Origin of the sequence: Halomonas sp. McH1-25 (genome assembly GCF_022348165.1) — a bacterium.
GTDB lineage: Bacteria > Pseudomonadota > Gammaproteobacteria > Pseudomonadales > Halomonadaceae > Modicisalibacter.
On sequence record NZ_JAKRFI010000003.1, the window covers coordinates 228,242 to 284,525 of the forward strand.

57 protein-coding genes (2 of these 57 cut by a window edge) are annotated in these 56,284 nt (G+C 60.3%); 23 read left to right on the plus strand and 34 right to left on the minus strand.

Annotated features, from left to right (window positions below):
- On the plus strand, positions 1-157 hold the 3' end of the coding sequence (locus MHM84_RS10535; RefSeq protein WP_239265801.1) for a LysE family translocator. The gene continues 479 nt to the left of window position 1, outside the view; only the last 157 of its 636 coding nucleotides appear in the window; the start codon falls outside the window, past its left edge; its stop codon occupies positions 155-157.
- Between the two features lie 241 nt (positions 158-398).
- Here MHM84_RS10535 and MHM84_RS10540 read toward each other — a convergent pair whose 3' ends face one another.
- Both MHM84_RS10540 and MHM84_RS10545 read right to left on the minus strand, forming a co-directional pair.
- Complete coding sequence (locus tag MHM84_RS10540; RefSeq protein WP_239265803.1) at positions 399-956, minus strand: nucleotidyltransferase family protein; 558 nt, start codon at positions 954-956, stop codon at positions 399-401.
- A gap of 156 nt (positions 957-1,112) precedes the next feature.
- Positions 1,113-2,051 (minus strand): LysR family transcriptional regulator, encoded by a 939-nt coding sequence (locus tag MHM84_RS10545; protein ID WP_239265805.1) that lies wholly within the window; start codon positions 2,049-2,051, stop codon positions 1,113-1,115.
- Between the two features lie 56 nt (positions 2,052-2,107).
- On the opposite strand from MHM84_RS10545, the gene MHM84_RS10550 reads away from it, so the two are divergent.
- From MHM84_RS10550 to MHM84_RS10560, 3 genes are all read left to right on the plus strand, one after another.
- Entirely contained in the window at positions 2,108-3,091 is a 984-nt protein-coding gene (locus MHM84_RS10550) for an aldo/keto reductase (RefSeq protein ID WP_239265808.1), read from the plus strand.
- Positions 3,088-3,465, plus strand: a complete 378-nt coding sequence (locus tag MHM84_RS10555; RefSeq protein ID WP_239265811.1) for a carboxymuconolactone decarboxylase family protein — start codon at positions 3,088-3,090, stop codon at positions 3,463-3,465. Before MHM84_RS10550 ends, MHM84_RS10555 begins: the two co-directional genes overlap by 4 nt.
- Positions 3,466-3,665: 200 nt before the next feature.
- Positions 3,666-4,259: a LysE family translocator gene (locus MHM84_RS10560; protein WP_239265814.1), complete on the plus strand. Its 594-nt coding sequence runs from the start codon at positions 3,666-3,668 to the stop codon at positions 4,257-4,259.
- Here MHM84_RS10560 and MHM84_RS10565 read toward each other — a convergent pair.
- Both MHM84_RS10565 and MHM84_RS10570 read right to left on the minus strand, forming a co-directional pair.
- Positions 4,239-5,078 (minus strand): AraC family transcriptional regulator, encoded by an 840-nt coding sequence (locus MHM84_RS10565; RefSeq protein ID WP_239265817.1) that lies wholly within the window; start codon positions 5,076-5,078, stop codon positions 4,239-4,241. The two genes, MHM84_RS10560 and MHM84_RS10565, sit on opposite strands and share 21 nt — an antisense overlap.
- 94 nt (positions 5,079-5,172) lie before the next feature.
- Positions 5,173-6,321, minus strand: coding sequence for an MFS transporter (locus MHM84_RS10570; RefSeq protein ID WP_239265819.1), 1,149 nt, complete (start codon positions 6,319-6,321; stop codon positions 5,173-5,175).
- Positions 6,322-6,464: 143 nt separating this feature from the next.
- Between MHM84_RS10570 and MHM84_RS10575 the strand changes: the two genes are divergently transcribed.
- On the plus strand, positions 6,465-7,862 hold the full coding sequence (locus MHM84_RS10575) for a PLP-dependent aminotransferase family protein (RefSeq protein ID WP_239265821.1): 1,398 nt from the start codon (positions 6,465-6,467) through the stop codon (positions 7,860-7,862).
- A 21-nt stretch (positions 7,863-7,883) separates the two neighbouring features.
- Here MHM84_RS10575 and MHM84_RS10580 read toward each other — a convergent pair whose 3' ends face one another.
- The gene (locus MHM84_RS10580) at positions 7,884-8,741 is read right to left on the minus strand and encodes a LysR family transcriptional regulator (protein ID WP_239265823.1); all 858 of its coding nucleotides are present in this window, start codon (positions 8,739-8,741) and stop codon (positions 7,884-7,886) included.
- A gap of 89 nt (positions 8,742-8,830) precedes the next feature.
- Here MHM84_RS10580 and MHM84_RS10585 point away from each other — a divergent pair, with 89 nt between their 5' ends.
- The 4 genes from MHM84_RS10585 (at position 8,831) to MHM84_RS10600 (ending at position 12,630) form a co-directional block, all read left to right on the plus strand.
- Positions 8,831-9,565: an NAD(P)H-dependent oxidoreductase gene (locus MHM84_RS10585; RefSeq protein WP_239265825.1), complete on the plus strand. Its 735-nt coding sequence runs from the start codon at positions 8,831-8,833 to the stop codon at positions 9,563-9,565.
- A gap of 112 nt (positions 9,566-9,677) precedes the next feature.
- A complete protein-coding gene (locus MHM84_RS10590) occupies positions 9,678-10,208 on the plus strand; it encodes a GNAT family N-acetyltransferase (protein WP_239265827.1) in 531 nt (176 codons plus the stop codon).
- A 54-nt stretch (positions 10,209-10,262) separates the two neighbouring features.
- Entirely contained in the window at positions 10,263-10,856 is a 594-nt protein-coding gene (locus tag MHM84_RS10595) for a class I SAM-dependent methyltransferase (RefSeq protein WP_239265829.1), read from the plus strand.
- A 1,144-nt stretch (positions 10,857-12,000) separates the two neighbouring features.
- The gene (locus tag MHM84_RS10600) at positions 12,001-12,630 is read left to right on the plus strand and encodes a LysE family transporter (protein ID WP_239265831.1); all 630 of its coding nucleotides are present in this window, start codon (positions 12,001-12,003) and stop codon (positions 12,628-12,630) included.
- A 2-nt stretch (positions 12,631-12,632) separates the two neighbouring features.
- Here the strand turns inward: MHM84_RS10600 and MHM84_RS10605 are convergent, their stop codons facing one another.
- The 3 genes from MHM84_RS10605 to MHM84_RS10615 all read right to left on the minus strand — a co-directional run bounded on the left by MHM84_RS10605 (position 12,633) and on the right by MHM84_RS10615 (position 15,092).
- A complete protein-coding gene (locus tag MHM84_RS10605) occupies positions 12,633-12,800 on the minus strand; it encodes a DUF523 domain-containing protein (RefSeq protein ID WP_239265833.1) in 168 nt (55 codons plus the stop codon).
- 100 nt (positions 12,801-12,900) lie between these two features.
- Positions 12,901-14,205 carry a D-alanyl-D-alanine carboxypeptidase gene (locus tag MHM84_RS10610; RefSeq protein ID WP_239265835.1) on the minus strand — a complete coding sequence of 435 codons (1,305 nt, stop codon included), beginning with the start codon at positions 14,203-14,205 and terminating at the stop codon, positions 12,901-12,903.
- Positions 14,206-14,339: 134 nt separating this feature from the next.
- Positions 14,340-15,092 (minus strand): phosphatase PAP2 family protein, encoded by a 753-nt coding sequence (locus MHM84_RS10615; protein WP_239265838.1) that lies wholly within the window; start codon positions 15,090-15,092, stop codon positions 14,340-14,342.
- Between the two features lie 356 nt (positions 15,093-15,448).
- On the opposite strand from MHM84_RS10615, the gene MHM84_RS10620 reads away from it, so the two are divergent.
- On the plus strand, positions 15,449-17,134 hold the full coding sequence (locus MHM84_RS10620; RefSeq protein ID WP_239265840.1) for a methyl-accepting chemotaxis protein: 1,686 nt from the start codon (positions 15,449-15,451) through the stop codon (positions 17,132-17,134).
- 70 nt (positions 17,135-17,204) lie between these two features.
- Here MHM84_RS10620 and MHM84_RS10625 read toward each other — a convergent pair whose 3' ends face one another.
- Genes MHM84_RS10625 through MHM84_RS10635 form a run of 3 tightly spaced genes read right to left on the minus strand, consistent with a single transcriptional unit; the run spans position 17,205 to position 19,251 of the window.
- A complete protein-coding gene (locus tag MHM84_RS10625; protein WP_239265842.1) occupies positions 17,205-17,822 on the minus strand; it encodes a TPM domain-containing protein in 618 nt (205 codons plus the stop codon).
- A 40-nt stretch (positions 17,823-17,862) separates the two neighbouring features.
- Positions 17,863-18,633: a YgcG family protein gene (locus tag MHM84_RS10630; protein ID WP_239265844.1), complete on the minus strand. Its 771-nt coding sequence runs from the start codon at positions 18,631-18,633 to the stop codon at positions 17,863-17,865.
- Positions 18,634-19,251: a LemA family protein gene (locus MHM84_RS10635; RefSeq protein ID WP_239265846.1), complete on the minus strand. Its 618-nt coding sequence runs from the start codon at positions 19,249-19,251 to the stop codon at positions 18,634-18,636.
- Between the two features lie 162 nt (positions 19,252-19,413).
- On the opposite strand from MHM84_RS10635, the gene MHM84_RS10640 reads away from it, so the two are divergent.
- On the plus strand, positions 19,414-20,322 hold the full coding sequence (locus tag MHM84_RS10640; RefSeq protein ID WP_239265848.1) for an NAD(P)/FAD-dependent oxidoreductase: 909 nt from the start codon (positions 19,414-19,416) through the stop codon (positions 20,320-20,322).
- A 100-nt stretch (positions 20,323-20,422) separates the two neighbouring features.
- Here the strand turns inward: MHM84_RS10640 and MHM84_RS10645 are convergent, their stop codons facing one another.
- The 7 genes from MHM84_RS10645 to ptsP all read right to left on the minus strand — a co-directional run bounded on the left by MHM84_RS10645 (position 20,423) and on the right by ptsP (position 30,497).
- Positions 20,423-21,943, minus strand: coding sequence for an aldehyde dehydrogenase family protein (locus MHM84_RS10645; protein ID WP_239265850.1), 1,521 nt, complete (start codon positions 21,941-21,943; stop codon positions 20,423-20,425).
- A gap of 192 nt (positions 21,944-22,135) precedes the next feature.
- Entirely contained in the window at positions 22,136-23,416 is a 1,281-nt protein-coding gene (locus MHM84_RS10650; RefSeq protein WP_239265852.1) for a PHB depolymerase family esterase, read from the minus strand.
- A 30-nt stretch (positions 23,417-23,446) separates the two neighbouring features.
- Positions 23,447-23,863 carry a CopG family transcriptional regulator gene (locus tag MHM84_RS10655; protein ID WP_239265854.1) on the minus strand — a complete coding sequence of 139 codons (417 nt, stop codon included), beginning with the start codon at positions 23,861-23,863 and terminating at the stop codon, positions 23,447-23,449.
- Positions 23,864-24,122: 259 nt separating this feature from the next.
- A complete protein-coding gene (locus MHM84_RS10660; protein WP_239265857.1) occupies positions 24,123-24,695 on the minus strand; it encodes an antibiotic biosynthesis monooxygenase in 573 nt (190 codons plus the stop codon).
- 197 nt (positions 24,696-24,892) lie between these two features.
- Positions 24,893-26,656 carry a PTS fructose-like transporter subunit IIB gene (locus MHM84_RS10665; protein ID WP_239265860.1) on the minus strand — a complete coding sequence of 588 codons (1,764 nt, stop codon included), beginning with the start codon at positions 26,654-26,656 and terminating at the stop codon, positions 24,893-24,895.
- A complete protein-coding gene (gene pfkB / locus MHM84_RS10670; RefSeq protein ID WP_239265863.1) occupies positions 26,653-27,621 on the minus strand; it encodes a 1-phosphofructokinase in 969 nt (322 codons plus the stop codon). The genes MHM84_RS10665 and pfkB overlap by 4 nt, the downstream gene beginning before the upstream one ends.
- Positions 27,621-30,497 carry a phosphoenolpyruvate--protein phosphotransferase gene (ptsP, locus tag MHM84_RS10675; RefSeq protein WP_239265865.1) on the minus strand — a complete coding sequence of 959 codons (2,877 nt, stop codon included), beginning with the start codon at positions 30,495-30,497 and terminating at the stop codon, positions 27,621-27,623. Before ptsP ends, pfkB begins: the two co-directional genes overlap by 1 nt.
- 200 nt (positions 30,498-30,697) lie before the next feature.
- Here ptsP and cra point away from each other — a divergent pair, with 200 nt between their 5' ends.
- The 3 genes from cra (at position 30,698) to MHM84_RS10690 (ending at position 34,526) form a co-directional block, all read left to right on the plus strand.
- Positions 30,698-31,687 carry a catabolite repressor/activator gene (gene cra / locus MHM84_RS10680; RefSeq protein ID WP_239265867.1) on the plus strand — a complete coding sequence of 330 codons (990 nt, stop codon included), beginning with the start codon at positions 30,698-30,700 and terminating at the stop codon, positions 31,685-31,687.
- Between the two features lie 116 nt (positions 31,688-31,803).
- A complete protein-coding gene (locus MHM84_RS10685) occupies positions 31,804-32,469 on the plus strand; it encodes a phosphoribosyltransferase (protein ID WP_239265869.1) in 666 nt (221 codons plus the stop codon).
- Between the two features lie 50 nt (positions 32,470-32,519).
- Positions 32,520-34,526, plus strand: a complete 2,007-nt coding sequence (locus MHM84_RS10690; protein WP_239265871.1) for an alkaline phosphatase D family protein — start codon at positions 32,520-32,522, stop codon at positions 34,524-34,526.
- Here the strand turns inward: MHM84_RS10690 and MHM84_RS10695 are convergent, their stop codons facing one another.
- The 8 genes from MHM84_RS10695 to MHM84_RS10730 form a co-directional block, all read right to left on the minus strand.
- Complete coding sequence (locus tag MHM84_RS10695) at positions 34,527-36,704, minus strand: ATP-binding protein (protein ID WP_239265873.1); 2,178 nt, start codon at positions 36,702-36,704, stop codon at positions 34,527-34,529.
- A 33-nt stretch (positions 36,705-36,737) separates the two neighbouring features.
- Positions 36,738-37,244 (minus strand): oxidoreductase, encoded by a 507-nt coding sequence (locus MHM84_RS10700; RefSeq protein ID WP_239265875.1) that lies wholly within the window; start codon positions 37,242-37,244, stop codon positions 36,738-36,740.
- A gap of 161 nt (positions 37,245-37,405) precedes the next feature.
- Complete coding sequence (locus tag MHM84_RS10705; protein ID WP_239265877.1) at positions 37,406-37,948, minus strand: molybdopterin-dependent oxidoreductase; 543 nt, start codon at positions 37,946-37,948, stop codon at positions 37,406-37,408.
- 167 nt (positions 37,949-38,115) lie between these two features.
- Entirely contained in the window at positions 38,116-38,949 is an 834-nt protein-coding gene (locus MHM84_RS10710; RefSeq protein ID WP_239265879.1) for an MOSC domain-containing protein, read from the minus strand.
- Positions 38,950-39,014: 65 nt separating this feature from the next.
- Entirely contained in the window at positions 39,015-39,569 is a 555-nt protein-coding gene (locus MHM84_RS10715; RefSeq protein WP_239265881.1) for a hypothetical protein, read from the minus strand.
- A gap of 99 nt (positions 39,570-39,668) precedes the next feature.
- The gene (locus MHM84_RS10720) at positions 39,669-40,106 is read right to left on the minus strand and encodes a nucleoside deaminase (protein WP_239265883.1); all 438 of its coding nucleotides are present in this window, start codon (positions 40,104-40,106) and stop codon (positions 39,669-39,671) included.
- Between the two features lie 10 nt (positions 40,107-40,116).
- Positions 40,117-41,046 (minus strand): lipid kinase YegS, encoded by a 930-nt coding sequence (gene yegS / locus MHM84_RS10725; protein ID WP_239265885.1) that lies wholly within the window; start codon positions 41,044-41,046, stop codon positions 40,117-40,119.
- 90 nt (positions 41,047-41,136) lie between these two features.
- Positions 41,137-41,826, minus strand: a complete 690-nt coding sequence (locus MHM84_RS10730; RefSeq protein WP_239265887.1) for an MgtC/SapB family protein — start codon at positions 41,824-41,826, stop codon at positions 41,137-41,139.
- 121 nt (positions 41,827-41,947) lie between these two features.
- Here MHM84_RS10730 and MHM84_RS10735 point away from each other — a divergent pair, with 121 nt between their 5' ends.
- Complete coding sequence (locus tag MHM84_RS10735; RefSeq protein ID WP_239265889.1) at positions 41,948-42,763, plus strand: formate/nitrite transporter family protein; 816 nt, start codon at positions 41,948-41,950, stop codon at positions 42,761-42,763.
- A 75-nt stretch (positions 42,764-42,838) separates the two neighbouring features.
- Entirely contained in the window at positions 42,839-43,309 is a 471-nt protein-coding gene (locus tag MHM84_RS10740) for a GFA family protein (RefSeq protein WP_239265891.1), read from the plus strand.
- An 82-nt stretch (positions 43,310-43,391) separates the two neighbouring features.
- Here the strand turns inward: MHM84_RS10740 and MHM84_RS10745 are convergent, their stop codons facing one another.
- Positions 43,392-45,095, minus strand: coding sequence for a 2-isopropylmalate synthase (locus MHM84_RS10745; protein WP_239265893.1), 1,704 nt, complete (start codon positions 45,093-45,095; stop codon positions 43,392-43,394).
- A 254-nt stretch (positions 45,096-45,349) separates the two neighbouring features.
- On the opposite strand from MHM84_RS10745, the gene MHM84_RS10750 reads away from it, so the two are divergent.
- Both MHM84_RS10750 and MHM84_RS10755 read left to right on the plus strand, forming a co-directional pair.
- Positions 45,350-45,835, plus strand: coding sequence for an Lrp/AsnC family transcriptional regulator (locus tag MHM84_RS10750; RefSeq protein ID WP_239265895.1), 486 nt, complete (start codon positions 45,350-45,352; stop codon positions 45,833-45,835).
- 72 nt (positions 45,836-45,907) lie between these two features.
- Positions 45,908-46,255, plus strand: coding sequence for an antibiotic biosynthesis monooxygenase (locus MHM84_RS10755; protein WP_239265897.1), 348 nt, complete (start codon positions 45,908-45,910; stop codon positions 46,253-46,255).
- Between the two features lie 68 nt (positions 46,256-46,323).
- On the opposite strand, the gene MHM84_RS10760 is transcribed toward MHM84_RS10755, so the two are convergent.
- From MHM84_RS10760 to MHM84_RS10770, 3 genes are all read right to left on the minus strand, one after another.
- Positions 46,324-46,545, minus strand: a complete 222-nt coding sequence (locus MHM84_RS10760; RefSeq protein WP_239265900.1) for a hypothetical protein — start codon at positions 46,543-46,545, stop codon at positions 46,324-46,326.
- 119 nt (positions 46,546-46,664) lie between these two features.
- Complete coding sequence (locus MHM84_RS10765) at positions 46,665-47,378, minus strand: aspartate/glutamate racemase family protein (RefSeq protein WP_239265902.1); 714 nt, start codon at positions 47,376-47,378, stop codon at positions 46,665-46,667.
- Between the two features lie 135 nt (positions 47,379-47,513).
- Positions 47,514-47,783 carry a DUF1127 domain-containing protein gene (locus MHM84_RS10770; RefSeq protein WP_239265904.1) on the minus strand — a complete coding sequence of 90 codons (270 nt, stop codon included), beginning with the start codon at positions 47,781-47,783 and terminating at the stop codon, positions 47,514-47,516.
- A gap of 359 nt (positions 47,784-48,142) precedes the next feature.
- Between MHM84_RS10770 and nfo the strand changes: the two genes are divergently transcribed.
- From nfo to MHM84_RS10785, 3 genes are all read left to right on the plus strand, one after another.
- Positions 48,143-49,012, plus strand: coding sequence for a deoxyribonuclease IV (nfo, locus tag MHM84_RS10775; RefSeq protein ID WP_239265906.1), 870 nt, complete (start codon positions 48,143-48,145; stop codon positions 49,010-49,012).
- 10 nt (positions 49,013-49,022) lie between these two features.
- The gene (locus tag MHM84_RS10780) at positions 49,023-49,316 is read left to right on the plus strand and encodes a hypothetical protein (RefSeq protein ID WP_239265908.1); all 294 of its coding nucleotides are present in this window, start codon (positions 49,023-49,025) and stop codon (positions 49,314-49,316) included.
- A 101-nt stretch (positions 49,317-49,417) separates the two neighbouring features.
- The gene (locus tag MHM84_RS10785; RefSeq protein ID WP_239265910.1) at positions 49,418-49,942 is read left to right on the plus strand and encodes an invasion associated locus B family protein; all 525 of its coding nucleotides are present in this window, start codon (positions 49,418-49,420) and stop codon (positions 49,940-49,942) included.
- Positions 49,943-50,019: 77 nt separating this feature from the next.
- Here MHM84_RS10785 and pepN read toward each other — a convergent pair whose 3' ends face one another.
- Together pepN and MHM84_RS10795 are read right to left on the minus strand one after the other, a co-directional pair.
- Positions 50,020-52,713 (minus strand): aminopeptidase N, encoded by a 2,694-nt coding sequence (gene pepN / locus MHM84_RS10790; RefSeq protein ID WP_239265912.1) that lies wholly within the window; start codon positions 52,711-52,713, stop codon positions 50,020-50,022.
- A 103-nt stretch (positions 52,714-52,816) separates the two neighbouring features.
- Positions 52,817-53,260, minus strand: a complete 444-nt coding sequence (locus MHM84_RS10795) for a YbaN family protein (protein ID WP_239265914.1) — start codon at positions 53,258-53,260, stop codon at positions 52,817-52,819.
- A 310-nt stretch (positions 53,261-53,570) separates the two neighbouring features.
- On the opposite strand from MHM84_RS10795, the gene MHM84_RS10800 reads away from it, so the two are divergent.
- Complete coding sequence (locus MHM84_RS10800) at positions 53,571-54,383, plus strand: class III extradiol ring-cleavage dioxygenase (protein ID WP_239265916.1); 813 nt, start codon at positions 53,571-53,573, stop codon at positions 54,381-54,383.
- An 18-nt stretch (positions 54,384-54,401) separates the two neighbouring features.
- Here MHM84_RS10800 and MHM84_RS10805 read toward each other — a convergent pair whose 3' ends face one another.
- Both MHM84_RS10805 and MHM84_RS10810 read right to left on the minus strand, forming a co-directional pair.
- Positions 54,402-54,887: a YajQ family cyclic di-GMP-binding protein gene (locus MHM84_RS10805; protein WP_239265918.1), complete on the minus strand. Its 486-nt coding sequence runs from the start codon at positions 54,885-54,887 to the stop codon at positions 54,402-54,404.
- Between the two features lie 36 nt (positions 54,888-54,923).
- Positions 54,924-55,436, minus strand: coding sequence for an N-acetyltransferase (locus tag MHM84_RS10810; protein WP_239265920.1), 513 nt, complete (start codon positions 55,434-55,436; stop codon positions 54,924-54,926).
- Positions 55,437-55,617: 181 nt separating this feature from the next.
- Between MHM84_RS10810 and MHM84_RS10815 the strand changes: the two genes are divergently transcribed.
- Positions 55,618-56,284 carry the beginning of a RimK family protein gene (locus MHM84_RS10815; protein ID WP_239265922.1) on the plus strand. It continues 818 nt past the right edge of the window, so only the first 667 of its 1,485 coding nucleotides appear in the window; it begins with the start codon at positions 55,618-55,620; the stop codon falls past the right edge of the window.

Below are 56,284 nucleotides of genomic sequence, written 5' to 3' on the forward strand. Positions count from 1 at the left end.
TGCCGTAGCTGCGCTGGCCGAGCCGCCGATAATCTACTTGGGGGCAAAACTCGCCAATGTCATCAAGCAACATCGGCATATCGGCTTATGGATGGAGAGAAGCCTGGGGGCGGTACTCGTTGCGTTGGGCATACGCCTGGCAGTAAGCGAACGCTGACTGCCTAGATTCCCCCTCGCAGCGCCGGACCATGTGCCAGGAACAGCTCGGCTAGACAATCGGCGATTACACGGACTACGAGGCGAGATCAAAGGTGCCAAAGAAATCGACTTCACCCCGGATAAACGGCTGTAGAGTAACCTGTAGGGGTTGCCGGCTCCCCACCTTGGCGTCAGCCGCATTGGATCATGCCATCACATTGGCTTTTTTAGTAGGCGGTAAATACTCATGACGTTTACTGTCATTTTTCAATGACTAGATTTGGCCATTTCTTCTTCCATCCCTTACCTTGAACCCGATCAGCGAAGGCTTCTGGCTTCTTCCGCTTGGGGTTCATTGTCACGTTCAGATTGAACAACGACTCAAGCCCCAACGGAGCGATTATTTCCAAAACACCAGTCTCCTCGCCTATTAAACGTACGCCTACCGCTGTTTCCAGCTCAACCCAGTACGTCATTGCATCGGCCATGGAGTGGTAAGGAGCATCGCCATTTTGTGCATGCATTCGAGCCTGATTTTTAACTGACCAGCGCCGTGCCAGCATCCCATGAAGTCGCGATTCGAGTAACCTATCTCGCCTCTCGGTGATGTCTGTCGAGTCGAAGTAGATGAGATCGATGTCATCCAAAGGCGTGGGCTCTGAATAACCGTGCAGCCGGTCCCAAACGAGATTCCGCACAAACCCCGCTGCCAGGCACCAGTCGTTGAGCTGAAGCTGGCTTGCTACCCTTAGTGCGTCTTTCCTTTCTGGGTCCGCCTCGATCCAAGCGATTAACGTTTCCTCTATCGGGGTCGTCATGCGCCGTCCTATCTTTTGGGAGGTTCGTTGCGCCGGGTGTCGCCTAGGCACCGTTAGATGCTATTTCACGCAAATATCACCGCTGCAGGAAAAGGCGCACACATTAAGCTTAAAACGGCACGCCGATACGGAGGCTGTCGGCAATCGATATCGGGCTTACGGCTCCCCTCGCAACGCCGGACCATGTGCCAGAAACAGCTCAGCTAGATGATCGGCGACCACCCGGACTCGCCGGGAATGTGCCAGATCCGAGTGAATGACCAGCCAGATGGGCTGGTCGACGCCGAGCTCGGCGTCGACACAAACCAGGCCGGCCTCTCGGGCCAGGAAATGTGGCAGGACGGCCAGCCCTAACCCTGCGCTGGCCGCGGCGATCTGGCTGGCCAGGGTGCTGGTCGTGATCCGGCAGGCACCCCCGCCCAGGGCACGATCCAGCCATTGCGCCGCGGGGAAACGCTGATTCAGCTCCGTCCAGCCGATAAAGTCGTCTTTATCGAACTTAGCCACATCAGACCAGGATTGACGCTGTAGGATATATTCGGATGAGCCATATAGCCCAAAGCCCAGCACACCCAAGCGTCGGAGGGTGACATTACCCTGTTCCGGCCTGACCATGCGAATCGCCAGATCGGCATCTCGACGATGCAGGTTGACCGTCTGAATGCCCGTGAGAATCTCGATGCGTAGTTCGGGATGCCTAGCGAACAGCGCACCCAACGAAGGAATGATCAGCGGATTCGCCAAATTCTCGGCGGTGGCGAGTCGAACGCATCCCGTTACCTGCCCCAGGCCCTCCGCAGCCGCCCCAAAGGACTGTCCCGCCTGTTCCAGCGCTTCGGCCTTGGCGATGAGCGCGGCACCTTCATCGGTCACTTGATAGCCGCTCTGATGACGGCTGAACAGTGCGACTCCCAGCGCCGCCTCCAGGCGCTCGAGGCGCCGTGACACCGTCGCAATACCTAGGCCCAGCATGTTGGCTGCCGCACTCAGGGTGCCGGCACGGGCAATCGCCAGGAATATACGAGCATCGTCCCAGTTCAGCCCCGAGGCGAGCGGATTTCCATTATCGGAAGACTGATTTCTATTTTTGCGCATAGTTTTCATGAAGTCAGAAAACCATACTCCTTCCGTTCTTTACAAGGAGAGACGACATGCAACGACGCAAGTTAGGCCACGATCTCGAAGTCTCGGCCCTGGGACTCGGCTGCATGGGCATGAGCGAATTCTATGGTTCCCGGGATGATGACGCATCGCTACGCGTCCTCGAGCGTGCCGTGGAACTGGGCATCGATTTCTTCGATACCGCCGACATGTACGGCCCTCACCACAACGAGGAACTGATCGGTCGTTTTCTCGCTTCGCACGGTGGCAGTATCAGGATCGCCACCAAGTTCGGCATCGTGCGGCGACCCGGTGAGTACCGTCGGCAGATCGACAATACGCCCGCTTATGCGCGCCAGGCATGCGAGGCCTCGCTTCGGCGTCTGGGCATCGAGTGCATCGACCTCTTCTACGTGCATCGCCTGGATTCCAGTCAGCCGATCGAAGAGACGATGGAGGGTCTTGCCACGCTGGTCCGTGAAGGCAAGATTGCCAGGATCGGCCTGTGCGAGGTCAGCGCGGCCACGCTGCGCCGCGCCCATGCCATTCATCCGATCACGGCAGTGCAGACGGAATACTCGTTATGGACACGCGACGTCGAAGCCGAGGTGTTGCCGGCCTGCAGAGAGCTAGGCATCGGTTTCGTCCCCTACTCTCCCTTGGGACGTGGCTTCCTGACCGGCAGTTACCAGAGCGACACGTGTTTCGAAGCGGGTGACTTCCGGGCATCGCTGCCACGCTTCTCGCCCGAAAACATGGCCACCAATCGCTCGATCGTGGATGTCATTCGTCAGCTTGCCGAGCGCAAGGGATGCACTGCCGCGCAGATCGCGCTGGCCTGGCTGCTGGCTCAAGGCAGCGATATCGTGCCGATTCCCGGTACCCGGCGTGAGCGCTACCTGCAGGAAAATGTCGATGCACTCTCCGTCATGCTGAGCGCCGAAGACCTTGCTCAACTGGACCGTGATATCGCGCACCTTACGGTGGCAGGCGCCCGCTATACCGACGAAGGCATGAAAGGAGTCGATGCATGACCCATTCAATCAATACCCGCCGCACCCAGGCATTGGCGCTTCTCGAACGGCTGGATCGCGAGGCGCCCGACAAGGTCTCGGCGAATCTCGATAGCATGTCCGATGACTTTCTGGAGATCGTGCTGGGCTTTGCCTTTACGGATGTCGTGTCCCGACCCGGCATCGACCTCAAGACACGCGAGATGCTGACGGTCGCGGCGCTCGTTGCGATGGGCAACGCGCCATCACAACTGGAATTCCATATCCGTGCCGCTCTTAACAACGGAGTGAGTCGAGACGAGATTATCGAGATCCTGCTACAAATGGCCGTCTACGCAGGCATCCCCGCCTGCATGAATGGTGTCGCTGCGGCCAGAAAAGTATTGGATGTATAGCAGCATTATCTTTCAAACCGGCAAAGAACAGTTGGGCATGCTCTATGCCGACACCAGCCATCGCCGCGATAGCGCATCTAGGCCACGACGCTCCACAACATGGAGCGCTTCGGTTCGGATGCCGACCTCAATTTTATTCAATATCAAAGCCGCCGGTCAGGGCAGACTCCGCTTGCAACCTGCAATCGAGAATACAGTCAATGAGCCTTTCCCTGATTCTGTCCATGTCTGCCTTTGCATTAGCGGCTTCCATATCTCCTGGGCCGGTCAACCTTGTATGTCTAAGCAATGGCACCTACTACCCGATTTCCCGGGGGCTGATCTTTGTTACCGGAGCCACGCTAGGCTTCATCGCTCTGTTCATTGCCGTGGGGTTGGGGCTTTACTCGCTGCTGAGCGTGGTGCCAATATTCGAAGAAATGTTGAGGTGGGCAGGCGTAGCCTTTCTGCTTTACCTAAGCCTGAAGCTGGCCATGGACAGCGGACAACTACCAGAGGACAGTACCGGCAAAGCCCCTGGGTTCGGGACCGGCGCTCTGATGCAGTGGCTCAACCCCAAGGCCTGGCTGGCCTCGGCTTCTGGCATCGGCGCATACACCAGCGCAAATGACCTGCAGCAGGTTCTGCTATTCGCCACCATTTACCTGCCCATCTGCTGGCTGTCACTGGCATGCTGGGTATACACCGGTGCATTCCTTCGCAGATATGTTCAGCGACCAAAGATACTCGCTACCATAAACCGGATTTTGGCCCTCCTGCTCGGCGCCAGTTGTCTATATCTCCTGGTCGGGTGAGGAGCGCCGGTATTGATTTGGCGTTACCGCCATCAGCCGTTTAAACGTTCGATGGAAGTGGGGCTGATCTGCAAAGCCTGCATTAAAGGCCGCTGCTGCAATCGGAGTGCCATTTTTCAGCTCATGGCGCCCAAGCTGTACCCGCCGGTTTACCTGATAGGCATGGGGCGTAAAACCAAAATATTGCCTGAAAGCACGAATCAAGTGGCCTGCGCTATACCCTGAAATTTCGCAAAGCGTGTCCAGCGACGTATCTTCAGCAGCGTAGTCATCCAAATAGGCAGCTAGCATTGTCAGAGCCTCCGGTGCGTTCGGCTCTTCCACCCCTGGCTGCCTGGAAAGTTCGTGCATCAGATCCGATAGAAATTCCGCCACCTCCGTTTGCTTTTCCAGCAGATCACGCTGTGGATCAAGAAGGCAGTCAGCCATGCGACAATAGCGTTCATACCAGAGTGGGTCAGATATCGTAGCCGTAGAAAAGTCCTTCCACTGAGCCTCCTGCAGTAAACCCGCACGGAACCGTAAATCCGTGAGCCATCCGGTATCTACATACAGCATGAGATAAGCCCACGGCATATCGTCGATAGGATTGCAGGCATGAACCCATTCCGGATTCATTAACACGAGGTCACCGGCACGTACCTGGTAATGGTCGTTCCGATACTGAAACGTGCTTTCACCCCCAGTAATGGCGCCTACCGACCATTGGGTGTGGCTATGCGGCGCATAACAGACTTGGCGTCCATCACTGACCTTACGCAACTCCACGTGAGGAAGGCGGCAATCTCGCCAAAATAGCGGCTTTCTCTCGGCGTTCATGGTCTAGACTTCACCATTTCTCTTGCCTCTTTCTTGATCAGCTCGTGCACGGCTATCCAACCTTACATGTCCTCCCATAGAAGACATTGTTAGATTATGTTGCCTCCTCCAGCTTCCCTTTACGATGTTGAATTCTCACCCCGACGCCCACCGAACCGATAACCAGAGCAATCCCGAAACAGGCCAGCGCGATCTCCTGCCCGTAAGCGTCGATGAGCAGCCCGGTGACAACTACCGGGAAACTGAAGCCGAGATAGGCCATGAGGAAGAAGCCTGCACTCGCGCTGGCATTGTTCTCGGAGCCGGCCAAGGCCATGACACCGCTCAGTCCGCCCAGGTACACGAAGCCATAACAGGCACTGCTGGCGGCCAGGGTGCCCAGCAGCACGGCCATCAGGCTCCCCTGCAACGCCCCCCAGGCGATCAGCCCGTAGGCCAGCGGAAGAATGACCAGGCCCAACTTCACCGACGTCTGAGATGACAGCCTGCGAGCCCAGGGCTGGAACAGTACACCGCAACTGCAGATGGCGAACGTGGCGAAGCCCGCCCATGCCGCCAGCCCATGCGTGGCGAGTACCGAGGGGAGTATGGCAATCACGATGCCCACCGTCGCCCAGGCCAGCAAAATGGCCAGGCCGAAGGAAAGCGCCCCGGAAGGATACGCCGGCAAGCGGAGCATGGCGGCGGTTGGCTGGCGTGGCGCCGTGTCCGGCAACGTGGCCACGAGGGTCATGGCCAGGCCGCCTGCCCCCAGGTAGAGCCCCAGGCTCGGCGGCGTCAGACTCGGCAACTGCAGAACGAACAGGCTGGTGACTGCGGCCCCGAGGCCGAATCCCAGAGACGTGCTGGCCGTCACCCAGGTGGCCGGCACTCGCGTATCACGGCCTCGGTACAGCTCGAGCATGTAAGCCGGCGCGACCGCCGAAGTCAGCGCCGTCCCGATTCCCATCAGGAACCGGGCCGCTCCCAACGTGACCAGCCCGGGAAAGAGCAATGTCAGCGCCGTTGCCAGCCAGGCCAGACCCAATGCCAACAGAATCAGCGGACGACGCCCAATCCGCTCGGCGACGCCGCTGAAAGCGAGCAGCACCGGCAGTACACCCATGACATAAGCGGCAAAGGCCAACGTGCTGCCTCCCACCCCTAGCCCATCGGATGCCGCCAGGGCAGCATAAAGAGGTGCCTGCAGGTTCACTGCCGTGGTAATCGTGCATAGGGCAAAAGCGAGACGAAGAATGTTCATGCGATGCGAGCCACCCAAGCGATACGTGAAGTGGCCTACCCTCGCATCCGACCGGCAACGCCGTAAGGTACACTTGTCATGACCCATCCATGCACTGTTACTCGATTTTCCGAAACAGTGGACCCGGCCAGGGAGAACATGCAGTGAAGCTGGAGATCGACCCGGACTCATGCACGCCTCTGGCCAGCCAGGTGGCCGAAGGTATCCGTGACTGGATCGTGAAACATGGCGCCGGCGGCGGGAGCCGCCTTCCCTCGATTCGCCGGCTGTCGAGTGACCTCGGCGTCAGCCGCAATACGACTATCGAAGCTTACGAGCGACTGGTGGCCCAGGGGTTGGTGCGTTCCCGGCCGGGCTCGGGCTTTTACGTGGCAGACAATGCATCCAACACACTCGGTAAACGGCTTGTCGAGACAGCCGGCATCGAGGAACTCACCAGTGACATGTGGGCCTTGTTCCAGGCTGATGACGAGGAATTGAAACTCGGTTGCGGCTGGCTGCCCAACCATTGGCGCGAGGGAGACGACCTCGCCTATGCGATTCGTCAGGTGACCCGCCAGAACCGCGCGGGGCTCTTCGAGTACAGCTCTCCCATGGGCACGCCCGAGCTTCGCGCGCTGCTTAGGGAGCGGCTGCGCCTGCTGGGGATCGATGTCGCCGCCGAGCAGATTCTGCTCACCGCGGGCGCCAGCCACGCCCTGGATCTTATCGTCCGGCACATGCTCGAGCCGGGCGACACGGTATTCGTGGAGTCGCCCGGGTACTACAATCTGTTCGGGCTGCTCCGACTGCATCGGATCAACATCATTGGCGTGCCGCGCATGGCTGAAGGCCCCGATGCCGAGCAGATAGAGCAACTGCTTAAAACGCACCGGCCCAAGCTGTTCTTCACCAACAGCGTCTTCCAGAACCCCACCGGCACGACACTGGTGCCCACGGTGGCCCATCGCATCCTGCAGCTCGCCGAGGCCCACGACTTCCGGATCGTCGAAGACGATATCTATGCGGATTTCCAGCACGATCCCAGCATACGATTGGCGACCCTCGATGGCCTGCGCCGGGTGATCTATCTGGGAAGCTTCTCCAAGTCCCTGTCCAGCTCGCTGCGCGTGGGCTTCATTGCCGCCGAGCCGGGACTGATGAAGCCACTGGTCGACATCAAGATGCTGACCAGCATTGCTGCCTCGCGCTTTGCCGAACAGGTCGTCACGCTGATGCTCCAGAACGGCAGCTACCGCAAGCTGGTCGAGCGGCTGCGAACCAGGCTCTCCGGCCAGATGGCCGCGGCCCTGAACCTGGTCAAGGGCGCAGGCTGGGAGGTGTTCGTCGAGCCGGCTGGAGGCATGTTCCTGTGGGTGCGTCACCCGGATATCGAATCGTCCAGCCAACTCGTCGCTCACGCAAAGCACGCCGGTATCAGCCTGTCACCGGGGCATCTCTTTCTGCCACAGGAAGACGATTCCCCCTGGCTGCGAATCAACGTGGCCTATCTTCAGGATAAGCGAGCTGTTCACTTTATTAATGCCCCGGTGAATACATAATTCCGCCTGAGCAAGCTGCCTTCAGCTAACAAGACGCTCTTTAAGCGAATTTCCCACCAGCTCAAGAAAGAGCCTGACCCGGAGCGTTTGGCGCAGGTCCGGATGGGTCAGAACCCAGAGTTGCGTGGCCAGAGGAGAAAGGGCTGGCGATATCTGCACGACCCCGGGCGCTGCGTCAGCCAGATAGCAGGGAAGCACGGCCTGCCCACTCCCTGCCTGTACGGCGGCCAGCATGCCCATCACACTATCAACGCGATACGAGCATTCTTCAGCGACGCCTTCGCTTGCCATCCATGTTTCCAGCAACCGATACCCCAGCCTTTCGTCAGGGCCAATCCAGGGAAGCTGGCTGCCCTGCCCCGACGGCCCATAAACCGCTTGTTCAATGGTACCGATACATCGTCCAACCAGATTCTCCGGTGGAGTCGGGGTAGGCCTGATGGCGATATCCGCTTCTCGCTTGGTCAGGTTGAAAAGCTGGTTCGATATGACGACTTCCAAGGTGATGTCGGGATAGCTTTCCTGAAACAACTTGAAGATGGGCGCTAACAGACCGGCCATAAGGGCATCCGTCGTGGTGACTCGCAGCGTCCCGCTCGGTTTGAAATCCTGCCCTGCTAGCCTGCGCTGAACGCCCAGCCACTCCACTTCCATACGCTCAGCCGTCGCCGTCATATCCTCCCCCGCAGGAGTCGGCACATAACCTCTCGCGCCACGCTCGAACAGGCGCACGCCCAGTCGCTTTTCCATCGCACCCAGACGCCGGAAGACAGTTGCGTGACTTACTTTGAGCAGGCGTGCCGCACCGGACAGTGAACCGGCACGCGCGATAGCCAGTACCGTGCGCAGGTCGTCCCATTGAGCCATCTGTTCATTCATGTAAAGTTCCCTTGCAACAATAGGGAATTACTCTTCGGAAATGCAGAGCCTACCGTAGGAAGAAACCAACACAAGCCTGCGGAGGCGCTATGAACGTTCTGATCGTGTATTGCCACCCCGAGCCCGGCAGTTTCAACGCCGCTCTAAAATCGGTTGCCCAGGAAGAACTCGAGCGGCAAGGGCATACCGTGGCAGTGTCCGACCTTTATGCTGAAGGCTTCGACCCGGTGGAAGGCCCCGCTCATTACTCTCAGCGCCAAAGACCGGACTACTTCTCTGCCCTGACAGAGCAGCGCAGTGCCAGCGATCAGGAACGACTCCCCTCGGAGGTGGCGCGAGAGATCGCACGTCTGGAACGAGCCGACCTGGTCATTTTGCAGTTTCCGCTATGGTGGCATGCTCAGCCTGCCATGCTGAAAGGCTGGTTTGACCGGGTCGTTGTCTACGGAGGGCTTTATACGGGGAGGTGTCGCTATGACGCCGGGTATTTTCTGGGTCGGCGTGCCATATGTTCAGTGACGACGGGCGCCCCGGCCTCCGCCTTCGGCCCAGGAGGACGGGGCGGGAATATCGAACGGCTGATGTGGCCAATCCACTACTCCCTGTATTACATGGGCTTCACGGTACTGCCGCCCTTCCTCTCCCACGGCATCCAGGGCGGAGGATTGTCCTACCAGGCTGAGGCTGGTTTTCAGGCTCATCTGGGTCGGCTCAAGCAGGATTGGACCAAGCGCCTGGCTCAGCTTGATTGTGATGAACCACTGCGCTTCAACGGCTGGGCAGATTGGAATGAAGACGGATCGATGTGTCGTCAGCCTCATTGAACGTTCAAACGTTGAGCCTGGGGCTGCGCCATGACCCGGCATGATCAGTCTGCCCGGATAGCGCCTGGGCCCTCGCGAGGACTAGCTTATAGATCGCTTGAGAAGACAAGCTATGCGTATTCGTCACGCTGATACCTCTGATGCTTTGGCCATTGCCCAGGTGCACGTTCTTTCATGGCAGCATGCCTACCGTGGACTGCTTAGCGATGATCTGCTGGATAGCTTATCGGTAGTGAAGCGTCAAAACATGTGGGCTCGCGCATTGGCCAATCCTTCGTCGTCTCTGCTGGTCGCCGAGGACAGTGAGCAGATTATTGGATTTTCAGCCTTCGGAGCGTACCGGGATGAGATAGGCAGCCCTACTGTCCATGAGTTATGGGCTCTCTATCTCCTTCCGGACTATTTTTCGAAAGGCGTAGGCCAACGACTCTGGTTGGCATCCCGAGCAGAAATGGTCAGCCGAGGGGCAACCGAGATCCGGCTTTGGGTTCTAACGGGCAATAGTCGAGCCGAGCGCTTCTATAAGAGGGTTGGCTTCAGACCGGAGCCTGGCTCTTCGAAACCGCTGGCTCTGCCGGGGCAGCATGGCTATGAGACTCGCTTTAGCCTTTATTTATCCTCAGGAGGCGGTGATTACCGATAGCGCCCCACTGCATCTCGGCAATAAGTCCCTTTTCAAACCGGACGGAGAAGAACGGTGGATGCACTCGATGCGTTGAAGGCCGAACTGGAGCAGTTCGGTAATGACAATGACAGCACACATTCCGAGCGGTCCAAGCGCATGCTCAATATCACCCGAGATACGGGCGAGTTTCTATCAGTACTGGTTCGAGCGACCTCAGCACGCCATATCCTGGAGATCGGTACCTCCAATGGCTACTCTACGCTCTGGCTGGCGGAAGCGGCCTGCACCACTGGTGGCCATGTGACGACAGTCGAAGCTTCGAAATACAAAGCCAACCTGGCGTCGGAAACCTTTTTCCGTTCAGGCCTCAGTGAAATCATCACTCTAGTCCATGACGATGCGGGCGCGGCCCTCTCGCGAGCGGCAGACACTTCCATCGATCTGCTCTTTCTCGACTCGGAACGCGCTGAATACCCAGTCTGGTGGAATCAGATACGCCGGGTGCTTCGTCCAGGGGGGCTACTCATCGTGGATAACGCCATTTCCCATCGAGAAGAGATGGCGCCCTTCGCTGCTCTAATCGAGTCGGACAAGGGTTACACTCTCAGCCTCGTTCCGGTCGGCAAAGGCGAGCTTCTCGCCGTAAAGGCTGAAGACAAGCCCTAGCGGTGTTAGGCAGTACGGGGCAATGGGTAAACTGTCAGACGCCGAGGTGAGAGGCACAAAGGAAGCTTGGCATTACGCATCGCTGGCAGATGTTATTGGCAATCTAATTTTTACCCCGCAGCGTCAGGCAAGAGTGCCGTGGTATCGAACTTGCAACGCTTACGGGAAAGCAGAGTGCGAAACTTTTTCACGTTATCATCGGCGTATATCACCTCATCGGGAACCGGTCTTGTCCTGAGTCGTTCCGGGTCGAGCATCTCAAGGTAAAAGGTGGTGTACTGCTGACGTCGCCTTTCTATTTTCGTATCTTTGTGCCCGATTAGCCTATTGCCATGAGCGTAACTGCACTTCGGCAATTGCCGGAACATCCTCTTTAGCTGCACTACGGAACCGCACAGTGTTACTGTGTTAATCCACTCTATCCTCCCGCCGGGAAAGGCAAGGAGCAAGCGTATCGTTCAACTGGGCTTCGTCCTTCTCATGCTGGGGACATCGATCGCGCTTGGGGTGACTCTTCTGTTTGTAGTATCCACGAGCGGTCGCAAAGCGCTCACTCTGTGGCGGTGGGTAATCGACCATACCGGGCCAACTGCATACCCAGCACTTTGGCGTTTCGTGCAGGGTGCCTTCCCTCTTGCCCTGCTGGCCTTGGGTATCGGTATCTGGCTTGGCCTAGCCGCAACACCAGGCATGGCCAAGCTGGCACCGGGACCCGCCGAGGATGTGAACCGCCTGGCAGAGTGGTTCACATTGGTCGGCGTTGTCGGCTGTGCCATGCAGATTCTCAATTTCGCGGCACATCGAACGCTCGAGCATGAGTCGGCTGCACCCCAGCAGCGAAAAACCTCGTCACCAGAAAAGAAGACGGACGTGAAACGGCCGGCCCACACTGCTGCCAAGACCACAGCGCCCTCCAGGACGCGTCGCAAGACCACGGCAAAAAGAGCGCAGCGAAGCAGGTCGACTTCGCGTGAATCAGGACGAACCTCGAAAGCGCGCCGAACTTCGCAAGCCTGAAACGCAGCGAAACCTGCTCCGGTTATGCTAGTTTGGCTGACCGCTGTTCCACTGTAATTCACTGTAATTGCAGCGTAAACTCACCACCACGCTGCGAAACCATGAACAAGATAAAAAGGGGCTTCGCTTGGACGCCTTGACCTGGCTTGCCTACGTTGGCGTTATCTTTACATTGATTATCTTCCCGGGGCCGGTAGCCCTGCTATGTACCAGTCATGGACTCAGGTACGGCCGTTACCGGGCAACCGCGACGGTGCTTGGCGGTGTGCTGGCATCTCTAGTGCTGATGACAATATCCTCGCTGGGACTCGGCGCCATTCTTGCCGCCTCGGAATCGGCATTTTATATCCTGAAAATGCTGGGTGGCGCCTACCTCATCTATCTTGGCGTGAAAGCTTGGAAGGAAGCGTCCATGGTTTCCCCCCAGGCCAACGAAAAAACGAGCCAGCACAACATGCCGATAGCCAAGCTCTTTCGGTGCGGTTTTACCGTCGGCATCAGCAATCCCAAGGACCTGCTGTTCTTCGCCGCGCTCTTTCCCAACTTCATCGATGTCAACGCGCCTCAGCTGGTCCAGTTCGTCATCCTGGCGCTGACCTGGTTGGTCGTCGATATCACGCTCATGTCGACCTACGCCAGTATCGGTTCGGGTATCAGCCATTGGTTCCGGAGCCCACAGAGAGCCAAGCTGTTTCATCGTACGACAGGCGGGCTATTCATGATCGCCGGCGGCTCCCTGATGGCCTCTCACCGCTAGTTTCAGAGCAGAAGATCGGCCAGTTGTCGTTCGGAAATGACCTGGATACCGTGTCGCTGTAACAGCGCAGCGGTAACGCCACTACCTGCCAAGCTCTTGCCGTTGAAATGGCCGTCGTGGATCCAGGCGCTGCCACACGAAGAACTATGCTCCTTGAGCACGAACTCCACGTGGGCTACGTCCTGTGTCGGTTTCCGCGGCAAAAACGCCATCGCCCCGCATGAGCGGGGCGATGGCGATCAGGACAGAGCAATAACGGTGTGCAGAGGTTCAGCCTCCCACCCCGGCACGCAGTACAACACAGTCCATACCCTGGCGCGCCAGTTGCTGGCAGGAGCGGTGCGCCTGGCTCTCTTCCAGATCGATCAGGCGAGCACGATACATCTGACGCTCACCGTTCGCCGGCACCACAGAGACCCGGGTGTTGTTGAACTCCCCCGACAGTGCGGTCGCCGCCTGATGGGCACGAGCCTGGGCCCCGTCGCGGTTACTGAAAGCGCCGACCTGAACCATCCAGCCCGCAGCGTTCGCTCCTTGATCCAGACCGGTCAGCAATGTGCGAATCGGGTCTTCCTGCGCATCGCCTTGAGCAATGACCGCAGTCTCGACAGGCGCCGACGCAGATGCCTGAGCCGTAGCCACTGCCATGCTGGCTTTGGCGGTTCTATCTACCGTGGCTAGCGAGACCGCCTCACCTGCGCCGAATACATCCGTCTTGGCGATCCAGTCGCCACGGGTCAGCAAGGACGCTCTGACGAAACCTCGATCGAGCAGTTCCGCCATATGTGCATCGCGCGACTGGGCGGTAAAGCCCCCCATGACCACAGAGACGATACGACGCCCGTCACGGACTGCCGAAGTCGCCACGTTGAAGCCCGACGCCCGGATATAACCGGTTTTCAGGCCATCGGCACCGGCGTAGTTCCCCAACAGCCGGTTGTGTCCTTTATAAGTCTTGCCGAGATAGACAAACTGAGTGCGCGAGAAGTAGCCGTAGTACTGGGGAAAATCGCGCATCAGATGCATGGACAGCGTAGCCATGTCACGCGCTGTGGTGACTTGCCTGTCGTCCGGCAGGCCCGAGGCATTGCGGAACGTGGTCGAACTCATACCCAATGCCCTGGCCTTGGCAGTCATCCGCTCGGCGAACGCCGACTCGGAGCCGGCCAACCCCTCGGCGACGACGGCCGCCACGTCGTTCGCCGACTTGACGATCAATGCCGGAATCGCTTCTTTGACAGCGATGGTCTGCCCTGGACGCACCCAGAGCTTGGATGGCGGTTGCGCGGCGGCATGCGACGATACCGGCAAACGGGATTCCATCGTCAGCCGCCCGCTTTCGATCGCCTCGAATAGTAGGTAGAGCGTCATCATCTTGGTCAACGACGCCGGATAACGCACAGCATCGGCGTGATCGTAGGAAAGCACTTCGCCACTCTGGGCATCGATGACGATGGAGGCGTAACGAGGATTGGCATGCGCTTGCGAAGCAAACAGCGACAGGCCAGAAACGAGCATACAGAAAAGTAACACCACGTGGATACGCGACGTGGCGATAGAGTGATTAGGCGCCATGATCGTTCCCTGCGAACATTAGTTGTATTGGTCTTGATTAAGCGATTAGCTGTACGTCAGCCTACCCTAGGTTTCGGTTGCGCAAAGGGTCAGTTAACGCCAATTTTTATCGTAATTATCGGCAAGCGATGCGGCTACTGTACAGCGTTATCGTCGTCAACGCGCTGCTCAACGGTTCCCCGTTTCTGTAACCAGCGCGCGACGACCCAGCACAGCGAGGCCCATGCCGCTCCCGCCGTCCAGCCTGCCAGCACATCGGTGGGCCAATGGACGCCCAAATAGACGCGACTGATCCCCACCAGCACCGTAATCAATACAGCGACCAGCAACAAATAGGCTTTCAGGCGCCGCTTCGGCTGCATGCGGATCAGTAATGCAGCCAGAGTCAGATAGGTGACGGCCGCCATCATCGAATGGCCACTGGGAAAGCTGGCGGTATAGACGATCGAGCCGTGCGAGACCAGATCGGGCCGGGGGCGGTCGAAGCCCATCTTGAGCAGCGTACTCATCAACCATCCTCCGCTTACCGAGACCAGCATGAACAACGCCGCATGGTAATAGCGCGAGAGCAGCAGGTAGCCCAGCGTAAACGCCGAGATGATGACAAGCACGGCCACACCGCCCAAGGCAGTAAAATCGCGCCCCATTTCCTCGGCCCAGCCTGGGCCGATAGGATCCGACAGGTCCGTGGCAGTACGAAAGGCCAGCAACAGCCTTTCATCGAGATTCCTCGTCTCGCCTTCCATGACGGTATCGGCGAGTTCTACAAAACCCCAAACACCGCCCGAGACAATCAGAACGCAAAGCAGCGCCGGCAATTCATGCCGCCCCAACCACGTCAGAAAACCGAACGGTTGCTGTATAAATTTATCCCTAGCGTTACCCATGTGCTACTCCTTGCCATTCAGTGCAACCAGTGACCTGCAATCTCTTGCCTATCGCTGCTTTAGTTGCGTTTCCGTTGCCTTTTCTCGACCGTTTTAAGCCCAGCCCCCTGAGAATTCCTTTCAGTAGGCCAGAACTTGAAAGCGGACATGCTTCGATATGAGTTGTTGTAGCGTAACTCGTTGTAGGCTCCGCTTCTTCATCGCCTCGACCATTGGTGCGAAAACTTTAATAGTTTTTTCCTATACTTGTACATCATTACAATAATTGTACAAAAATCAAAAACAGCATATCTTGTACAAGATTTCTCATCGCCCTGGCAAAACGACACTATAACGACCACCATACGGGACGCACCATGAACTGGATATCTGCCCAGCGAATCAGCTTGAAAGCACGTCTCATGAGCGGCTTTCTGGCCATCATTGCGTTAATGGCACTCTTGATGGCCATCGGCATCGTCAAGGTCAACGCCATCGACTCCAGCCTAACGACGATCAACGACGTAAACAGTGTCAAGCAGCGCCATGCCATCGATTATCGAGGCAGCGTCCATGATCGAGCCATCGCTCTGCGCGACGTCACTTTGGTACGGGACGATGACGAGATCAATGCGATACTTGCCGACATCGATCAGCTCGCCGCCAATTATCGAGCGGCAGCGACAGAAATGCAGGCCATGTTTCGTGCCCGAGAAGATATTACCGCCGAAGAGCGTCAAGCCCTGGGCGAGATCGATAATATCGAAAGCCGCACCTTGCCTCTGATCGACGAGGTCATTGCACGACGTCAGGCCGGAGATTCCGAAGGCGCCCAGACACTCCTGCTGACCGAGGCCGCCCCTGCATTTACGCAATGGCTCAACGATATCAATGCATTCATCGATCTTCAGGAACGCATGAACGAGACCGAAACGGCAACGGCACGCGGTCTGGCCGGTAGCTTCGAGATATACATGCTCACGCTATGCGGGGCCGCCACCATCATCGGCCTGACCGTGGCCACCCTGCTGATCCGTTGGTTGCGCCGCGAGCTAGGAGCCGAGCCACACGAAGTAAAGACATTTGCTCAAGCGATTGGCCAGGGAAAGCTTGCCACCAAGGCACACCTTCGCCACGGTGATCAGCGCAGCATAATGGCTAGCCTCTCCGGCATGGCGCAACAGCTGCAAGCCACCGTATTGCAGGTGCGTGCTGCAGCCGACACTGTTGCCAGCAGCAGTGAACAGATTGCCGATGGCAACAATGAACTTGCTTCTCGTACGGAGCAGCAAGCCAGCGCACTGGCCGAAACGGCATCCTCCATGGAACAGCTCGGGGGAACGGTAAAGCAGAATGCGGACAATGCCCGACAGGTCAGTGATGAAACGGTCAATGCATCGCGAATCGCCGTTCAAGGCGGTGAAGCCGTGAGCCAGGTTGTTGAAACGATGAATGACTTAAACCAGCGCTCTGCCGAAATCGCCGAAATAATCTCGATGATCGACGAGATTGCCTTCCAGACGAATATCCTTGCACTCAATGCATCGGTAGAGGCAGCACGCGCCGGCGAACACGGCCGAGGCTTTGCGGTAGTCGCTAGCGAGGTCCGCCTGCTCGCGCAGCGCAGCGCCGATGCAGCCAGCCAGATCAATGGGCTTATTACCGGTAACCTGGAGCGTGTCACTCAAGGCACACTGTTGGCTACTGAAGCAGGACGAACCATGCAGGACGTGGTCCAAGCGATTCAGCGCGTGACACAGATCATGAGCGAAATCAGCAATGCGAGTGCCGAGCAGAGCGAAGGCGTTCAGCAAATCGGCGTCGCTGTGGTGCAAATGGACCGGGTAACACAACAGAACTCGGGATTGGTGGAAGAGAGCGTCGCCGTCGCCAACAATCTCCGCCTCGGTGCTCGAACACTATTGGAGACCATGGCAGTGTTCCATCTCGACAGGGCAGACTCAAGAGAATCGTCTAACGTACGTCAGGCGCAACCCTCGCCCTCTTCAAGGCTTGTACACAGCGCATCAGCTTCACAAGAACTCGAGTGGCAGACCTTCTGAACGGCGTCTCTCTTTGTCTTTATCGAAAGGGCGCGGTTGATTCCGCGCCCTTTCTACTATCTGGCGCGTCCTAAGGAAGAATGACCAACCGGTTGGGAAGCTCATTTCGCTCATGAGTCGCAGGCAGATGCGTCTTGAGGTGCTCCCCGCATGCTTCTATGCACGTCAGGAAACCCTGCAGTGTCTGGCCCTGCTTCACCTGCTGTGTAAAGTTCGTCACGATAGCCTCCCAGGCATCATCACCAAGCCGACTCGAGATTCCCCGATCGACCAGGATTTCCACGTAGCGCTCAGCCTCCGAGACGAAGATCAGCATCCCTGTTGAAGCCTCGGTGTGATGCAGGTTCTGCTCCAGGAACTGGCGACGGGCCAGGTTCGAGGCCCGCCAGTAGCGTACCGATTTGGGTATCAGATGAGTCGTAACCGCCGGAATCCTGAAAACCAGCCCCAGTACAATGAAGGTAGCCCACTGCACCAACAGCAGTTCGTGGGCCGTCAGCCATCCCGGAAAATAGTTGGCCGCGCCGGGCACAACCAGGGCAACGATGCCTGCCCACAATAGCGGAATATAGGAATAGTTATCTGCCTGCGGTGCAAGCACCGTGACCAGTTCGGCGTCGGTGTCGCGCTCGATACGGGTAATGGCCTCGGCGACCTGACGCTGTTCGTTTTCGCTCAGTAGTGCCATGTTGCGTACTCTTTCCCTGGTCTGGTTTTTCTGGATAGTACTACCATCCCCCGGATGCGCCTCCGCCTCCGAAGCCGCCCCCACCTCCGCCGAAGCCGCCGCCCCCGCCGAAGCCACCACCGCCACCGCCACCGCCACGGCCTAGCGCGGCGCCTAGAAGAGCACCGGTAAGAATACCGCCTCGACCGCGGCCACCACGGCCGCCCCCGCCACGCACCAGAGCCATGACGATGACAAACATGACGAAGAAGAGGACCGACATAGGCCCTTCACGAGGTTCGGGGGCGCTCTCCCTGGCCGCCGGACCCTGGCCTTCCAATGGCTCGCCACCCAGCACCTGGATTATCGCTTCCGTAGCTTGGGTGATGCCCTGCTCATAATCTCCCTGCCGAAAGGCAGGCGAAATGATGCGATTGATGATCAGCGAGGCTTGTGCATCGGTGAGGCGTCCTTCGAGGCCATAGCCGACCTCGATACGTATCGCCCGCTCATCCATCGCAACGATCAGCAGCGCCCCGTTATCCTCTCCTTCCTGGCCGATGCCCCACTGTCGACCTAGTTGATAGCCGTACTCTTCGATGGCTTGCCCTTGAAGGTCCGGCAGGGTGACGACCACGACCTGCTCAGTCGTGGCCTGCTCATGGGCTGCCAGCATCTGAGTCAAACGTGACTCGGTCTGGCTATCGAGGATTTCGGCCTGATCGACGACACGGCCAGTCAACTCGGGGAACTCGGGCGTTTGCTGTGCCTGTGCGCCTAACGCACATACCAGCAACAGCCAACACGGTATCAGGCGTAGACAACGAGTCATCTAGAACTCCACCTGAGGCGCCTGTTCGGCATTGTCTGCCGTCGCCTCGAAGTTTTCGCGCAGGGGCATATCACTGTAAAGCACGCTGTGCCAGATGCGCCCCGGGAAGGTGCGTATTTCGGTGTTATAGCGCTCGACGGCTTGAATGAAATCACGGCGGGCGACAGCGATCCGGTTCTCGGTCCCTTCAAGCTGCGATTGCAGGGTCAGGAAGTTTTCGTTCGAGCGAAGTTCAGGGTAACGCTCCGAGACCGCCATCAGGCGACTCAGCGCACCGGTCAGTTCACCCTGTGCCTCCTGGAAACGCCGAAGCTGCTCCGGATCGTCCAGGGAATCCGCATCGATCTGTATGGATGTGGCCCGAGACCGCGCCTCCATCACTTCCGTCAATGTTTCCCGCTCTTGCTCGGCATAACCACGAACCGTCTCGACCAGATTGGGGACCAGATCGGCTCGACGCTGGTATTGGTTTTCCACCTGCGCCCATGCAGATTTTACCTGCTCGTCGTAGCTTGGGATGTTATTGATGCCGCATCCCGTCAACATCGTTATCAGCAGGATCAGGACGACCAGCCGCCAAGCCTGGACTTGTGATAGTAGTGCACGTTCGATCCGCATGATTCGTTTCGTCCTTGTCAGAGAATCATCAGCCATCACAGTACATGTCCACTCTCGGAAGGAAAAGCGCTGCGAGTACGAAGCCAGGTGATGCGAGCCTGACTTACGGCTAGGCTTGACTTAGTGCTGGCCCATTTCCATACAACTTTGAAAGGACTCGTCATGGAAGATGACTCCCCTCTCGACTGCCTGATCATCGGCGCAGGCCCGGCCGGTCTGACTGCCGGAATCAACCTGAGCCGTTTCTTCAGGAATATTCGCATCATCGATGCCGGCTACAGCCGCGCTTCGCTGATTCCCTGTACGCATAACTACCCTGGCTTTCCTGAGGGCATCAACGGTAATGCCCTACTGGAACAGCTCAGGAAACAACTTCGGATCAATGGCGGCCAAGTCCATCAGGGAGAGGTTCTTAGCCTGCAACGTGCCGATAACGGCGATTTCCTGGCACATACCCCCACCGATGTCATTCGGGCCCGAACGGTGCTGCTCGCCACCGGCGTAGTTGATGTCGAGCCGGAACTGGAAGGCTTTCAGGCGGTCAAAGAAAAGGCCCTTATCCGCTACTGTCCGATCTGCGATGGTTTCGAATTCACCAACGAGCGGATCGGTGTCATTGCTCGGGACGAACATGGCGTGCATGAGTCGGTATTCATCAAGCATTTCAGTGCCGATCTGACCATGGTCGATATCGATGATGGCGCCTTTCTCGATCAGCGCCTGACCGATCGTCTTTCCCAAGAGAACATCGGCCTCGTCCAGGGATGCGTGGATCGCATCTTCGCTGACGATCGCGATTTCGTGCACGTACGGATGCAGGATGGCACTGAGCATGTGTTCGACGTGCTTTATTGTGCGTTGGGCACCCGGGTGCGTAGTGCTCTCAGCCGGGAACTTGGCGCACGCCGCAATGCCGATGACTATTTGATCATCGATGAGCATATGCAGACAGGGATCGAAGGTCTTTATGCTGCGGGTGACATGACCAATCGACTAAGCCAGATCACGGTTGCCACCGGTCAAGCCGCCATTGCAGCGACCGCCATTCACAACCGGCTGCAGCAGCGATAGCTGAAAACCGGGCGCGATTACGTCGCGCCCGGTTCATGCCGCTAGTCAGTTTCAGTCTCCCGCTTAGCTCAAAAGCGGATTGACTCAAAGCCTGACCGGTTCAAAAGAAGCCCAATGGGTTGGTGTCATAGCTCACCAATAGATTCTTGGTTTGCTGGTAATGCTCCAACGCCATCTTGTGTGTCTCCCGCCCGACACCGGATTTCTTGTAGCCGCCAAACGCTGCATGCGCCGGGTACTGGTGATAACAATTGGTCCATACACGGCCGGCCTGGATACCCCTTCCCATGCGGAAGGCCAGATTGATGTCGCGGGTCCATACGCCAGCGCCCAGACCGAACTCCGTATCGTTGGCAATCGCCAGTGCTTCCGCCTCGTCCTTGAAGGTGGTCACGGCGACGACCGGCCCGAAGATCTCTTCCTGGAAGACGCGCATCTGATTGTTGCCCTTGAGCAGCGTCGGCTGGATGTAGAAGCCCTTGTCATACGCGGGGTCGAAGCTTTCCTTGCCGCCACCGGTCAGGAACTCGGCACCTTCTTCGCGCGCCACGTCCATATAGGACATGATCTTGTCGAACTGCTCTTGAGACGCTTGGGCGCCGACCTGAACGTCGGTATCCAGTGGATTGCCGCGCTTGATCAGCTTGGTGCGCTCGAGCACGCGGGACATGAACGCGTCATACATGCTCTCCTGGATCAGCGCACGTGATGGGCAGGTACATACCTCGCCCTGATTGAAGAACGCCAGCACCATGCCTTCCGCTGCCTTGTCGATGAACTCCGGCTCGGCGTCGAGGATATCGGCGAAGTAGATGTTTGGCGACTTGCCGCCCAGCTCCACGGTCGACGGAATGATGTTTTCAGCCGCACACTTGAGAATGTGCGACCCCACTGGCGTGGAACCGGTGAAAGCGATCTTGGCGATTCGCTTGCTGGTGGCCAGCGCCTGCCCGGCCTCGGCGCCATAGCCATTGACGATATTGAGCACGCCTGGCGGCAACAGGTCGCCGATCAGTTCGACCACCTTGAGGATCGACACCGGGGTCTGTTCGGCGGGCTTGAGCACTACGCAGTTGCCAGCGGCCAGTGCCGGGCCAAGTTTCCAGCATGCCATCAGGATCGGAAAGTTCCAGGGAATGATCTGGCCCACGACGCCGAGCGGCTCATGGAAATGGTAGGCGACCGTGTTGGCGTCGATATCGGCAGCGGTCCCCTCCTGAGCGCGAATACATCCTGCGAAATAGCGGAAGTGATCGACGGCAAGCGGCAAGTCGGCGTTCAACGTTTCACGTACCGCCTTGCCGTTATCCCAGGTCTCGGCAACGGCAAGCATCTCCAGGTTCTGTTCGAGGCGATCGGCGATCTTGAGCAGAATATTGCTGCGCTCTTGTGCTGACGTCTTGCCCCAGGCCGGTGCTGCCTTGTGCGCCGCATCCAGCGCCAGGTCGATGTCCTCGGCCGTCGAACGGGGAATCTCGCAGATCACCTCGCCGTTGACCGGACTGATATTCTCGAAATACTGCCCTTTGACCGGCGCGACGAACTCACCGCCGATGTAATTGCCGTAGCGCTTCTCGAAGCTGACGACGGCGTCGGCACTGCCGGGGTTGGCGTAGATCATGGCGAACACTCCTGCTTGTTGTTTTCCGCTGGATACGCGACAGCGGTGACCGAGGCTGCACCTCGGTCACCGTCTCCTTACAAACCTATTTAAATCTAGCCACTCTGCTGTGCATGTGGAAACGGGGCGGGAAACTTCTTTGGTCGTAGAGAGTAAAAGCGCTCGCCAACCGAGATGAACCGGATGCCAAGGTCACCTTGCAGTCTTGGGGTGGGCAAGGAAAAAGCGCAGCATTTCCTTGGAAGCATTCGGCCCTTTAGGATCGGTGTAGGAACCCCGTGCATCCCCTCCCGCCCAGGCGTGCCCGGCCCCGTGGATCTGCCATTGTTCCAGAATAGGCTGACCACTCGCATCATGGCGTGTTGTGCAAGTGTAGGCATGCCCGTCGGGCACTCGACCGCGTGCCACACGCTCTGCCAGCTTCTCCTCCGTGCCCTCCCCCGTGATGGCAGACGGAGCGCACTGCGCAGCCACCCGGTCGCCATTGCATGGATTTACCGTGGTGTCGCGGTCCCCATGAAAGACTATCGCGGGAATGCCGGCCGGCGTTGCCGGGCTACCGTATGCTCCGCCTTTTCTGTGGCCAGCCAAGGGGCCAGTGCCGCCCTGCATGGCCGCTAGGGCGGAGGGCAGATCATGGGCAGCCGCGTGCGGTAGCCCCGAATGTACACCCGCTGCCGCATACAGATCCGGGTAAGTCATTGCCAATGTCACTGCCATCGCACCACCGGCCGACAGGCCCGCCACATAGACCCGCTGCTCATCCAGACGATACTCGTCGAGAACCTGGCGGGTCATGCCGGCGATAATGGCCGGCTCACCACGCTCGCGCTGCTGGTCCGTAGACTTGAACCAGTTCCAGCACTTGGAGCTGTTGGCAGTCGTCGGTTGGGCGGGATAAAGCACATAACACGGCTGCTGTTCGGCGAGCTGGTTCATACCGGTGCCGACGGCGAAGTCATCGGGGTTCTGGGTGCAACCGTGCAGCATGACGACAAGCGGCAGTGATCGATCGTGGTCCCCGCTGGGAATATACAACTTGTAGTCACGCGTGCCGGCATGATTGGAAAACGTCCCGGCAATGAACTCCCCGGGCCCATGATCGCTCAGCTGCGTCCCCCCCGCCATTGGCTGGGACCAGCCCTCGGCGCCACGCAGGCGGCGCAGGGTCTCCTGCCACGAAGGCTGGAACTCCGCGCCCTGCCATCCGGCAGCAAAGGGCCGCTGTAGCGTCGAGTCTGATGAACGCTCAGCCTGGGTATAATCGATAACTTCCTCGTCAACCACGTGGCAACTTCCTTCATACGTCGTGCCACGGGCCGAGTTTGTGACAGGCTCGTTCCGCTCTTTCCGGTCAGCCTGGCCCGGCATGCCGCCCAGCGCGCGCTGTATCATCGCGGTCGCTTCATGCAACTGCCCCGCCTGGGTCAGGCGTGTGGCCTCTTGGAGTCCTTCCAATACCGTCCTGTTCATCGTTGCAGTTTCCTTGGCGCCGCAGCGCCATTAGTGAATCCGGTCCGCCAGGGCGGCCTTGACCGCCGCACTGGCGTGAAAGGCCCCCAGCACGACGACCGAATCGATGGTGGCAAGGGCGAGCTCGGGAGAAACGTCATCGGCGATGCTTGCCAGCCCCAGAACCTGGATCTGAAGTACTTCCCCCGCCGCCTGGACCGCCTCCAGGTCGGTGCGACTGTAGTGCTGTAGGCCCAGCACGAAGGTCTTGCGAGCCGCTGTCTCTCTCACCACCTCCGCATGGGTCGATAGCTGGTTGCGAATCGCCATACGAATCAGATCGGTGCGATTGGAGTAGAACCCTTCCTGCACCAGCAGATCGATTTGTCCCAGATCGACCACTCCCAGATTGATGGTGATCTTCTCGGTGGTATCGCCGGCCTTGCGTCGCAGCTCATGCACACTCATCAGTATGTCCTCTAGCAACCTTGTAGAATCCGCATGGATTCCATATGCCATCCATATAGATGGTATATAGCCTATGTCGAGACATGGCAAGCGCTGATTCGCCGATTGGCTGCAGGCACACAAAAACACCGGCGCTCCTTGCGGAGCGCCGGTGTTTTATCGATCGTCGGGGGAGAAAACCGTGCGGAGAGGAAAATCACACGCAGAGGAACTTAGCCCAAATGGGCTGGCACTCTTACTGATGAAGACAGTCCGTCGGCTATGCTCTGCGCTGGTGCATGGTTCGGCGAGGGCGACCCACCGGCGCACTCAGCCAGGGCGACAACAGACGCATCGACATCGGAATGAACAGGAACACCATGATCGGCGTCAGCATCAATGTACTGGCCAGTACACGGGGCACCAGGGGCAAGCCGGAAAGCGCATCACCGAATAGCCATTGGAAGCCCAGCGATACAGGGAAGAATGCCAGCCAGATCGCAACCGCTTGTTTCCAACGCGGCGGCGTACGCCCCTGGCCATCGTGGAACCAACTTCCCAGCCCAGTGGCGCGATGCTCATGCGGCGCCTCGAACAGACCATGGCCACGCTCCAGCCAAGCGCGACGCGAGGCGGAATGCTCCCAGGCGGCAAGCGCTGTTTCATCGGCAAAGCGAAAGACGATCTGGTACTCGTCGTCACCGCCCGGCGGTGGCGCCAGCACGCCGGAACCCAGGTAGCCGCCGAAATCGGCAGCCAGTTCGCGGCCTTCGTCGAGCCAGGTCATGAAATCGCGATAGCGCCCGCGGGCCACGCGGCGCGCCACCATCAGGGTGACGGGTTGGGTAGACATTGTGTATCTCCTTGTTCGCTTCGACTACCCGGGTAGGGCCTGCCGAAAGGACACGGGCCCGGGTAAGGGCCCCTGCCATGAAGGATGCAAAAACTACTCCAACTCCGCCGGCAATGCCAGCCTGCGTCATTCACGAACCGACAAAGAAAAACGCCACCGGCAAGGCCGGTGGCGTTGAAGGCAGGTGCCAGGATCGATCACGCCTGACTGGTAGCGCCCACGGTCACTTCTTCGCCATGCCGTTTGAGGGCAGCATAGCCCAGTCCGGTAATCAGCGAGCCGACGACGATCGCCAGCAAGTAAAGCAGCGCCGGCGTGATGGCATTGGGGATCAACAGCACGAAGATGCCGCCATGCGGGGCCATCAGCTTGGCGCCGAACAGCATCGACAATGCCCCGGTCACCGCCCCGCCGACCATGCTCGCGGGAATTACGCGCAGCGGGTCCTTGGCCGCGAACGGGATCGCACCTTCGCTGATGAAACACAGGCCCAACACGAACGAGGCCTTGCCCGCCTCACGCTCCGGCGCGGAGAATTTCTTGCGCGCCACGAAGCTGGCGATGCCCATGCCCAATGCCGGCACCATGCCGGCGGCCATGATTGCCGCCATGGGCGCGTAGGTTTCGGAGGCCAGCAGGCCGACACCGAAGGTATAAGCGGCCTTGTTGACCGGCCCGCCGAGGTCGAAGCACATCATGGCGCCCAGCAGGATGCCGAGCAGTACGGCATTGGTCGAGCCCATGTTCTCGAGGAAGGTCGTCAGGGCTGCGAGGATGCCGGCCACCGGCTCGCCGACGACGTAGATCATCACCAGCCCGGTGACCAGGCTGGCGATCAGCGGAATGATCAGGATCGGCTTGAGCGACTCGACGCTCGCCGGCAGCTTGAAATACTTGGTCACCGCCCAGGCGGTATAGCCGGCCAGGAAGCCGGCGAGAATGCCGCCGATGAAGCCCGAACCGATGTCCGCAGCCAGCCAGCCGCCGATCATGCCCGGTGCAATACCCGGCCGGTCGGCGATGGAATAGGCGATGTAGCCGGCGAGTACCGGGATCATCAGCTTGAAGGCACTGCCTCCGCCGATCTGCATCAGCGCGGCGGCCAGCGTCCCCTCTTCCTGGAACGCCTCGATGCCGAACACGAACGATAGTGCGATCAGCAAGCCGCCGGCGACGACCATCGGCAGCATGAACGACACGCCGGTGAGCAGATGCTTGTAGACGCCCTTCTCCTTGGCGCTCTTCTTGCGTTCGCCCCCGCCGGACGCCGCGGCCCCCTGGCTTTCGACGTCTGCCTCGGCGAGCGCCGTCTCGATAGTCGGCTTGGGCTTCTTCAGCGCATTGCCGGTAGAGGTGCGCCAGATGCGCTTGCCCGCGAAGCGCGTCGGGTCGACTTCGATGTCGCAGGCCAGGATGACCACGTCGGCGTCATGGATTTCCTCATCGGTCAGCTCGTTCTGAGCACCGACGGAACCTTGCGTCTCGACCCGGATCTGGTGGCCCAGCGAGCGGCCCGCCTCAGCAAGCGCCTCGGCCGCCATGAAGGTATGCGCCACCCCGGTGGGACATGCCGTAACGGCGACGATTTTCTTCGCCTGAGAGGGGGATGCAGCTACTTCGGCCCCACCTTGGATAGCTTCACTTCCCGGCGCGAACTCGGCCGCCTCTCGGTTGGCTCGGTCGAGAAAGCCGGCCGGATCCGGAAGTGCCTGAGCGATCGAGGCCTGGAACAGGCGCTTGCCGGTAAAGCGCTGCGGCTCGGGTACGCGATCGGCGGCAACGACGATCAGTTCGGCAGCATCGATGTCAGCCTGGCTGACCGGCCTGGGCGGTTCGAGCTCGCCATGCATTTCCACGCTGGGCTGCCAGCCACGGCGACGGGCGGCCTGTTCGAGACGGCGGGCGGCGAGAAAGGTCGTGGCCATGCCACTCGGGCAGGCGGTAATCAGGATCACGTTCATGGGTGCTCCCCTGCGGTGTCATCGAGTCGACGCACACGCGTGCGTTGTTGGAGATCATCGAAGTCGGCAGCGGTGGGGTCCCCCACACCGACGTGGCGCACGGATTCGGCAGACAGCGCCGTGGCCAGCTGCAAGGCGCGTTCGGGTGCGAGGCCTTCCAGCACACCGTGCAACATACCGGCAACCAGCGTATCGCCGGCACCGACGGTACTCGTCACCGTCATCTCAGGAGGTACGGCCAGCCAGGCTCCACGGCGACTGATCCACAGCACTCCCTCGCCACCGGCGGAAATCACTGCCTCGTCGATGCCTGCGGCATGCAAGCGCCGCGCGGCACGCAACCGGGCCGGTTCGCTGTCCAGCGGCTCGCCCGCCCATTCGGCGAGTTCCTGCTCGTTGGGCTTGACGGCCGTGGGCCGGGCCGCGATGGCGCGTTGCAATGCCGAGCCGCTGGTATCGACCCACACCGGCAAGCCATGACACTGCAGACGCTCGATCAATAAGGCCAGATCGTCTGCAGTGACGCCCGGCGGCAAACTGCCGGCAATGACGACAGCATCCGGGCGATGGTCGGCGTCGTTGGCGCGAGCCTCGAGGCTATCGAGCAGTTGTTGCATCTCCTCCGCCCCCACCTGCAGTCCCGGCCCGTTGATGTCGGTGACACGGCCGTCGTGCTCGGCGACCTTGGCATTGATACGGGTTTCTCCGGGTACACGCAGGAAGGCATCGGCTACCCCCAGGTCGGCGAAGGCATGCACGAACGGGCCATCGTTGGCTGCACCGAGAAAACCCGACACCGCCACGTCGTGGCCCAGTGCAACCAGCACACGCGCCACGTTGACGCCCTTACCTGCTGCATCCAGGCGCGTCGACTCGGTACGATTGACTGATCCCAAGCTCAACCGAGGCAGGCGGATCGCCAGATCCAGTGCCGGGTTGAGACTGATCGTCAGGATACGGGCCATTACAGCGCCTCCAAGACTTCGCGTACGGCTTCCGCCGTGGCCTGGCCCAGCGCCAGCTCGGCCTGTTGGCGCGCCTCGGCCAGATCGATCTCACGCAGGCGCGCCTTGACCATGGGCACCTGACGCAGCGACACCGACAATTCGTCGACGCCCAGCCCGACCAGCACCGGCACTGCCTGCGTGTCGCTGGCCAGTTCGCCGCACACCCCGACCCACTTGCCCTTGGCGTGGGCGGCATCGACAGTCATCTGAATCAGGCGCAGCACGGCGGGGTGCAGACCGTCGGACTGCGCGGAAAGCTCAGGGTGGCCGCGGTCGATGGCCAGGGTGTATTGCGTCAGGTCGTTGGTGCCGATGGAGAAGAAGTCGACTTCCTCGGCCAGGCTGGGCGCCAGCAGCGCACAGGATGGCACTTCGATCATCACGCCGAGTTGGACGTCAGGTGCCTGGATTTCCTGCTGCAGGCGATCGACGATGCGCTTGGCGGCACGGAATTCGCCGATGTCCTTGACCATCGGCAACATGATACGCAGCGGCTTGTCGCCGGCGGCGGTCAGCAGCGCACGCAACTGGGTCTCGAGGATTTCGGGGCGGGTCAGCGCCAGGCGGATGCCGCGCAGACCGAGAAACGGGTTGTCCTCCTGGGGAAGCGGCCAGTACGGCAGCGGTTTGTCGCCGCCGACGTCCAGGGTGCGTGCGACCAATGGCCGGCCGTCGAGTGCGTCGATAGCCTCGCGATATTCGGCGATCTGAGTGTCCAGATCCGGCGCATCGGCATGCGCCATGAACACGAACTCGGTGCGCAGCAGGCCGACCCCCTCGGCGCCGTACTCCACGGCATCGGCGGCATGCGCGGTGTTGCCCAGGTTGGCGGCGACCTCGACGCGGTGTCCATCGCGCGTTCGCCCTTCGTCGAAGCGGGCGGCATAGGCCGCCTTCTGGCGTGCTTCGTGCTCCTTGAGACGCAATTCGGCACGATCCAGGCGTTCGCGGGACGGCGCGGGAATCACCCGGCCACGCTCGCCATCGAGAATCAGCTCACTGCCGTTGTCCAGCGTCATGACGCGCTCGCCGGCACCGACCACCGCCGGAATGCCCAGTGCGCGGGCCAGGATGGCACTGTGCGATGTCGCCCCGCCACGCGCAGTGAGCAAGCCACGCACCTTGGCGGTGTCCAGACGCGCCACATCGGACGGGCCGATATCGTCCATCACCAGAATATAGGGCGTATCGGGCGGTGTCGGCAGTTCCACGCCGCACAGGATGCCCAGCACGCGCCGTCCCACGTCGCGCAGATCGGCGGCACGTTCGGCCAGCAGGCGATCGGCGAGGGTTTCCTGAGCACGGGCGGCGGTATCCACGCTGCGCCACCACGCCGCTTCGGCGGACAGGCCTTCGTCGATGCCCTCATGCGCGGATTCACGAAGCTCGGGGTCGTCCAGCATCTCTTCATGCATGGAGAGGATTTCCGCCACTTCGCCGCCCTGGGCGCGCCGGATCAGCGCCTCGAGCTGCTCGGCGGCCGACTGCAGGGCCCGCTCGAGGCGCGCCTTCTGCCGCGAGGCATCGCCACCGCGCGGCTCATCGAGGTCGCGGGCCCGTTCGGGATACTCGAAGCGCGGCGTGCGCATGACGAAGACCGTGCCGATGGCCAACCCCGGCGCCGCCGGCACGGCGGGATGCGAAGTGTCGGCAGCGAGCGGCTCGAGCTCGATCGGCGCAGGGCGGTACTCCTCGATATCGCTGCGCTCGTCCAGCGGCGTGACTTTCTCGCCCAGCCCGCCGCGTACGGCCTCGACCATCGCCTGCAGGGCCTCGGCGGCACCGTCGCCCTCGGCGGAAAACACCAGTGTCTGCCCGCGCCGTGCGCCAAGGCCGATGACCTTGGTCAGGCTCGCGGCGGATACCGTCTCGGCACCGCCTTCGAGTAGACGCACCTTGATCGGCATGCCCTGGTTGCGCGCCACCTGGACCAGTTGCTTGGCCGGGCGGGCATGCAGGCCATGAGCATTGAGTACGCGGGCACGTGCCGTCTCGGCACTGGCGCTCTCCCCGGCCAGGCGCGCCAGCACGGTGGCGGCATCGGCATCGGCCAATGCTTGGCCATCACCGCTATCGAGCAGATCGGCGATACGCTCGAGCAGCCCTAAGTGGGACTCGCCTTGTGCGGCCAGGCAGAACACCCCATTCACAGGCCCTTTGGGACCGACGAAGGCCGCCTCGGGCGTGGCCAGCGACAGTGCCGGCGTCGTCACGCCCTGCGTACTGCTGGCCAGCCACAGCCCTTGGCCCAGCGCAACAGGCTCCTGCTCAACGATGGCAGCAACGAACTCGGCGTTGACACAACCGGCTTGGCGCAGACGCGCGGCACCGGCCAGGGCCAGCTCGAAGCGATCCTTGGCGGGGAAGTTGAGGCACAGGGTATCGATGTCGACCTTGGCGATGACCGGGGCCTTGGACAACTCGGCGATGACGTCGGCACGCGTTGCGGCCCTGGCAAGACGCTCCGCCACGCCCTCGCGATCGAGGACGTGGGTCAGGGCACGCAGGATATCCAGATGCTCATCGCTCTGGGCGGCGATAGTGACCAGTACGTGGACACGGTTGCCGTCGTGCCACTCCACGCCGTCGGGAAATTGCAGCACGCGTACGCCGGTCTCGAGTACCTGGTCACGGCTGGCCGGCGTGCCATGCGGAATGGCAATGGCATTGCCCAGGTAAGTCGAGGACTGCGCCTCTCGGTCGTGCAGGCCCTGACGGTAGTCCGGAGTGGCGCGACCGGCCTCGGCCAGCGATGCTGCGGCCTGGTCCAGGGCATCCCGCCAGTCGGATGCATGGCAGTCGAGCAGGACGTCGTCCTGATGAAGCGTGAGCATGGAGCCTCCTTTCAGCCTTCCCACAGCGATTGAAACGGGACGCTGAATCGTGTCACCTTTAATTCCTCGCAATGCTGAAACGAGACAGGCAATTAATCAAGCGCCAGCGACTACGACCTTAGCAGGGGATACCGCTTCCGACCGCTCCCCTAGAATTGGCCCGACTCATCCAGACCTGTCTACCGTCACAAGGAAACGCCATGACGCTTGCCGAAATCGCCCGCCTTGCCGGAGTCTCTCGCACCACTGCCAGTTACGTGATCAATGGCAAGGCCGCGGAACGTCGCATCAGCCGCGAGACGGTGGAGCGCGTCATGGCAGTCGTCGAACGCCACCACTACCGGGTCGATGCCCAAGCCGCCGCGCTGCGCCGCGGGCAGAGCCGAACCCTAGGGCTGATCATTCCCGACCTGGAAAACGCCAGCTATGCCCGCCTGGCCAAGCGTCTGGAGCGCGGTGCCAGGGAGAAAGGCTATCAATTGCTCATTGCCGGCTCGGACGACGATCCCGATACCGAGCGTGAACTGGCCAGGGCATTGCGCGCCCAACGTTGCCAGGCGTTGATCGTTGCCAGTAGCCTGGCTCCCGACGACCCCTTCTACCTCGACATGATGAACGGCGGGCTGCCGATCATCGCCATCGACCGCAAATTGGATCCGACACGGTTCGTGTGCATCATCAGCCAGAACGTCGCGGCTGCCGAGGCATTGACCCGTTCCGTGCTGACGCCGGAAGTACGGCGGATTGCCTGGTTCGATGCCGTCGACGAACTCTCCATCACCCGAGAGCGGCGCCAAGGCTTTCATCAGGCGCTGGCAGACACCAGCGCCACGCCGCTGATCCAGACCGCCAAGCGCTACGACCGCAGCGAAGGCGCGGCATTGATGCGTCAACTGCTCGACGTGCATGGCCTGCCGGATGCCCTGGTCACGGCCTCCTACACTCTGCTCAATGGCGCATTCGACGTGCTGCTGGAAAATGGTGGCCTGCCCCAGCACCTGCGCCTGGCGACGTTCGGCGACGACCGCCTGCTCGACTTTCTACCTCAGCCGGTCAACTCGTTGCCGCAGGACCATGACCGTATCGCCGACCTGACCCTGGCGCGGGCGCTGGCCGCGGCACAGGGGGAGTACCGTCCCGGTAGCGATATCGTCGAGCGCTCTCTGCACTACCGACGCATGTCGTCATGACCGGCACGCCCGCTCCGGTTGGAAAAAAGTCCACCGCCTGACCACGCTATGGCAGTAGCGCATGACCCATCGAGTCCGAAAATGGCAGGCACTGTCGGGCCTACAAGGAGGTTTCCATGTCAGAAGTTCCCTTCGCCAATCGTCACACCGCCGGCCAGGCACTTGCCGACCGGCTGAAAGCGCGTGCCGGTCAGGACAATATTCTGGTGCTGGCCTTGCCGCGGGGCGGCGTCCCGGTCGCCGCAGTCGTCGCCCACGCTCTCGGGGCCCCGCTGGATGTCATGGTGGTACGCAAGCTGGGCATGCCGGGCCACGAAGAGTTCGCGATGGGCGCCATTGCCAGTGGCGGTGTCACAGTGCTGGATGACTCGTTATTGCAGCGTCTCCGTCTCGAAGAAGACAGCCTGCAAGCCGTCATCGACAAGGAAAACCGCGAGTTGGCGCGTCGCGAGCTTGCCTATCGCGGTGAGCGACCGTATCCGGACTTGCATGGCAAGGAGGTCGTTCTGGTCGACGATGGCATCGCTACGGGTTCCAGCATGCGCGCCGCCATCCAGGCCGTACGCCAGTTGGGCGCCGAACATTGCACCCTGGCCGTTCCCGTCGCCCCCAGCGAGACGCTGGAGGACTTGTCCAGCGACGTCGATGACATCGTTTGTGTCGCGACGCCGGAACCCTTCCGCGCCGTCGGCCAATGGTACGTGGAATTCGGCCAGACCAGCGATGACGAAGTCAGCGCCTGCTTGAGCGAGTCCGCCCTGCGTTCCGGCAGTAGCACGTAATCGCCAGAACCTTGGTCAACCCTTACGGGGCGGGTTATGCTGCGTATCCTATGCAAACCGCCCCGCTCAGCGCCGGCAACGACATGGCGTCACACGATACTCTGCCGGACGTACTTGCCGGTCCCTTGCTGCGCCGTATCGAGCCCGGCCGCATGGCGCTTTGGCTGGTCGCCAGCCGTCAGTTGTCGTTCAGTCTGGCGCTCTATCCCGATAACGAGTCTGCCCGTCATCTTGCGCTCGCCGGCCACTGCGAGTGCATTCCCCTCGGCGCTCACGCCTACGTCCATCTCATCGATGTCGAGCTGGCCTCGCCGCTGCCGAGCGATGTCCTGATCGGTTATGACCTGTTGATTCGCGATACGCAAGGCAATGAGTCAGGTATCGCTTCCTGGGCCCCGCACCTTCTGTATGCTGGCGAGACGCACCCGTCTTTCGTGATCAAGTCGCGCCTCGACAACCTGCTGCATGGCTCCTGCCGCAAACCTCATCATGCCTCGAAGGATGGCTTGGCACGTGCCGATGCCTGGCTCGACGAGCGGCGCCACAACGCTGCCGAACGTCCTGCCCTGCTACTGTTGACCGGGGATCAGATCTACGCCGACGACGTTGCCGGTCCCATGCTGTCGGCCATCCACGAACTGATTCGGCGTCTTGGCCTGGTCGGCGAGCATCTGGAAGGCGCTGTGGTCGAGGATAGCGAGGCACTTTACGCCGCCGAGTCGACCTACTATCGACGCGAGCAGCTGCTGCCGGCCTTCGAGTCCAACGAGGCACTGCGCGAGCGTTTTTTCGGCGGAGCCAAGAAACCCATCTTCACCTCGGCCAATGCCGCCAATCATCTCATTACCTTTGCCGAAATCGTCGCCATGTATCTGCTGGTCTGGTCTCCCCAGCCATGGCGCCTGATAAGTGGCCAGGCCCCAGCACTGGACGAGACATACGCTGCACGCTTCGTCGCGGAACGCGACATCCTCGATGGCTTCGTGGCCGAGCTACCCGCAGTGGCCCGCCTTCTGGCGCAGGTACCGACGCTGATGATCTTCGACGACCATGACGTCACCGACGACTGGAACCTGACCGCTGCCTGGGAGGAAAGCGCCTACGGCCATCCTTTTTCACACCGCATCATCGGCAACGCCCTGCTCGCCTATCTCCTCTTCCAGGGCTGGGGCAACGCTCCCGACACGCTGGCTATGCCGCTCGCCCGGCTACGCCGACTGCTGGAAGCAGCAACTGACGGCTACCTGCCCGTCCAGCAACAGGACAAAGTCATCGTCGAATTGCTGCGCTTCGATGGCTGGGGATATGTTCTTCCCACCTCGCCCCGGTTGATCGTGTTGGATACCCGGACCCGACGCTGGCGTAGCGAACGCAACCGGCAGCGCCCCTCGGGACTGATGGACTGGGAGGCGTTGAGCGAACTGCAACAGAACCTGCTCGACGAGCGTTCGGTAATCATCGTCTCGCCAGCACCGATGTTCGGGGTCAAGTTGATCGAGGGAATCCAGCGTCTCTTCAGTTGGGCAGGCAAACCGCTGCTAGTTGACGCCGAAAACTGGATGGCGCATCGCGGCGCTGCCAGCGTCATGCTCAACATTTTCCGGCATACGCGGACGCCACAAAACTATGTGATCCTCTCGGGCGATGTGCACTATTCATTCGTTTACGACGTGCGCATTCGTCAGCGTGAACATGGCCCGCATATCTGGCAGATCACCAGTAGCGGCGTGAAGAACGAATTTCCCGCCACGCTGCTCGATTGGTTCGATCGGCTCAACCGCTGGCTCTACGCGCCCTGGTCGCCCCTCAACTGGTTCACCAAGCGGCGACGCATGCATGTGCAGCCCAGGGTGCCGGACCATGCCAAAGCGGGCGAACGCCTGTGGAACGGTGCCGGTATCGGCCATGTCACGTTCGACCTCACCGGATGCCCCGTGCAGATTCAGCAGTTGGGTAACGACGGGCGCACGATACGCTTTCTTGCCGATACGGATTCACTCCCCACCACGACGTCTTCCCATCAGGTCGGGGCCGGCTCGGATCCTCCCCGCGGATAATCACTTAGGCAGGACCGCGATGCCGGTTTCCAACTCTTTCAGGCTACGTGCGATGTAATCCTTGAGCGTCGCCACGTGCCGTTCACGCTCCACTCGTGACAGTCGCTGCCCACGCAGCTCGAGCTCTTCGGCCAGATCCGCTACCGCCCTGAACCCAAGGCCACTGGATTCGCCCTTGAGCAGATGCGCCTGGCGCACTATTTCCTGGCCGTCATCCTCGGCCAGCGCCGCATCAAAAGCGGCGAAGCGCTCCGGCATCTGGTCGCGGTACAGCACCAGCAGATCACGCAACATGGCCAACCCCAGGGAATACTCGAGCTCGCGCAATAGCGCGTAATCGATCGTGCCGGCATCGCTCATGCGGCGCGGCACGGCATCGTCCGGCAGCGGCTGGCCAAGGTGACGGGCCAACACTGCCCCCAGGCTGTCGGGCATGATCGGCTTGGTCAGGTAGTCATTCATGCCGGCCGCCTGCGACTTGGCCTGCTCTCCGCCAAGCGCGCTGGCGGTCATGGCAATGATGGGTATCCGCGCCAAACGCTCATCGGTTGCGCGAATCTGTCGAGTCGCTTCGAAACCATCCATCCCAGGCATCTGCATATCCATGAAAATCATGGCGTAGGTCTGCTTGCGTGCCATGTCGACGGCCTCGGCACCATTGGCGGCGAGATCGACGCGATGGCCGAAACGTTCCAGCATGGCAACGGCCACCTGCTGATTGACCGGATTGTCTTCGGCAACCAGCAAACGCTCACACTTGCCGTGCTGATTGTCCAGGGTGAGGAAGGTCCGCGGTTGGTGCGGCACGGACTCGGGCGGGGCATCTTCCAACGGTAACTCGAACCAGAACCGGCTGCCCTGCCCTTCGCGGCTATCCAAGCCGATCGTGCCTCCCATCGCTTCGACCAAGCGCTTACAGATAGCCAGCCCCAGACCCGATCCGCCAAAACGTCGCGCCGTCGAGGCGTCGCCTTGACGAAATGGCTCGAACAACGCTTCGCGCTGCTCGAGCGGGATGCCGCAGCCGGTGTCGCTGACTTCGAAATGCACACCACCGTTCGCCGCCCGCCGGACGCTGAGCGTCACTTGCCCTTCCATCGTGAACTTGAAGGCGTTCGACAACAGGTTGAGCAGCACCTGACGTATTCGGCTCGAGTCTCCGATCAGACAGGGCGGCAAGTGCGGATCGACGTCCTGGGCCAGACGCAGCATTCCGCTTTCGAGGCGCGGCGCGAACAGCGCCAGTACGCCATCGAGGGTGTCGCGTAGATTGAAAACCGTATGTTCGAGTTCAAGACGTCCGGCCTCGATCTTGGAGAAATCCAAAATGTCGTTGATCAAACTGAGCAGGATTTCTGCACTTTCATGGATGGTGCGTGCATAGCGGCGCGACTGAGGATCGCTTTGACGATCCATGAGCAACGCACTCATGCCGATCACACCATTCAATGGGGTGCGTACCTCGTGACTGACGGTGGCCAAAAAGTCCGACTTGGCCCGGCTGGCCGATTCGGCCTTACGCGCAGTGATTTCCAGCTCGCGGCTCAACGTTTCCATAGCCTGCCGCGACGCCTCGTTATCGCGTGCTTCCTGAAACAGGAAGCGGATGATGACCAACAACGTCAGGCTCTTGAAAACGATCAATGCCAGCAATAAGCCATAAAGCTGAAGCAGCGTTTCCCGATCGCGGGTCTTGGACTCGGCCAGATACTCGTTGATAGCGATGACCAGACGCTGCGAGCTGTCGCCCAAGGTGGCCAAGCTGGACTGCAGAAGGTCGATATCGGCCGGGTCCAGCTCATCCACACTGTTCAGCATCCTGTCGATGGAATCGACCTGAGCGAAGATGCGGGGCAACACTTCGTCGATGCTACCGATAGTATGAAAGAGTTCAGCGACCTGGCCCGTCTGCAACAGGTTGGCACGGCTGTATAACAGCTCGAACCCCAGCCGGATATCGGCCAGATCTTCGCTCGATCCCGGATCGCTGCGTAGCAACTGGCTACGCAGCTCGACGGCTTCACGATCCAGCTTATAGGCCGCCCAGGCGGCATCGCCTCCGACACTCTGCGCGAGGCTGTTCTGACGCCAGGCAATCAGACTGACGACACCGATGGCTGCCACGAAGAAAAACACGGCAGCGATGGCACCCCATTTCAAACGAAGCGGATAGTGCAAATCAGGCCTCTATCAGGTTGCGCTCCGGTCCGGCTATTCCACACGTATGCTGCTTACCTGCCAGACAGAACGGAACCGGTACGTTTCATTGAGCAGCTTGGGATTCTGATCGAAAGGGTACAGCACGAATATCGGGCCAAAATCGCGAACAGGCATGCGTTCCCCGTCCCTTTTGACCGCCAGGATGACGTCATGGCTGCGTAGATCCGCAACGGGTACCTCGGCCACGAACTCATTGAGCGCCTTGACCTTGAGAAGCTCACCCTGGGCACCGACAGCGTCGAGCAGATCCCGTCCCAACGGGCCGGCAAAATCCGACACACCTTCCGTCCAGGGGGTACGGGTCTCGATTTCGACCATGCCTAGCGCGGCAAGCATCTGGTAATCGAAATGTGCCTCGTCACCGATATTGGTATGGGTGATCTTTCCGCCGACCTTGAGGATGATCGGCCCTTCGGGCATCGGCAACGAACCGGCCCACAAGGAGCGCAACGGTAACAACAACGCCAGAAGAAGCAGCGACAAACGGGAAATGAACATGCAAACGTCTCGGAGTGGTGACTAAACGGCTAGGCAAGATATTGCCGGCTCCATGAATGCTTCTGGCCTTCCCTATGCAGCTTGTCTCCCACCGGCACGCGCAAGCTTACCCGAACCACGCCACAAACTCAGTCGATTAGCATTCCACGATGTAAGAACGTTCATTCACTGCCGCCGCGCTTCCCTGCTCGATCAGGGCTCTCCCCTACATGAATGGAGGCTACCTGCCAGACTGAACGGAAGCGAATTTGCTCGGTAAGCAATTGAGGTTTCTGATCGAAAGGGTAGACGATGATAATCGGTCCCCGGTCGCGCACGCGCAGCCGTTCGCCGTCCATCTTGAGCGCCAGGATGACCTCATGCTTGAAGAAATCGCTGGCTGGCACCTCGGCGACATAGCCATCGAGCCCTTTCACCGAGAGCTGATCGCCCTGTGCGCCAACCGCCTCGAGCAAGTCCCGGCCTAAAGGCCCTTCGAAACGGATCAGCCCTTCCGTCCAGGGCGTGTGTGTAGCGATTTCATGCATGCCAAGCGCCGCAAGCATGGCATAGTCGAAATGCGCCTCATCGCCATGATTGGTCTGCGCAATGTTACCCGAGACCTCGAGAATGACAGGGCCCTGAGGAGACGGCAGTTCCGCGTTCGCCCAGGTACTGGAAGCCACTAGCAACAACAAAGTGAACAAGACACGTGACAATGGCATTCACCCACTCGAGCAATAAGGAGATGCCTATCACTATATACCTTGAACGACCTAGGCATAACGATGATCCTAACCATACTGAGAGCATGAAGCCTTTAGGATACGTGCCCTTCTTCATGATCTTCCCAGGCCTTTTTTGCCAACTCATGGACTCCAGACCTGCCTGCTCAGGTGCCCAGGTCAGGGCTCGCTGGCGAAGCTGACTCGAGCACTTCCACCATCGCGCCCAGATCGAGCCTACCCTCGTTGAGGGCAATCAGGTTCTGTCCGAAATAGACTTTTCCTCCCGGGCCGCGCCGGTAGTTCGCCAAGGTACGCAGCGGTTCTCCGCGTGTCTGGAACTGTCCGGTAGATGGATCGACAGTGATCATGGCGCAGCGCGAACATGGGGTATCGACGAGAAATTCCACTTCACCGATGCGAATGCGCTTCCAGCCATCCTCGGCATAGGGATGAGTGCCGGCCACGACGAGATTGGGCCGAAACTGCGCCATTCTCTGCGGGGCATTCATTCGCCGATTGAGGTCGTCCAGCGACGCTTGGGAAATCAGCATGAGAGGATAGCCATCGGCAAAGCCGACACGACGCTCGATTGCAGGGCGATAACGCGGCGAGCGATTCCCTATCCACAGCAGCTTTGCCGGTTCCCCGGCCACCCGACTGAACCAGTCGTCCAACGCAGCCGTGGTGGACAAGGCATCGAACGGATCACTCCATACCTGGGTGGCGAAAGGTCTACCTTCGAATTCCGCTTCATGCGCGCGGGTCTCGCCGAGTTCCGGATGATGGATGTCGAGCCCGCCCGGCACCGGTGTAGCGATCACACGCTGCAACCAAGGATGGCTCCGTGCCGTCAGGAACGTGCCATCCGGCCTGGCCAGCATGTAACGGCGATCCCCCACGGGCCCCTCTTCCTTGACCGTCATGCTGTCGAGCGCCTGGCCGGCGGTGGATTTGATAGGGTAACGATAGAGTCCCGATAACGCGGGCATAGACGACATACCGGTTTCCTGAATATGAAGCGCGGCAGACACCGCGCCTTACCAAGTTACGCAGCATCGGGAAGCTACTGGGAAGGAGACGCGTCTTCGGGCTGAATCGGGATTTCCTGGCTGCGCTGCACGTCCTGCTCTTCGGCCGCCTTGAACTGCTCTTCCAGTTCCTGTTCGGCCTCTTTGAAGCGCCGCTCGGTCTCTTTCAACGCTTCGTTGACATCGTCTTCCGTGTCCTCCCAGGACTCATCGGCCAAGCGCTCGCCGTCACTGGGCGTAATGTCGTCATCGGCTGCCAGGCCGCCAGCGCTCTCCTGCTGATCGGAGACTCCTGCCTCTTGCTGGTCCGCTCCGACGTCGGCTGATGGCGAGGATACCGTCTCGTCGGTCACTTCCGCCGAATCCACGTCCTGGGCCGTGTTATCGGTAGAAAGCTGGGGTTCGTCGCCGTCGGTCTGCGTCGATCCATTGCGCGCTTCGCGTTCTACGCCGTTCGGCGTCTCGCTTGCAGCCTGACTCGTCTCGCTGGAACTTTGCTCCGGTTGGGCTTCCTCCCCTCCGTCGCAAGCCGCCAGTCCCAAGCTCAATGTCAGGGCAGCTACCGCCGGTATCCAGGGCGCTCTGGCCATCGTTATCACTCCTCATTGAAGGATCTGCCTTGCATGGTGGCGACATTCCAGCAAACCGCATCGACAGGCGCAAGGAAGCGATGTCGCCATAGCACGCGATTATTTGCCGATGTCTTCATTCCAGACATCGGGATGACTCGCAATGAAGGCATCCATCAGTTCCCGGCACTCGGCGTTATCCAGTACGTCGAGAGTGACGCCATGCTGCCGCAGGTGCGCTTCGGCTCCCATGAAGGTACGGTTTTCGCCTATCACGACACGTGGTATTCCATACAACAGGATTGCCCCGCTACACATTGAACATGGGGATAACGTCGTATAAATCACCGAGTCACGATAGACGGATGCCGGCTGGCGTCCAGCATTTTCCAAGGCATCCATTTCACCATGCAGCACGACACTACCGCGCTGCTGGCGCTGGTTATGACCTCGCCCGATGATGCGCCCTCGATGCACCAGGACCGATCCAATCGGGACACCGCCTTGTTCGAGCCCTCGACGTGCCTCGTCGATCGCGGCCTGCATGAATTCGTCCATGGCGCTCTCCTCACTGGCGGGACGTTGATGACAGCAATGGGCAGTCGGGCTGCACCAATAGCTTGAGGGCACGCGGTTCCAGCGTGACATCGAAAGTCTTCAGTTGCCTGGGCTCGCCATCCAGATTGAGCGGAAAGGCACTTTCGCCCTGGAAAGAAAAGCGCGAGGTACGCACCGTGCGCACGAATTCGCCGTCTTCCGGAATCCTTTCCAACTCCGCCAGCAACTGGCGCATTTCGCTCAGCGAGGAAAAATGGCGCACGAGCAACACGTTCAGCAAGCCATCGTCGAGCTTGGCACCGGGCGCCAGCCTCTGACCTCCCCCCGCCTGGACACCGTTACCGATAGCCAGAAGGAACAACGGGCCGTCGAACTCGCCCTCCGGCCAGCTCAGGTGTCCACTATAAGGCTGGTAGTGCCAAAGCTTGAGCATTCCCATCAACGAATAGGCGCCGCCGCCCAGCAAGCGCTTTAGCGGTACGGGCGTCGAGGTAGTGATTTGGGCGCCGAAGCCGCCGGAAGCCATATTGATGAAGTAGTCGGCGCCCAGATGCGCCACATCCACGGCCCTGGACGAGACGCTCAGAGCCGTATGCAGGGCCTGATGGGGATCCATGGGCAAACAGACCCCATGGGCAAAGTCATTGGCGCTCCCCAGCGGCAGGATGCCTAACGCCGGCCGGTGCGCCTCGTCCAGATGCATCAGTCCATTGACGATTTCGTTGACACTGCCATCGCCACCGCCCGCAATGATGCGCGATACGCCTTCTTTCGCCGCCTCTTCCACGAGACGCAAGGCATCGCCCTCCTCCCAGGTGATACGTACCTGCAGGTCGCATCCCGCTTCGCGCATGGCGGACACTGCCTCGCGTATTTCGGGGTCCTGTGCAACCTTGCCATTGAGAATCAGACGAGCGTTCCTTGCCATCGCATCGGCCATGCATCGTATCCTTGTCCAGCCTGCCTTGGTCTGGCTATACCATCGCCTGTCGCTCGGGAAATCGCAAGATGGCGACCCTACCTGGCGAACTCAGGCCACGGCCAGACGAAATTCCAAAATGGTGGATGATTCGCGCAGATGCGCTGCAAGCTTCACCAAATTATCCTTGTCATGGGTCTGCAGCACCATATGATAACGGTATACTTTACCCCGTTCGGCCAAGCGGTAGCTCATTGTCTTGATGGTGCAGCCATGGCTGGAAATCATCGCTCTGACCTTGCTTTCATCGTCAACAGACTCGATGGGATAGCTGATGACATGGTCGGCGTAGAATTCACTGGGAAGATGGCTTTCGACCCAGCGGAAAAGCGACAATGTGATCAAGGTGACCACCGTCACGATCACCGCCGGGTAGAGAAAGCCGATCCCGAACAGGATGCCCAATGCGGATGTCACCCAGATCGAGGCGGCCGTGGTCAGCCCATGCACCGTCAGCCCCTCCTTGAAGATGACACCAGCCCCCAGAAAGCCGATGCCGGTCATGATGCCCTGAGCCATGCGGGTCGGATCCGTTTGGATGGCGGATTCGGGCAGCATACCCCCGACCCACTCAGTCTGATGGGTGGATACCAGCATCAGCAGCGCCGAGGCGACGCAGACCAGGGCATGGGTACGAAACCCGGCCGGCCGGCCATGGTAGCTGCGTTCCAGGCCGATCAAGCTGCCCGCCAACCAGGCCGTACCCAGATTGACGAGGATAGAAACCGTTTCTTCCGACATGAGCTCTCCTTAGCTTGATGGAAGGTTACGTAACCATAACCGGACGCCACTGACATCTTGCGCAAAGGACGCGCGTTAACCACATTCAACCGAACGGCTCTCAAGGATGAGGAAAAGCACTATGAAGGATCAAGCAGATTCCCCCATGCACGACTCGGCCCCGCAGCAGGTCAAGGAGTCGCCTGCCGAGGCTGCGGGTGTCCATAAGGCCATCCGTGAAGGCGGTGAAAAGGAACTCGTGCGCACGACACCGGCGTTATTCTGGTCGGCAGTCGCGGCAGGGCTTTCGATCAGCTTCTCGATGGTCACCATCGGCCTGCTACGCACGCATCTTCCCGATAGCGAGACAGCCTTTTTGATCGAGGCCTTTGGCTATTCCGTCGGCTTCCTGGTCGTCGGCCTTGCCAAACAGCAGCTATTTACCGAAAACACGTTGACTGCCGTGCTACCCACAATGACGGCACCCAGCCTGTCGAACCTGGCCAGAATGCTTCGTCTCTGGGGCGTTGTCTACGTAGGCAACATTATCGGCGTCGCTTTTTTCGCCTATGCCATTCAGGCGCTTCCCATTCTCGATCCGCAGACCCACGAGGCGTTCCTCAGCCTGGGCAAGGATGTGCTGGCCAACACTGTGGGCGAAATGTTCGCCAAGGGCATTGTGGCCGGCTGGATCATCGCCACGATGGTATGGCTGATGCCGGCCGCCGACCAAGCCAAGATTTGGGTCATCATCATCATGACCTACCTGGTCGCCCTGGGAGAATTCACACATATCATCGTCGGCTCGACGGAGGTTCTGTTCCTGGTCTTCGATGGACAGGCGTCATGGTCGGAATATCTATTTCATTTCATGTTTCCGGTGCTGGCCGGCAACGTCATAGGAGGCACGTTCATTTTTGCCTTGATCAGTCATGCCCAGATTCGTAGCGACAAATAGCAACGCATCCGGGGACGCCCTGAGTCAGCAGTCAACGTTCTCGGGTCCGTGCCGCTCATACAAGGAGGAAACAGGATGCAACTCGACGGTAGCTGCCACTGTGGCGCAGTGCATTTCAGCGTAGACGCCGACGCCCCTTACCCTTTCAATCTGTGTTACTGCAGCATTTGTCGCAAGACCGCCGGTACCGGCGGCTTTGCCATCAATCTCGGGGCCAAAGCCGATACGTTGAAGATCGAAGGCGAAGAACATATCAACACCTACCGGGCACACATGGAGGATGGCTCGATCAGCAGCGCCGAACGTCGTTTCTGTCGCGAGTGCGGCACCGCGCTGTGGCTATGGTCGCCGGAATGGCCGGAACTCGTGCATCCCCATGCTGGCGCCATCGACACTCCATTGCCGGTCCCGCCTGAGCATACCCACATGATGCTGGGCTCAAAACCCGACTGGGTACTGTTCCGTCCTGCCGACGGGGACCGCTGCTTCCAGGAGTACCCCGACGAATCGCTGGCGCAGTGGCACGAGCGCGTCGCCGGCTCGTAACGCCAGCGGCAGGTGGAACCTGAACGACGTCGGCCGCCCGTGGGCGGCCGTCTGCTATCAGAGGGATGGCGAAACCGGCAGGTCAGGCCTGGAGCGTCTCTTCGGTCACGGCGCCGGTCAGAGTCTGTCCCGCTCCGGCACGGTTGAGTGCCGAGAGCAGCGCCTTGAGCGAGGCGCTGACGGTATCGCCATCCTCGGCCATGCCACTGATTCGCGTGCCGTCCACGTTGAGCTGAACGAAGGCAATCGCCACCGCGTCGCTGCCTTCGCCCAAGGCGTGTTCGCCGTAGTCGACCACGTTGACGTTCTGGCCGGTGTGTTGCTGCCAGGCATCCATGAACGCAGAGATCGCACCGTTGCCCTGCCCCTGCAGGGTCACGCTTTGCTGGCCATGGCGCAGCGTGACCGACAGGCATTCGGCATCGTCCCGATCCAGCCGGTAGCCTTTCAGCGTTACCGGCTCGGCGCACGTGAAGGTGTCGAGCAGGATGTCACGAATGGCTTGGCTGGAAAGCTCCCCCGACACCTGTTCGCTGGCTTTCTGGACATATGGCGCCAGCTCCAGCGTCATCCAGCGCGGCAGGCTGATGCCGAAATCGCGCTCGAGCAGAAACGCCATCCCGCCCTTGCCCGACTGGCTGTTGACGCGAATCACCGCCTGGTAATCGCGACCGAGATCCTTGGGATCGATGGGCAGGTAGGCCACCTGCCAGGCTTCATCATCGCGCTGCTTATGCAGGCACTTGCGAATCGCATCCTGATGGCTGCCCGAGAACGCGGTATACACCAGTTCGCCGATCCAGGGGTGGCGCGGGTGTACCGGCAGGCCAGTACACTCGGTGCAGACCTGGATGATCTCGTCGGGGTTCGACAGGTCGAGCTGGGGGTCGATGCCCTGGCTGTAGAGATTCATCGCCAGGGTGACGATATCCATGTTGCCGGTGCGCTCGCCATTGCCCAGCAACGTTCCCTCGACCCGATCGGCACCGGCCAGCAGGCCGAGCTCGGCCGCCGCCGCCGCGCCGCCGCGATCGTTATGGGTGTGCAGCGAAATGATCGCGCTGTCGCGATTCTTCAGATGCGTGACGAAGTATTCGATCTGGTCGGCAAAATGGTTGACCGGTCCGACCTCGACAGTGGCCGGCAGATTGAGGATGCAGGGCTTTTCCGGCGTGGGTTGCCAGATCGCCATGACCGCCTCGCAAATTGCCACCGAAAAATCCACCTCGGTACTCGTGAAGCTCTCGGGAGAGTACTGGAAGGTCCAGTGCGTGCCGGGGTAGCGCCCCGCATGCTCCTGTACCCAGCGGGCGCCCTGCTCGGCGATGGCGATAATGCCTTGGCGATCCTGCTCGAACACTCGCTCACGCTGAACCCTGGACGTAGAGTTATAGACGTGCACGATAGCGCGCTCCACGCCTTCCAGCGCGGCGAAGGTTCTTTCGATGAGATGCTCGCGCGCCTGTACGAGCACTTGGATATGCACATCCTCGGGGATCTGATCCTCCTCGATCAGCCAGCGCACGAAATCGTAATCGTGCTGACTGGCTGCAGGAAAGCCGACTTCGATCTCCTTGAGCCCAATCTTGACCAGCAATCCCCACAGCCGCTTCTTCTGTTCGGCAGTCATCGGTTCGAGCAATGCCTGGTTGCCGTCGCGCAGGTCCACGCTCGCCCAGATCGGCGCCCGGCTCAGGGTCCGGGAAGGCCACTGGCGATGAGTCAGCGATACCGGCTCGATCGGCACGTACTTACGATGATCGAAGGCGCGGGAGATTGAAGCCATGATTGACGGTCCTTGCGATGTGCGGCGCCGTGAGATGCGCCCTGGTTGATGAGGCTGCTGCTATCGCCTCGTGAGCGACGCCCGGGACCGGCTCTTGTGGAGCCGGCCTCGGGCAACATATCGATCGCTGGTGACGATGACTATTAGCCTACACTTGGCGCCAAGGTCAGGGATTGCGAACTTGACCAGTAACGGCGCATACTTCGGCAGTTTCTTGCAAAAAGCCAAGAAAAACACATCAAAGATTGCTCAACATGACTTCCCAGCACATTACCCCTGCGCTTGACCGCTATGACCGGCACATCCTCGACATCCTCCAGCACGATGGGCGTCTCAGCAATCAGGAGCTGGCCGAACGCATCGGATTGTCTCCCTCACCCTGTCTCAGACGTGTCCGCGCCCTGGAACAGAGCGGGCTGATCACGGGCTATCGCGCTATCGTCGACAGCAAGCGTCTGGGCTACAGCCTGATGGCACTGCTGCATATCTCCATGGATCGACATACTCCGGAGCGCTTCGCCAACTTCGAGAAGAATGTCGCGGCACTGCCACAAGTCCTGGAATGCTTGTTGATCACCGGGCAGGAAGCCGATTACCAGCTCAAGGTGGTGGTCAGGGACATGGACGACTATCAGGATCTGCTACTCAACCGCATCACCCGGATCGAGGGCGTCAGCGGCGCGCATTCGAGTTTCGTGCTGCGGCGCGTAATCGATAACCCAGCGGTGCCGGTTGAGTGACGGGGCTTGGTGCCCACTCCCATCGTCACCAGTGCTATCGTTACGACTTTCCTTCCCTGCTATGGAGACCCCATGTCAGCCAAGATTTACTGCACAGCCAGCTTCAAACCCAAGCCCGGCAAGGAAGACGCCGTTTTCAAGGCGTTACAGGCGCTCGAGCCCAACGCTCATCGCGAAGACGCGTGCCTGCATTACACCGTGACTCGCCACATCGACAATCCGTTCGCCCAGGGAAGCAGCTACCCAATCGTGTTCCACGAGATATGGGCCAACCGGGAGGCCTTCGAGGCACACTGCCAACGCGAGGAGATTCGTGATTTCTTTGCCCGGCATCTGGAAGCTGAGGACGGTGACATCGAGGACGCCAACGTATGCGTTTACACCGACGAGCCGAGCGACTTCGACGCCCCCAAGGTTTGACACCAACCAAAGCGATAAAAAAACGCCGTGGCCAAAGGCCACGGCGGCTCACGGCTTGACGCTGGAAATCATGCGTAAGCGTTGATGCGCGTCCCGATGGTGCCGGTCGATGCCAGCGAATCCTTGGGTGCGGCCGATGCCATAATTTCCGAGACCTGGTTGGCCTGGATCTCCAGAGCGTCCTTGAGCAGGCTCATCTGGGCCTGCTGACCGGCATTGTACTGCTGAAGGGTCAGGGCCATGCTCACGGTTGCATTGACTGACGTGTCCACTTGGCATACCTCGCTCATGTCGTAAAGCCTGAACCTACCATCCGCCTTTCGTCACGACGAGTTTGTGGCATCAACGCGTACCATGACGAAACAAAATCAGGCGATGAGTGAGCTTGAGCATCACGTTCTCTGCACATCTACAGGTCCGATACGCCACTGTCATCCAAGGCCGTTTCCAACGCCGCCGCGACATGCAGCGCCGTGGTATCGTAAAGCGTCACTGTCGTATCGGATGGCTGAACCAGCATGCCGATCTCGGTACACCCCAGGATTACGCCTTGCGCCCCACGCTGGGCCAGACCGTCGATGATCGAGAGAAAGCGGGCCCGAGAACCGTCGGCGACGGTGCCATGCACGAGTTCGGTGAAGATGACCTCGTGTATGAAATCCCGCTCATCCTGCTCGGGCGTTATCACTTCAATGCCGAATCGGGCCTGGACTCGGTCGCGATAAAACGCCTGCTCCATGGTGAAGCGCGTTCCCAGCAGGCCAACACGCCGTATGCCGTCACGCGCCAGCGCCTGCCCCGTTGCATCGGCAATGTGCAACAAGGGAATGTCGATTGCCGCCTCCACGTCATCCGCCACACGATGCATGGTATTGGTCGCAATCAACAGGAAATCGGCGCCAGCCGCCTGCGCCTGGCGTGCCGAACAGGCCAGGTAGCGGCCTGCTGCATCCCAGTCTCCGGCACGCTGTAACGCTTCGATCTCGGCGAAATCGACACTAATCAGGCAGATCGGTGCCGAGTGATAACCGCCTCGCCTGTCGCGTACGCCTTCGTTCAGGCCACGGTAATACGTTTGTGTCGACTCCCAACTCATGCCGCCCAGGATTCCGATCGTCTTCATGCCGTCCTGCCTCCCTTATCGTCCTTTTGCTCATCTTCGTGCATTTTGTCGTCAACGAAAACGGGCAGAACCTTCCCGGCCCTGCCCGCGATCAGCGTCTGTCGGCCACGGCCGCGTCCTGCGGCCGTGGCCCGGCTAAGCCAAGGCGGCCCCACAGGTGGGACACACTTTCACGGGTATGTCCGCTCTTCCGACGATCTCCTCGAAATCGAGAGGCGCCGCCAGCTCGACGTCGCCCTTTGCCGCGTCAGGGTGCAATGGGCGCACGATGCCCTGATCGACATAAAGACCGATATCCTTGAGCAAGTGGTCGTCGAGATGGGCAAGCGCCCGAAAGTTGTTTCGATCACGACGAGCGACCGTCAGTGCCTTGCAGATGCGTGCGAGCCAGTTCGTTACGTGCATGTCTCCGTCTCCTTTAACAGGAGGCCGGGACCTTAACGGGGCAAGAGAGGAATGATGCAGGAGGTACTCGGGCCGCGGTAAGATCCGCGGCCGATGAAACTGATGTCAGGCGACACGCGGACGAACGACGATTCGCAGCGCATGATTATTCATGCGCACGGAGTCGTTCGTTACCGCTGGCCACATCAGTTGAATCATGAAAAGTGCCTTATTTCATACAACGCCGGCTAATACAGCCGACTCTGATCATTAAAGGCGGCGTTGTACAGCGCGTCAAGTCGTCTCGAGTCAATGACGGTCGCGCTCGGAATGCCGACGCACTACCATAGCCTCCTTCAACTCTGCGACGGACACTCGGCATGAAATACATCGGCGCCCATGTCAGCGCAGCGGGCGGTGCGGCCCAGGCAGTGGTCAGGGCCCACGAGATCGGAGCCAACGCCTTTGCGCTGTTCACCAAGAATCAGCGCCAGTGGCACGCCAAGCCGCTGAGCGATGAGGCCATCGCCTCGTTCAAGACAGCCTGCCAGCGCTACGGCTTCGGTCCTGGGCAAATCCTTCCGCACGACAGTTACCTGATCAATCTGGGGCATCCTGACGACACGGCATTGAAAAAATGCCGGGCAGCGTTTCTCGATGAATTTCAGCGCTGCGAACAGCTTGGCCTGACTCTGCTGAACTTTCATCCCGGCAGCCATCTGCGCAAGATCTCCGAGCGCGAATGTCTTGCGCGTATTGCCGAGTCGATCAACGACGTGTTGTCCCGGACACGCAATGTCACTGCGGTGATCGAGAATACCGCCGGACAAGGCACCAATCTCGGCCACCGCTTCGAGCACCTCGCCGAGATCATCGCGCAGGTCGACGACAAGTCACGCGTCGGCGTATGTATCGACACTTGCCATGCCTTTGCGGCGGGCTACGATCTGCGCACACGCGAGGCGACGCTGGCCACGCTCGACGAACTCGATGCTGTGGTCGGCTTCGAGTATTTGCGCGGCATGCACCTGAACGATGCCAAGAGTGCCTTCGGCAGTCGAGTCGACCGGCATCATTGCCTTGGCGAGGGCAACATCGGCCTGGATGCATTTGCCGCGCTCATGCGCGATCCACGCCTCGATGGAATTCCGCTTATCCTTGAAACCATCGAGCCGGATCGATGGTCGGAAGAAATCGACTGGTTGCGTGCACAGCAACGCCAACCGGCCGACCTCGCTCCCAGCCACTAAGGTTCGGCTCATGGTTGCCAATGGTTTTTTCAACTGGCTCGGCGAGAGCCTCGGCGATGCGATTCGCTTCATCGTCGACGTACTGGCCGGCTTCTTTGCCGGCATCGGCATCGCCATTCACGATTTCATCGAAGGGCTGACCGGCTCGCTGGGCATGAATACCTCGCTGTTCGGCCTAATCGCCCTGATCACGGGCCTGGGACTACTCTACAAGGGGATACGTGCCCTGCTGCAGCGCTCGTTTCTGGCCGGCGCCCTGTGGATGTTGATTGGCCTGCTGGTGCTAAGCTGGCTGATCGCCTGAAGCCACGCCCATGGGAGCTGACGTTACACATTGTCATGGCCTTGTCTGGCTGGTTACATGAGCATGACCATTCAATCGCAAGACGACAGGAGACAAACATCATGTTGAAGCGTATCAAACTGCCACGCAGGGCCCTGGCCTGCCTTGCTGCGTTGGCAATGACACCTGCCGCCTTGGCACAACAGCCCTCGGCCGACCCCAACGTCACCACCGAACAGTTTCAGGACTGGGAAGTGCGCTGCCCCCAGGATGTGGCGGCACAGGGCTCATGCACCATGACGCAGTTGGTCAACAATCCCGACGACAGTCGTCCGCTGATGCGGGTGGTCATGGCCTACCCTCCGGAAATCGATACCGCGGCCATGGCGTTCTTTCTGCCACTGGGCACACGCCTGGCACCGGGGCTTCAGCTCAGCATCGACAATGCAGAGCCGGTCTCCTTCCCCTTCCAGGTGTGCATGGAACAGGGCTGCCGCGCCGACCTGCCCGTGCGCCCCGAGCTGATGCAGCAACTGCGTAGCGGCAGTTCGGCCACTCTCAGCCTGATCGGCCCGCGCGGCAACCGCATGGATCTCGACGTCTCGTTGATGGGCTTTACCAACGCCAGCGAGCGCATCCAGAACTAGCCGGCAGCGTCGCACTACGCACAACGGGCCGCTCAAGAGCGGCCCGTTTCATCTGCTAGCGTTTCGCTCGTCCAGAGTCAGTGGGCTAGCGCCTTCTCGACGACCTCATAGACATTGGGCGACAGTTCTTCGGCACGGATACGTTCGAGCTCCGCTTTCATCAGCGCCTGACGCTGCTCATCGAAACGCTGCCAACGCGTCAGCGGCGTGATGATACGCGCGGCGATCTCGGGATTGAGCCGGTTGAGCTCGATAACCACATCGGCCAGCAACTTGTATCCCTCGCCATCCAGACGATGGAAATTGACCCGATTCTGACCGACGAACGCCCCAATCAGCGCGCGCACCCGGTTGGGGTTCTTGAGTGAAAATGCCGGGTGATCCATCAGATACTTGACCCGATCCAGAGCATCCGACTGCGGCCGGGTGACCTGCACGCTGAACCATTGGTCCATCACCAGCGGGTCATGGGCCCACTTCTCACCGAAGGCCCGCAACGCCGGATCGGCAATGTCGCCACGTGAGCTGTGTACCAGCAGAGTCAGCGCCGCTCGCACATCGGTCATGTTGTGCTGGGCCTCGAACTGTTGACGGGCCAGCTCGACGCCCTCCTCGTCCTCGATGCTCATCAGGTAGGACAGCGCCACGTTCTTGAGACTGCGTTGTGCGATCTGCTCGGCGTTCGGCGCGTAAGGCGCATCGGAAAGGTTGGCTTGGTAGAGCGCCAGAAACTCGTCGCGCAGGGCGACGGCCAGCGACTGCTTGACGAAGTTGCGCGCAGCGTGGATGGCATCGACATCGACCGTTGGCTGCTGTTCGGCGATATACGCCTCGGACGGCAGCGTCAGCATCTCGGCCAGTACCGCCTTGTCGTCACTCGGCTCGGTCAACAGGTTGCGGAAGGCCTCGGTCACGCGAGGATCCATGACTTTCTCGACGCCGTTGCGATGAGCGGCGATCAGGTCGTCCAGGGCCAGCATGGCGAGACGTTGTCCGGCATCCCAGCGATTGAAGCCATCGGAGTCGTTCTGCAGCAGGAATGCCAGGTCCTCGCGGCCATAGGGGAAGCGCAGCTTGACCGGCGCCGAGAAGCCGCGCAGCAGCGACGGCACCGGGGCCTCGGCGACGTCGGTGAACACGAAGGTCTGCTCGTCCTCGCGCAGGTGAAGCACGCCATCCTTGCCGAGGTCCTCCTTGCCGTCGGGCGTCTCGAGGGTCAGTGTCAGGTCCTCGCCGGACTTGGTGCCCACCAGGCCAACGCGCACGGGGATGTGCAGTGGCTGTTTGTCGGGCTGGCCGGGCGTCGCCGGGGTACGCTGGCGCATCGTCAGGCGATATTCGGCGCTGGCGTAGTCGTACTCGCCATAGGCGTCGATTTCCGGGGTGCCGGCCTGGGAATACCAGCGCATGAACTGACCGAGATCCAGCCCGGAGACCTCGGCCATGCAGCCGACGAAATCCTCGATGGTCACCGCCTGGCCATCGAAGCGCTCGAAATACAGGTCCGAGCCCTTGCGGAAGGTATCCCAGCCAAGCAGGTTGCGCAGCATGCGCACGATCTCCGACCCTTTCTCGTAGATGGTCAGAGTATAGAAGTTGGAAATCTCGATGTAATGATCGGGACGCACCGGGTGTGCAGTAGGGCCGGCATCCTCGGCAAACTGTGCGGTGCGCAGGAAGGACACGTCCTCGATGCGCTTGACCGGGGCCGAGTTCACATCGGCCGAAAAGCTCTGGTCGCGGAAAACCGTGAAGCCTTCCTTGAGCGAGAGCTGGAACCAGTCGCGACAGGTCACGCGATTGCCCGACCAGTTGTGGAAGTATTCGTGGGCGACCACCCCCTCGACACGCTGGAAGGCGGCGTCGGTGGCCGTCTGCGGATGAGTCAGCACCGCCGCCGAGTTGAAGATGTTGAGCCCCTTGTTCTCCATCGCGCCCATGTTGAAGTCATTGACGGCGACGATCATGAACAGGTCGAGGTCGTACTCGCGGCCGTAGGTTTCCTCGTCCCACGTCATCGACGCCTTGAGCGAGCGCATGGCGTGCTCGGTCTTGTCGAGATTTTCGGGCTCTACCCACAGCTGTAGGGTCACATCGCGACCGCTCATGGTGGTAAAGCGATCCTCGACCTTTTCGAGCTGGCCGGCCACCAGGGCGAACAGATAGCTCGGCTTGGGGTGCGGATCCTCCCAGGTCACGAAGTGCTTGCCATTCGGCAACTCGCCACGCTCCACCGGATTGCCGTTGGACAATAGCACCGGCAACCGCTCGCGATCGCCGATCACCGTGGTGGAGAAGGTCGCCATTACGTCGGGACGATCCAGATAATAGGTGATGCGGCGAAACCCTTCGGCTTCGCACTGGGTACAGAACATGCCGTTGGAGAGATACAGCCCTTCCAGCGCCGTGTTGGCCTGGGGATCGATCACGACCTCGGTCTCCAGGCGCAAACGGTCGGGAGCGTCGGGAATGGTCAACGTCGCATCGTCCACCTGGTATTCCCCCGCCTGCAGCTCCTGCCCGTCGATGGCGACGTATTTGAGGGAAAGCTTCTCGCCATGCAACGTCAGAGGCAGACCGGGCTCGCTGTCGGGATGACGCTCCAGATGCAAGGCGGCATGCACATGCGTGTCGGACGCCGACAGATCGAATTTCAGCTCGGTGTGCGTGACCCGATAGGCCGGCGGGCGATAGTCGTTGAGATATACCGGTTGCGGCTGGGCGTCGACCGGCTTGATTTCGGCTTGTTCGGAAACGCGCGTATCGGACATGGATCGAGAACTCCTGTACAAGATGACCGACATTGTACGGTGCCCGGGGCAGGAGTCTCAAAGTGGCGTAGGCAGTCGATGACCGAGCGGCCACCCACGCCAGCTAGCGCCCCATGCGTTGCGCGGACAGCCGCTCTTCCTGCATCTGGCGGGATGACGTGTGGTTCCGCGGCGTCCTCTGGCTCGGTTCGGGCCTTGTTGCGATCCACACTCCCAGCAACAGTAGCCCGACAATCAAGCCGCCGCGCAGTGCCAACGAGTCCAGAACGATTGCCAGGACGGCGCAGGAAACCAACAGCATCATCACGGCGAGAATCTTGGCATGCCGTGGAATGGCGTGCTCGTGCTCCCAGGCCTCGATTGGCGGCCCGAAGCGCGGATGGCAGCGAATCCATTGGGCAAAGCGGGGCGAGCCACGAGACGCCAGCCAGACGGCCAGCAACATGAAGCAGGTCGTCGGCAACAACGGCAAGAACAGTCCCACGACACCCAGCGAGAAACTGAGTCCGGCGAGACAGACGAAGACGAGCTGTCTTGTCTTTGACATTCGTTTGTCTCCTGCCTCCTGTCGTGCCGGCGAATTCCCGTAAAGAGAGTCGTCGGGCCCATTGTGTTGGGACGCGCCTGGCTGGGCATGAGCCCGACGACCATTACCATTACACTGTACGCCGTCGGTCAACGGAAATCATTTAACCCTATGACCAGACTAGGCAAGCTTAATCGTCACGTCATCCATGGCTTACGCGAGAATACCGTCGGTAACCACTGTTCATGAACGGTAAACGGTTTATTGCCTGGAAGGCAGCTGGCGTTTCGCTACGTAACCGCTAGGCTGTCTTCACGATTGGAGACCATTCATGCGCAACGTACTTTTTCTATCTCACGGGTCGCCGAGTCTGATCATCACCGAGCATCCCGCCCGGGATTTCTTCGTCGACCTGGGTCGACGACTGCCCCGCCCGCGTGGCGCTCTGGTCGTCTCGGCCCATTATGAAACCTCGACCCTGGCCCTTGGCGGTGCCGTACGACCGACCACACTGCATGACTTCTACGGTTTTCCCGAGGTCATGTATCGACAACGCTACCCGGCTGAAGGGTTGCCCGACATGGCTCGCCAGCTCGCGGCGGAACTCGGTGCCAGGGGCTTCGATGTCGAGGTCGACCCTCGCCGCCCGCTTGATCACGGGGTGTGGTCGCCGCTGTCGCTGGTCTGGCCGCAGGCGGACATTGCCCTGTTGCCGGTCAGTGTGCCGATGGCGTTGGCCGACACTGAGCGCCTGGCCCTGGCAGCCCAGCTCGGTCGCTTCGCCGAGCGCCATGATCTGTGGCTGATCGGCTCGGGCGCGGCCACCCACAACCTGGGCGACCGCAAGCCCGCCGATGCCGGGCCGGACGCGTGGGCCCAGGAATTTCACGACTGGGCACGTGATGTCGCTGAGCGGGGCGATCTGGAGGTTCTCGCGGACTGGCGCCATCGAGCACCACACGCCACCTATGCCCATCCCACCCCGGAGCACTTCCTGCCGCTACTGATGACGGTCGGTGCCCTCGAGGGACGGCCGATGAAGGCTCTGCACGAGAGTTTCATGTTCGGCAATCTGAGCATGCTGTGCCTGTCCGATCTCGCTACGGCCAGGTGGTTCGCACACGACACCGGGGCGGCAGCCTGAGTCCGGCCACGCACCGGCTCAGTCGCGAAAATTGTCGAACTGCAGCGGCATGTCGATGGACTCGTCGCTTTTCAGCAGAGCGATGGCCTGCTGCAGGTCGTCGCGTTTCTTGCCGGTCACGCGCACCTTGTCGCCCTGAATCTGGGCCTGAACCTTGAGCTTGGCATCCTTCAGCGTCTTGACGATCTTCTTGGCCAGGGGTTGATCGATGCCCTGGCGCAGCACGACTTCCTGGCGGGCACGGACACCTCTCGTGTCGGCATCCTTCTCCTCCAGGCAGCCGACATCGATGCCACGGGCGATCATGCGCCCCTTGAGGATATCGAGCATCTGACGCAACTGGAAATCGGCATCGGCCTCCATGTGGACGCTGTCGCCTTCCTCACGGAAGCTGGCCGTCACACCGCGAAAATCGAAACGCGTTCCCAGTTCGCGATTGGCCTGGTCCACGGCATTGGTGACTTCATGCTTATCGAGTTCGGAAACGATATCGAAGGAGGGCATGTCTTGGCTCCGCAATGGCTATCGAGACCGGGCATGCTAGCCCAGGCTAGGCACGGGCGCATCCGCTATTTGGTCAGACGTCTCGACGACCAGCGGCTTGTCCATCTGCCAGGCGGCGCAGCCATCGATGTAGTAGTCGTCCAACCAGCGCCGCGGTAAAAAGCCCATGCGCCGATACAGCCCCATGGCGATCCGGTTGTCGGCACGCACTTCCAGGCTCAGTTTGAGCATGTCACGTTCGAGGGCCTGCTGTTCGAGCTTTTCCAGCAGCCGCCGCCCCAGCCCGCCACCGCGCGCGTCGGGATGCACGCAGAACGAGTAGAGCCGAGCCGTACGACTGTTGCGTCGAAACAGCAGCGTGCCGTAGCCCAGCAATGCCCCATCTTCCGTCGCTGCCAGCCAGGTGACGGCATTGGCTCGGCCGAGCAGATGCGCCAATTGGCGGCGACTGAATCGATCCCCCTCGAAGCAGTCGAGTTCGAGTTGACACAGCGCGGCAAGATCGCTCGGTGTCGCAGGGCGAAGGGCGGGAGAGGACGTCGCAGTCATGACTCGGTTTCCTAAATGAACGACGGCATTTTGGGTCGACGGATTGCGCGTGTCATTGGCGTTGGGCATGAATTTATTTCACGCTGTCTAGCTGTTGAAGCGAGGGAAGGTCAAGGGCATTCTAAGCCCCTATATCACTCCCTCCGGTTTATGTTCTCTTCTCATGGCAGGAAGCTTGCTCATGTCGCCATTGCGCATCGTTGTCGACCGTATTTCCGACTGGCGCCCCTATTATCCCACCGACGACCTGATCACTGCGGCCGATTATCTGGCCCAAGGCACCAATGGCGAGCAGGACGCCACGACGCACGTCATCAACCTGTGCGGCGGTCTCGATTATCTGGAAACCGGTTATTACGTGTCGCTGCTGGCCCAGGCCCGCGGGCAGCGCGTGCTGCCCAGTGTGGAGACCCTCAATCAGCTGTCGCGCAAAGCGCTGGTCGATTTACAGCTCGAGTCGCTGGCCCCGCTGATGGACGAACTGGCGCGACGCGGCGCCTTGGAGGGCGATGCAGTCACCCTGCGCATCATGTTCGGCGAGTGCCTCGAGGCCGGCCTGGGCAAGCTGGCGCGACGTCTCTTCGAGCGCCTGCCTTGCCCTCTCCTCGAGGCGCGCTTCCAGCATCGCCAGGGCCTGTGGCGCCTGGCACGGCTCAAGCCGTTGGCGCTGACCTCGCTGGGTGTCGAAGAGCAGGACCTGTTCGCGGCGGCATTGAACCGCCATTCGCGCAAGGTCTGGCGCACGCCCAAGGCGCGCCGGCGCTACCGCTACGACCTGGCGATGCTGGTCGATCCCAAGGAAGCCCTGCCGCCCAGCAACAAGAGCGCCATCAAGCAGTTCATTCGCG

Coding starts and splice junctions, on each gene's coding strand:
- pepN (WP_239265912.1), bottom strand. CDS start 52,713: ATGTCCGATACGCGCGTTTCCGAACAAGCCGAAATCAAGCCGGTCGAC.
- MHM84_RS10550 (WP_239265808.1), top strand. CDS start 2,108: ATGCAACGACGCAAGTTAGGCCACGATCTCGAAGTCTCGGCCCTGGGA.
- MHM84_RS10740 (WP_239265891.1), top strand. CDS start 42,839: ATGCAACTCGACGGTAGCTGCCACTGTGGCGCAGTGCATTTCAGCGTA.
- MHM84_RS10615 (WP_239265838.1), bottom strand. CDS start 15,092: ATGGGTAACGCTAGGGATAAATTTATACAGCAACCGTTCGGTTTTCTG.
- MHM84_RS10655 (WP_239265854.1), bottom strand. CDS start 23,863: ATGAGTGTGCATGAGCTGCGACGCAAGGCCGGCGATACCACCGAGAAG.
- nfo (WP_239265906.1), top strand. CDS start 48,143: ATGAAATACATCGGCGCCCATGTCAGCGCAGCGGGCGGTGCGGCCCAG.
- pfkB (WP_239265863.1), bottom strand. CDS start 27,621: ATGGCCCGTATCCTGACGATCAGTCTCAACCCGGCACTGGATCTGGCG.
- MHM84_RS10745 (WP_239265893.1), bottom strand. CDS start 45,095: ATGGCTTCAATCTCCCGCGCCTTCGATCATCGTAAGTACGTGCCGATC.
- MHM84_RS10560 (WP_239265814.1), top strand. CDS start 3,666: ATGAGCCTTTCCCTGATTCTGTCCATGTCTGCCTTTGCATTAGCGGCT.
- MHM84_RS10585 (WP_239265825.1), top strand. CDS start 8,831: ATGAACGTTCTGATCGTGTATTGCCACCCCGAGCCCGGCAGTTTCAAC.
- MHM84_RS10760 (WP_239265900.1), bottom strand. CDS start 46,545: ATGAGCGAGGTATGCCAAGTGGACACGTCAGTCAATGCAACCGTGAGC.
- MHM84_RS10810 (WP_239265920.1), bottom strand. CDS start 55,436: ATGACTGCGACGTCCTCTCCCGCCCTTCGCCCTGCGACACCGAGCGAT.
- MHM84_RS10610 (WP_239265835.1), bottom strand. CDS start 14,205: ATGGCGCCTAATCACTCTATCGCCACGTCGCGTATCCACGTGGTGTTA.
- MHM84_RS10770 (WP_239265904.1), bottom strand. CDS start 47,783: ATGCACGTAACGAACTGGCTCGCACGCATCTGCAAGGCACTGACGGTC.
- MHM84_RS10545 (WP_239265805.1), bottom strand. CDS start 2,051: ATGCGCAAAAATAGAAATCAGTCTTCCGATAATGGAAATCCGCTCGCC.
- MHM84_RS10590 (WP_239265827.1), top strand. CDS start 9,678: ATGCGTATTCGTCACGCTGATACCTCTGATGCTTTGGCCATTGCCCAG.
- MHM84_RS10750 (WP_239265895.1), top strand. CDS start 45,350: ATGACTTCCCAGCACATTACCCCTGCGCTTGACCGCTATGACCGGCAC.
- MHM84_RS10540 (WP_239265803.1), bottom strand. CDS start 956: ATGACGACCCCGATAGAGGAAACGTTAATCGCTTGGATCGAGGCGGAC.
- MHM84_RS10805 (WP_239265918.1), bottom strand. CDS start 54,887: ATGCCCTCCTTCGATATCGTTTCCGAACTCGATAAGCATGAAGTCACC.
- MHM84_RS10715 (WP_239265881.1), bottom strand. CDS start 39,569: ATGGCCAGAGCGCCCTGGATACCGGCGGTAGCTGCCCTGACATTGAGC.
- MHM84_RS10730 (WP_239265887.1), bottom strand. CDS start 41,826: ATGTCGGAAGAAACGGTTTCTATCCTCGTCAATCTGGGTACGGCCTGG.
- MHM84_RS10570 (WP_239265819.1), bottom strand. CDS start 6,321: ATGAACATTCTTCGTCTCGCTTTTGCCCTATGCACGATTACCACGGCA.
- MHM84_RS10565 (WP_239265817.1), bottom strand. CDS start 5,078: ATGAACGCCGAGAGAAAGCCGCTATTTTGGCGAGATTGCCGCCTTCCT.
- MHM84_RS10755 (WP_239265897.1), top strand. CDS start 45,908: ATGTCAGCCAAGATTTACTGCACAGCCAGCTTCAAACCCAAGCCCGGC.
- MHM84_RS10720 (WP_239265883.1), bottom strand. CDS start 40,106: ATGGACGAATTCATGCAGGCCGCGATCGACGAGGCACGTCGAGGGCTC.
- MHM84_RS10555 (WP_239265811.1), top strand. CDS start 3,088: ATGACCCATTCAATCAATACCCGCCGCACCCAGGCATTGGCGCTTCTC.
- MHM84_RS10690 (WP_239265871.1), top strand. CDS start 32,520: ATGCAAACCGCCCCGCTCAGCGCCGGCAACGACATGGCGTCACACGAT.
- MHM84_RS10625 (WP_239265842.1), bottom strand. CDS start 17,822: ATGGCACTACTGAGCGAAAACGAACAGCGTCAGGTCGCCGAGGCCATT.
- MHM84_RS10785 (WP_239265910.1), top strand. CDS start 49,418: ATGTTGAAGCGTATCAAACTGCCACGCAGGGCCCTGGCCTGCCTTGCT.
- MHM84_RS10735 (WP_239265889.1), top strand. CDS start 41,948: ATGAAGGATCAAGCAGATTCCCCCATGCACGACTCGGCCCCGCAGCAG.
- MHM84_RS10685 (WP_239265869.1), top strand. CDS start 31,804: ATGTCAGAAGTTCCCTTCGCCAATCGTCACACCGCCGGCCAGGCACTT.
- MHM84_RS10665 (WP_239265860.1), bottom strand. CDS start 26,656: ATGAACGTGATCCTGATTACCGCCTGCCCGAGTGGCATGGCCACGACC.
- cra (WP_239265867.1), top strand. CDS start 30,698: ATGACGCTTGCCGAAATCGCCCGCCTTGCCGGAGTCTCTCGCACCACT.
- yegS (WP_239265885.1), bottom strand. CDS start 41,046: ATGGCCGATGCGATGGCAAGGAACGCTCGTCTGATTCTCAATGGCAAG.
- MHM84_RS10640 (WP_239265848.1), top strand. CDS start 19,414: ATGGAAGATGACTCCCCTCTCGACTGCCTGATCATCGGCGCAGGCCCG.
- MHM84_RS10780 (WP_239265908.1), top strand. CDS start 49,023: ATGGTTGCCAATGGTTTTTTCAACTGGCTCGGCGAGAGCCTCGGCGAT.
- MHM84_RS10650 (WP_239265852.1), bottom strand. CDS start 23,416: ATGAACAGGACGGTATTGGAAGGACTCCAAGAGGCCACACGCCTGACC.
- MHM84_RS10620 (WP_239265840.1), top strand. CDS start 15,449: ATGAACTGGATATCTGCCCAGCGAATCAGCTTGAAAGCACGTCTCATG.
- MHM84_RS10765 (WP_239265902.1), bottom strand. CDS start 47,378: ATGAAGACGATCGGAATCCTGGGCGGCATGAGTTGGGAGTCGACACAA.
- MHM84_RS10660 (WP_239265857.1), bottom strand. CDS start 24,695: ATGTCTACCCAACCCGTCACCCTGATGGTGGCGCGCCGCGTGGCCCGC.
- MHM84_RS10705 (WP_239265877.1), bottom strand. CDS start 37,948: ATGCCATTGTCACGTGTCTTGTTCACTTTGTTGTTGCTAGTGGCTTCC.
- MHM84_RS10630 (WP_239265844.1), bottom strand. CDS start 18,633: ATGACTCGTTGTCTACGCCTGATACCGTGTTGGCTGTTGCTGGTATGT.
- MHM84_RS10795 (WP_239265914.1), bottom strand. CDS start 53,260: ATGTCAAAGACAAGACAGCTCGTCTTCGTCTGTCTCGCCGGACTCAGT.
- MHM84_RS10710 (WP_239265879.1), bottom strand. CDS start 38,949: ATGTCGTCTATGCCCGCGTTATCGGGACTCTATCGTTACCCTATCAAA.
- ptsP (WP_239265865.1), bottom strand. CDS start 30,497: ATGCTCACGCTTCATCAGGACGACGTCCTGCTCGACTGCCATGCATCC.
- MHM84_RS10580 (WP_239265823.1), bottom strand. CDS start 8,741: ATGAATGAACAGATGGCTCAATGGGACGACCTGCGCACGGTACTGGCT.
- MHM84_RS10800 (WP_239265916.1), top strand. CDS start 53,571: ATGCGCAACGTACTTTTTCTATCTCACGGGTCGCCGAGTCTGATCATC.
- MHM84_RS10700 (WP_239265875.1), bottom strand. CDS start 37,244: ATGTTCATTTCCCGTTTGTCGCTGCTTCTTCTGGCGTTGTTGTTACCG.
- MHM84_RS10645 (WP_239265850.1), bottom strand. CDS start 21,943: ATGATCTACGCCAACCCCGGCAGTGCCGACGCCGTCGTCAGCTTCGAG.
- MHM84_RS10635 (WP_239265846.1), bottom strand. CDS start 19,251: ATGCGGATCGAACGTGCACTACTATCACAAGTCCAGGCTTGGCGGCTG.